The following is a 57671-nucleotide window of genomic DNA, read 5'->3' on the forward strand; positions in this document are numbered from 1 at the left end:
GATCTCCGCTCCACCGGGGGCGACGCCCTCGGCCGTTGCAGAGTTGGTGATCGGGTCACCCGTGAGGTCCGCCTGCACGACGGTGTACTCCGCCTCGCAGATCACCACGTCGCCGGGAGCCAGAAGCGCAGCGGCTTCGGGGCAGACGACCTCACCGAGCGTTCCCGCACCGGAGAACTCGCCCTCCGCGATCGAGACGCCCGACACCGGCACATTGCCCGTGTTCGTCACTTCGAACGTGTAGACGATGACCTGACCGGCTTCAGCTGCCAGCTCCGTCTCGGAGGACTTGACGAGGCTCAGCTCCGGCGCCGGAAGCAGCGTCGGAACCGACTCCTCGGACGGGTCGCTCACGATCTCCGCTCCACCGGGGGCGACGCCCTCGGCCGTTGCAGAGTTGGTGATCGGGTCACCCGTGAGGTCCGCCTGCACGACGGTGTACTCCGCCTCACAGACCACGACCGCCTCAGGCGCCAGCTCCGCCGCACCCTCCGCACAGACGACCTCGCCGAGCGTTCCTGCACCCGAGAAGTCGCCCTCAGTGATCGTGATGTCGGACACCGGCACGTTGCCCGTGTTCGTCACCTCGAAGGAGTACGTGATCACCTGACCCGCTTCAGAGGCCAGTTCCGTGTCCGCCGACTTCACGAGCGTCAGCTCCGGCGCCGGAAGCAGCGTCGGAACGGATTCCTCGGACGGGTCGCTCACGATCTCCGCTCCACCGGGCGCGAGACCCTCGGCGGTTGCGGCGTTCTCGATCGGATCACCCGTCAGATCGGCCTGCACGACGGTGTACTCCGCCTCGCAGACCACGACCGCACCGGGCGCGAGCTCGGCCGCGCCCTCCGGGCAGACGACCTCGCCGAGCGTTCCCGCTCCGGAGAAGTCGCCCTCAGTGATCGTGATGTCGGACACCGGCACGTTGCCCGTGTTCGTCACCTCGAACGAGTACGTGATCACCTGACCGGCCTCGGAGGCCAGCTCGGTATCGGCCGACTTCACCAAGCTCAGTGCCGGCTCGGAGAGAGCCGTCGGAACGGTCTCCTCGGACGTCGCGCTCACGACCTCCGCTCCACCGGGGGCGAGGCCCTCGGCCGTTGCAGAGTTCTCGATCGGGTCACCGGTCAGATCGGCCTGCACGACGGTGTACTCCGCCTCGCAGACCACGACCGCCTCGGGGGCCAGCTCCGCCGCACCCGCAGGGCAGACGACCTCACCCAACGTTCCCGCTCCGGAGAAGTCGCCCTCAGTGATCGTGATGTCGGACACCGGCACGTTGCCCGTGTTCGTCACCTCGAAGGAGTACGTGATCACCTGACCCGCCTCCGTCGCCAGCTCCGTGTCCGCCGACTTCACCAGGCTCAGCGCCGGCGCCGGAAGCAGCGTCGGAACCGACTCGGCGGAAGGCTCACTCACGACGGCGGCACCACCGGGGGCTACGCCTTCCGCAGTCGCGGAGTTCTCGATCGGGTCACCCGTCAGATCGGCCTGGACGACGGTGTACTCCGCCTCGCAGACCACGACCGCCGCAGGCGCCAGCTCGGCCGCACCCGCAGGGCAGACGACCTCACCAAGGGTTCCCGCACCCGAGAACTCACCCTCAGCGATCGAGATGTCGGAGACCGGGACATTGCCCGTGTTCGTCACCTCGAAGGAATACGTGATCACCTGACCCGCCTCAGAGGCCAGCTCGGTGTCCGCCGACTTCACGAGCGTCAACTCGGGCGCCGGCGCTGCGGGCGTGAAGGTGGCGGTGTTGTTCGTCTCGTCCGGGTCCTCTTCGTTGCCGATGACCGAGGCACTGTTGGTGAGCGACGCAGACGTGGCGTTTGCGGCGGCGACGCCGGTGACGGTGATCACCGTGCTCGCTCCAACCTCGAGCGGGCCCACGGAACAGGTGAGGACGCCTGCGGCGATCTCGCATCCGTCCGTGCTGCTCGCGGGGCTCTGAAGTCCTGCAGGAAGGTCATCGGTCACGACCGATCCGGAGGAGTCGCCTGCGCCGTCGTTCGTGACGGTGATGGTGTAGGTGTACTCCTCGCCGGGGACGAAGCTCTCATCTCCGGTCTTCTCGAGCACCAGATCGGCCGGCGCACCCGGCACCGATGCGGCGTCGTTGTTCGTGGTCGGGATGCCGGTGTTCGTCGAGACGACGCTGAACACCGGGGATGCGGTGTCCGCACCCTCCACGGCCAGCTGGTAGACCGTCCCGTTGCCGTTGCCCGTCAGACCGAAGTTGCCGTTGCCGTACAACCACTGCCCACCGTAGGGCTGAGTGTTGAGGGCGAGCGAGGAGAGATCGAACCTGCTCACCGCCCCGTTCGAGGGGTCGATCCGGTACATGAAACGCGTCGCGAGCGACCGCCCGTCGTAGCCCCAGATGTAGCCGTCGCGGTAGACGATGTCCGACACGTTCTCGACCGGTGACTGGAGAGTGATCTCCGTCGCGCTCAGGCCGTCGACGTCGATGGCCCAGAGCGACGTGGACGCGCTCACTCGGAGGAAGTAGGTTCCCTCATCGTCGCCGAGCCCGAAGGTTCCCTGGTTGTACGGCTGCGCCGTATCGAGGCCGGCGATCGCCGGGAGCTCATCCACCCCGCCGACACTGTCGATCCGGAGCATCTGGAACTCGTTGACGTCCCAGGCGTAGAGGTAGTTGTCGGCCGTGTTGAAGCCGAGCGCGTTGAACGTGTAAGTGTCGGCGGCACGCAAGGTCGCGAGGTCGTATCCACCGGAGCTGATGTCGGCCGTGGCGAGGGTCGTCGGCGTGTTGTACCCCACGAAGACCGTCGGCTGGGCGGGGTTGAAGGGCACGACGGCGGCGGCGGATGCCGGGACGGCCGCGACGAAGGTGCTGGCGACGACGGCAAGGGCGCCCGCGACCGCGAGCCCGAATCTGGTTCGGTGGCGTCTCGGTGAACTCGGGTGCGAACGGGTGCTCAAGGTAGCCTCCTGGGATCGGCTTCAGGCCTGCCCTCCGCAGACCCGTTCGGCGGTCGCCCGCCATGCGCTCTCCCCAGAAGAGCTTCGTCAGCGGATCGATACCTCGACGCCCCCACCCGTCACCACCGAGACGGCGCCAGCCTAGTTACCGGAGAGGATGCCGTTGTCGACTCCCCTGGAATTGACCTCCTTTCGGAGGTCAAGAATCACGATCTCCCCCAGGGACGTACCCGTAGCATGCTCATATGACCGCTTCCTCGCCGATCGACGACGTGCCCATCGGCGGCGAGAGCATCCGCCTCGGCCAGTTCCTGAAGTTCGCCGGGCTGCTGGACTCGGGCGGTGACGCGAAAGAGGTCATCATCGACGGCTACGTCAGCGTCAACGGAGAGGTCGATCGCCGCAGAGGCCGTCAGTTGCGCGCGGGCGACGTCGTCACGTTCGAGGGACGGTCCGCGAGAGTGGCCGACTGACCGTCAACGACCGGGAGGGCCGTCCAGCACCGTCGGCACGTACTCAAGCAGCTGGATGCCGCCATCGAATGTGCGCGCGTCGACGAGATCGAGTCGGACATCGGGATAGTCGTCGAAGATCCGATCCGTGCCCGTCTTCCCCGTGATCACAGGGAAGATGACGACGCGGTAGCGGTCGACAACCCCGCCCTCGAGCAGCGACCGGCACAGCGCGATGCTGCCGATCGTGGAGAGCGGGCGGTCGGACTCCTCCTTGAGCCGGCGGACGTGCTCGATGGCGTCCCCGCGCACCAGCGTGGAGTTCTCCCACGCCAGCGGCTCGCCGAGCGAGCGGGAGAACACGTGCTTGTGCATGTCGTTCAGCACGTCGGTTCCGGGTTCACCGCTGTGCGCCAGCTCCGACATCACTCGATAGGTCGTCGCCCCCATGAGCAGCACGGCTTCCGGCTGCTCCTCGAGCCAGGCCAGATATCCGGGGCTCTCCATCCCCCACCAGCCGGGCCACCCTTCGGCGGCGCCGTAGCCGTCGAGGGAGCAGATGAAGTCGATCGTCAGAGTCTGCATCGCGCGCTCCTTCCGCCCCGGGGTCTTCCGAGGATCGTCGAACGGATGCTTTCGCGCAGGAGTCTAGGTCGAAGGCCGCCAGACGGTAACCCCCTTCCGTGCGATGGGAGGATGGGCGGATGAGCAGCATCCGCCACACCGTCACCTTCCGCCTGATTCATGAGTCCGGATCGCCGCAGGAACAGCGCTTTCTCGACGACGCCCGTGGCATCCTCACCGCCATCCCCGGCGTCACGGACTTCCGGATCAGCGCACAGGTGAGCCCGAAGAGCGATCTCACGTTCCAGTTCGCGATGGACTTCGCCGACCAGGCCGCGTACGACGCCTACGACGCGCACCCCTCGCACGTGGCTTTCGTCGCGGAGCGCTGGCAGAGCGAGGTCGCCGCCTTCCAGGAGTACGACTACATCCAGCTCTGACCCGAGCGCTCCACCTGCCGCGCGCTCCCCGACTCTCTTATCATGAGGTGCACAACGGATACGGGGGTCAGGAGGCAGGCATGGAGGATCCTCGGAGCGACATAGCTCTGCTCCGAGATCTGCGCGACGGCGACCGCGATGCCTATGTCACCCTGTGGGAGCGTCACATCGGCGCCGCTCTTCGATACGCCCACCGCGCGTTCCCCTCGCGCGCGGAGGACCTCGCCTCAGAGGCCTTCCTCGCGATCTATCAGCAGATCACGACCTCCGGCAAAGGGCCCGACTTCGCGTTCCGCGCCTACCTCCATGCCGTCATCCGGAACACGGCGAACCGATGGCGCAAGGAGGCGAGCAGATTCGACGAGCATGCGGACGCGGATGCCGTCGACTTCCGCGATGCGCTCAGCCTGGTCGAACGGGAATCCAGCGCCAACGACCTGCTCAGTGCGTTCCAGGAACTCCCGGAGCGCTGGCAGAAGGTGCTCTGGTTGTCGGAAGTCGCCGACGTCGCGCGACCGGAGATCGCGAGCACGCTCGGCATCAATCCGAACGCCGTCTCCGCACTGCACCGCCGGGCGCGATCCGGACTGAAGCTGCAGTGGTTGACGAAGCAGGTTCCCGTCCTGTTGCGCGATGACGAGACGCATGTCGCACGGCTCCTGCCCCGCTACCTCTCCGAGCCCGAGAGCGCGACCCTCACGCTCGAGATCACCACCCACCTGGAGACGTGTGCCATGTGCACCGATCTCTTGGCGGCGCTGCGCAGCGACGCCAGGCGCCTGCAGGGCGTCACCCTCTCCGCGGCGGGCTTCGGCGCGCTCGGCGTAGCGCTGCCCGCCACGAGCGCCCTCGCCCCAGGCACGGCGGTCGCCGCCGGTGTCGTCCTCGCGGGCGCCGGAGCCGGTATCGCGAGCCTGCTCGCGGGCGGCATCGGCGCGCTCACGCTCGGCGGCATCGTCCTCGGCTCCTTCTTCGTGCCCCCGGGCGATGTCGACCCCCCACCGCTCGCCGAGACTGTCGTCGAGGTACCGGTCGCGCCCGAGACGCCAGACGCACCGTCACCCGGAGGAACCGGCATCCCGCCCACCCTGCTGCCGTCACCCGCCCCGACGGCCGGGCCCGAGCCTTGGCAGCTCGGCCGCTGGAACTCGGATCCGACGGTACCCGTCATCGATTTCGATGCCGAGCCGGGATCGCAGTACATCCCACCCGCGCCGGAGCCTGCCGGCCCAGAGGTTCCAGGGCCGGGCACGGACCCTGAACCGGGCACCGACCCTGGAACCGACCCCGGCGGCACACCCGTCATGACTCCCGGCGTCACCTCCCCCGTCAATGACACGGTGTACATCGCCCCGATGATCACGGGCCAGACAGCGCCGGGGAACTCCGTCGCGATCGACTTCGCCGCGCAGCGGTACACGGTCGACGTCGCAGAGGACGGATCGTGGAGCTTCGATACGCGCCCGCTGGCCTTCGACGCGGCATCCTACGACTACGCCGTGTGGGCATACTCCGACACCGAGCAGTCGCTCGCCACCACGGGCACGATCGTCGTGCAGGCACCGATCGTGCACGGCTTCGAAGATATCGTCGGGCCGATCCCCCTGGACGAGGCGAGCACCACTGGGGTCGTCGTCTCGATCATCGGCCCGCCGAACGGAACGATCTGGGTCTCGACGGCCATGACCGACGCGTCCGTCACTCTGGATGCGAGCGGCCACGCCGTGCGTCGGATCAGGATGCTGGCCGACGGCTGGTACCCGTTGTCGTACGCCGCCGTCGACGCCGACTGGTACTCCGGGCCTGGCACCCTCACACCGGTCGATGTCCTCGACCCGACCCGGGATCCTGAGTGGCCTCGCGGGCGCGGCGGAGTGTTCGAGATCGACGAACTCTGAGTGATGCCACGGCCTGCGACGGGTGGGCGGCAGGACGCCGCTATCGCCGGGCGAGCCGCCGCGCCGTCTTCTCGGCCTTCGCGAGCGACCGCGCCTCTGCCGCGGTGAGCCCCAGAGACGGCGTCGCGCGCATCCAGGCGTAGGTCGCGGCCTCAGATCCGTGGTCCCCGAGAGCCGCGAAGCTGCCGGCGAGATCGAAGGCCGACGCCTTCACGCGCTGAAGGAGTTCACCGTCGGCGGATGCGCCGAGGAGATCGAGCACCCGGCGATGCGCGCCGGCGACCTCCGCCGTGCGCCCGAGCTGTGCGAGCACCAGTGCCAGATTGCGCAGCGCCTTGGCGCAGCGCAGGCGCCCGGTGGCCGAGTCCCTGGTCGCGGCGTGCACGGCGACGACGTGCTCGTAGGCGTCGATCGTGGCTGCGGCATCCCCGAGATCATCCAGCATGATGGCTCGGTTGTAGACGCCCTGCTGTCGGGCGAGCACGACGTCGCCGTCCGTCGAATCCGCGGCCAGGGCGTCGAGCGCCTCGTACGCCGCGACCGCTCCGCGGAGATCCCCTCGCTTGCCGAGCGCGGTGCCGAGCCTCGCATATGCGCGAGCCTGCACTCTGAGCGCACGGAGGTCGGATCCGACCCGGACGAGCGTGGCCTGGCGCGCCAGCATCTCCAGCTGCTCCCAGTACGCGGCGGCCTCCATCCGACCCGCCCAGACGTCGAGCGCGGCGAGACGCAGCATCGCGAGATCGACGTCCGACGTGCCGGCGGTCACCTCGACGATCGTCTTCCATTCGGATTCCGCCTCGGCGAGACGCCCCTGCTCGACGAGGCCGTCCGCCGCGTAGAGCCGGTCGCGCAGCTCGCGGTATCGACCGGTAGCCGCATCGTCCGAGGACGGGGCAGCGTCGTGCGACACCCGGAGGATCCGGGCGTTCTGCTGCGCCAGGCGGACCGTGTCCTGGATGTCGGCGTCGTCGCTGTCGTCGAAGCGCGCTTCGAGGTCCTCGAACGCGGCGATGGCGGCCGCGCTGTCTCCCGTCTCGTGCAGGTCCGTGGCCTCGGCGAGCAGGCGCGTGGCATCGAGGCGTCGGACCCGGACGTCCGGATCGTCCGAGAAGTGTTCGGCGAACAGCCGTCGGAACGCGCGGACATCGTCGGGCGCCGCGCCCTCGGCCCGCCACGCCGACCAGAGGGCGTTCGCCGCCCAGATCCGTACATCGGCCGAAGCATCCGCGGCGAACTCGCGCACGGCATCCCGCACCGTCTGAGCCGACGCGTCGGCGTGCCCTGCCTCTCGCAGGAACCTGCCGAGCCAATACGCCGCCTGCGCCCGCTCGACCCCGGCGGATGCCGATCCGTCGGATCGCAGCGTTGCCGTCAACGTGGTCAGTGCCTCGATCGCCTCCTGCCGCCTGCCGATGTCGCTCAGCCGCAGCGCTCGGTCGAGCACGAGGGCGGCCATCGAAGAGACTCCCTCGTCCCGGCCCCAGAGCTTCGCGAACCGTCTCTCGACATCGAGCGAGACGCGCACGGACTCCTGTGGATCGCGACGGGGCAGGTACGCGGCGCGCTCGGCCTGGTCGCCGTCCGGATGCCCGAGGATGCTCGCGATGCGCGCGGCGACGGCGAACCGTACGAGCGCAGTCGACGGCTCGTCGTCGGTGCGGAACTGGGCATCCGCCTGGCGGAGCAGGTCGAGACCGGTAACGTTCGCCTGCGCTGCGGGTCCCACCCAGCGCAGCAGCCCCTCGAGGAGGGCGGCCCGGGAACCAGGATCGGCATCCGCCGCGGTGCGGTCGATGAGCCTCAGCCACTCCTCGCGTTCGACGACGGCGCTGTCGGCGGGTTCCAGGCGCTCGAGGATGCCGGACAGGTGGCGGATCGAGTGACGTACACCCGCGGCGTAACCCTGCGGCGACAGGGAGAGGAGCGCACGGGCGGGTGCGAGGGCGTCGCCGGGGGCGATCCCGTCGCCGATGTCGAGGTCTGCGCGGAGGAGGGCGGCGTCCATCGCGAAGCCGCCGGCGCCCGGGAGCTCCTGCGCCTCCTGCATGACGAGGGCGAGCACCTCGCGGACGGCGTCGAGATCGGATCCACCCTCGATGCGGATCCTGGATGCGGTGAACATCGCGTCCAGGCGGATCCGCCGCATGCGGGAATCCTGCTCGTCCGAGAGGCGGACGGCGAGGGTGTCGAGCGCGAGCGCGATCGAGGCGGGGTCCTGGGCGAGCCAGCGCCGGATCATCTGCGCTGTGAGCGCAGCTTCGGCCGCGGCGCGACGCACGCCGACATGCGGCGAGTCTCGCCACCGCTCGTCCAGCGCGAGGGCGCGCTGAAGCACCTCGACGTGCAGAACGGGGTCGAGCTCATCGAGACCGTGGACGAACTCGATGCGTCGGAGCTCGGCGGCGGCGAGCGCCTCAGCGACGGACGGGTCGTCCGCGTATGCGCCGGTGAGCTCGCGCATGCGGTCCAGGTGCGCGTCGATCACCGACGCGGGTTCCAGGGAGATGTCGAGCTCGAGGAGGAGGGCGGTCGCCTCTGCGACGGCGATCGCTTCGCCGGGTGACTCGATCGGGGCAGAGGCCTCGAGGGCTCCAAGGAGCAAGGCCCTCGCCTGGCCCTGCTCTCCACTCACTACGAGATCGCGCGCCTCGACGACTCGACCGACCATCTCCATCCGGATGCCCTCCGCACTGCCGACACACTCGTCTTCAGTCTTCCATGCGGGAGCTCGGGCTCACGTCGCGGCGTCGCAGCGCCATGAAGGGGGCCCGCCGCACATGTTCAATGGTCGGCGCCCCCGATCAATCGCTCCGGTTGGGGCGAATGCCTTCAGTCGACGACGGTCGCGAACAGCAGCTCGCCCGTCGAGGCGAGCACTGCACGGTCGTCTCGTACGTCGACGAGCCCGAACCCCGCCGCGCCACGGATCGGTGCGACCTCGGCCATGGCGCCGTCGTCGAGCATGAGCATCCGCTGCCTGCCCTTCCAGGCGCCGCTGGAGAAGACCGGCGTCAGGATCGCGGATGCCCCGTCGGACGTGAACCGCGTCCGGATGCCGTGCTTGCCCGGTTGCTTCAGCCAGCCGCTCTCCTCGTACAGCCGGCGGGCGACCCGGGCGTCGCGGTCCAGCGCCGCGAGGGTGAAGAAGTCCGAGCCGTACTTGTTGAGGCTCATGGTGTCGCTGCCCTGCACACCCACGAAGCGGATGCCGTCGACCTCGGTCACGTCGCCGACGATCGGAGCCTTCACGCCGCCAGGAGCGGTGCTGGTGCGCAGCCCCGCCATCGGGAAGTCAGCGCCGTTGAGCAGCTCGACGCTCACCCAGGTGGCCGTGTCTTCGTCGATGCGGAGCCGGCCGATGGTGCGGGCGTTCTGGAACGCGACGGGATCCGTCAGGACGACGAGCCATTCGCCGTCGGCCGTAACCCGCGCGATCCCTCCTGCGGTGAGCCGGTCGCCGTGGTCCGCGACGCCCGCCTCGTCGGCGATCGTCACGACACGAGGCGTGTCGAGGCCTGCGCCGAGGAAGACGGCGATCCGGTCATCGATGAGGACGACGACGCCGTCCTCTCCGCGGTCGATGAGAACCGGCTGAGCGCCGAACCGGCTCTCGGGCAGCAGCATCCCCGCGCGCTCGCCCTCGTCGGTCACGAGCACGATGTGCGTTCCCCAGCCGTCTTCGCTGTACCGCGCCACCACGGCGAGCGCGGAGCCGTCGCGCCGTAGACACACCGTAGGAGGATGCGGGAACGCGAGCGCGCGATCGCCGAGATCGATACGAGAACCGGGGACGAGTTTCACGTCGCGAGCCTATCCACACGGGGCGGACCGCTGCGCGCGTGTCGCCCGAGACCCGCCACCTCGCCTACGCGAAGTCCCCGCCACCCCCGCCGAAGTCGCCCGGAGCCATGTCGGCGAAGCGCGAGTAGTGGCCCTGGAACGCGACGTTGATCGTCGCGGTCGGACCGTTGCGGTGCTTGGCGACGATGAGGTCTGCCTCGCCGGGGCGGACATCCTTGTCGTAGACGGAGTCGCGGTGCAGCAGGATCACCATGTCGGCATCCTGCTCGATCGAGCCGGACTCGCGGAGGTCGCTGATGGCGGGCTTCTTGTCCTGGCGCTGCTCGGGGCCACGGTTCAGCTGGCTGAGCGCGATCACGGGCACCTGCAGCTCCTTGGCGATGAGCTTGAGGCTTCGGGAGAACTCCGAGACCTCCTGCTGGCGCGACTCGACGCGCTTGCCGCTGGTCATCAGCTGCAGATAGTCGATGATGACCATCTTCAGCCCCGCGCGCTGCTTGAGCCGACGGCACTTGGCCCGGATCTCGACGAGCGTCATGTTCGGGCTGTCGTCGATGTACAGCGGAGCGTCGTTGATGCGACCGCGGGTCGCGGCGACCGTCGTCCAGTCACGCGGGTCGAGCGTTCCCTTGCGCATGCTCTGCAGCGGGATGGCACCCTCGGCGCTGAGCAGACGCATCGCGATCTCGCTCTTGCCCATCTCGAGCGAGAAGAAGATCGAGGGGTAGTTGTGCCCGATCGACGCAGCGCGGGCGAAGTCGAGCGCGAGCGTCGACTTTCCCATCGCAGGCCTGGCCGCCACGACGATCATCTGGCCGCCGTGCAGGCCGTTGGTCAGCTCGTCGAGCTCCTTGAACCCGGTCGGGATGCCCGTCATCGAGCCGTCGCGGCCGTTCGCGGCCTCGATCTCCTCGACGGCGGCATCCACCGCGACCGTCAGCGGGACGTAGTCCTCGGCGGTCTCGGAACCGGTCACCGAGTAGATCTCCGCCTGCGCGTTGTTGACGATGTCCGTCGCATCGCCCTGACCGTCGTAGCCGAGCTGCACGATGCGCGTGCCCGCATCGACGAGCCGGCGCAGGATCGCCCGCTCGGAGACGATGCCGGCGTAGTACCCGGCGTTCGCCGCGGTCGGGACGATCGAGGTGAGCGTGTGCAGATAGTCCGCTCCACCGGCCCTGCTCAGCTCGCCCGTCTTGATCAGCTCATCCGTGACGGCGACGACGTCGGTCGGCTCGCCGTGCGAGTACAGCGACAGGATCGCCTCGTAGATCAGCTCGTGCTTGGGCACGTAGAAATCGGCGCCCTTGAGCGTCTCGATGACGTCGGCGACGGCATCCTTCGACAGCAGCATCCCGCCGAGCGCGCTCTGCTCGGCGAGGAGGTCGTGCGGGGGCGTCCGCTCCGGCGGGCGCTGTCCGCCGAGGCGCTCCTCCGAGATGTCTGCGATCGACACAGGGCTCCCTCCGGGCGGTTGACGATGTCGAGGCTGCTCGCCCCGGCTGCGACGCGGTCGCGGCTGCGAACAAGCACAGCACCGGCCTCTGACATCGGGTCGCTCGACCACGCTAGAAGCGCCCCATCCACAGCGCAACATCGCCTGTGGATAACTCTGTGGACGGATTGCGGAGAACCTCGGAGTGTCTGTGCAGAACAGGTGTGGATAAGCCTGTGGGTGCATCGATTCAGAGACTTCTTTATTGCAGCTGACCTGCCTTTTAACGATTCCCCACCCTGTGGATGGAATTCTCCTTCAAGAGCTGATTGAAGGTTTCCCTCTCACTCGGCACATGTGCACAACCTGGGGAAAGTCAAGCCGCTCTGCACCCGGGCGCGTCATGCCGGGACATCGGCGGAAATCCGCTTCAGGATCTCTAGACAACCCCTCCCCAGCGCGATAGCCTCGGGCAGGTCGGCGCATCGCGCGTCGGCATCGGTTCCCTTGGGGAGGGGGGTGAACGTGAGCGCCACGGCGTCCAGGCACCGCATCAGCGCGGGAGTCCTCTGGGGCGCCTTCGGAGTGCTCGCGTGGGCCGCCCTCACGATCCTCACCGGAACCGGAACGGCACAGGCCGCCGAGGACGACCCGCCGGCGAAGAATCCGCTCGGCTCGCTGGTCAGCGCGGTCGCATCGACCGCCTCCGAGGTCGTTCGGCCCGTCACCGAGGCCATCGCGCCGGTCACGCAGCCTGTCGCGGATCTCGTCTCCCCGGTCGTCACGCAGGTCGTGAAGCCCGTCGTCACCCAGGTCGTGAAGCCCGTCGTGACCGAGGTCGTCGACCCCGTGGTCACCGAGGTCGTCGAGCCGGTCGTCACCGAGGTCGTCGCCCCCGTCGTCGCGGCCGTTCCCGCCACCGTGGGCACGGTGGGCGGCGCGGTCGCGGAGATCCCCGTCGCAGGGGATCTCACCACCCCGATCCTTGACGCCGTCTCCGGCACGGTCTCCGCCGTCGTCACGCCCGTCTCCGGCATCCTCCAGGGCTCGCCGGTCGGAAGCCTCACGGACCCCGTCATCGATCTCGTCACCGGCCTTCCCGTGGTCGGCGGCATCCTCGCCGACAGCGGCGTCACCGGCGTCGTGGACGAGGTCGTCGACATCGTCGACGGCACGGTCGGCATCATCGACGAGAGCGTGGTCGGCACGATCCCCGGGATCGTCGACGCCGTCACCCCAGGAACCGGCACCCCCGCGACTCCTTCGGAGCCGGGGACGGATGCCGGTTCGCCGGCGGAGCCCGCTCCCGCCCCTGCTCTCCCCGCCGCTCCGGTGGCCGATCCATCCGAGCCGAGCCTCGCTGCCCCTCCAGGCATCACCACCGGCTCGACTGAAGCCCACGTGAACGACACGGCGAGCGGTTCACCGGCATCCGCCGCCCCCGTCACCGCGCAGGCCACCAGCGCCCCCGCGGACGACACGGCGCCCGCGACTCCCCCCGCTCTCGGCTCCTCCGCCCCCTCCTCCTCCGCCGGTTCCGCCGGCGGCTCCTTCGGCGACGGCGCCCGCCTCGGCGACGCCTCCACCGACCCCCTGCGCCTTGCGCAGCGGAACTCCGGCGCATCGGACGACGCCCTGCCCTCGTCCCCCGTCGCCGACACCGACGTCGCTCCTGACTGAGCGCTGATGTCGCCGTCCTCCGTGGACGGCCCCTGATGCTGCGCGCACGCCTCTGATCGCGCGCCATCCGACATCGCCTTCCGTCAGGAGCATTCGCATGCCTTCATGCCTTCGCATCGCGCCGTACCGGTGCACCGCGCACGTCGGCCCCGCGCCGTCGCGCGACCTCGATCTTTCCTGCCCCGACCCCGCCGCATCGTCGGCCAGGGTCGGTCCGCTGCGCCTCCCCAGGGCGTAGCCCCCGGAGCGGCCGACGCCCTCGGGGGAGGAGACGTCGGCCCGTTCCGGTGCATCGGTGCCCATACCGCCCTGCAGTGTCCCCTTCTTCCTGCACGAGCGGCGCCGCAGCCGATGCGCCCCGGATGTCCCGATCCCCCTTTCGGGACATCCGGGGCACCTCCTGCGCAAGGGGTTTGACGTCGGGACGGCGACGAGGATGTGATCGTCACGACAGGAGGTTCCGTGGCACGCATCCACCGCATCGATCCGACGAGTGTCCCCGGCATCCACCGGCGCCGCGCACGCGGGCGGTTCCGCTACCTGAGCGCAGCCGGATACCCGGTCGACGAGGCGACGCGCCGACGCATCGCCTCCCTCGCCATCCCGCCCGCCTGGACGCACGTGTGGATCAGCCCTGAGCCCGACAGTCACCTGCAGGCGGTCGGCACGGATGCCGCAGGCCGGCGCCAGTACCTCTACCACCCCGCCTGGCGCAGGAGACGAGACGGCGCGAAGTTCGACAGGGCGCTGCAGCTCGCCGCCGCCCTTCCGTCCGCCAGGACGACGGTGACGCGCGACCTGCGCGGCGACGACGATCGACGACGCACGCTCGCCGCGGCGTTCCGGATGCTCGATCGCGGCGCGATCCGCATCGGGTCCCCCGGGTACCTCCGCCGGTACGGCAGCCGGGGGCTGCTGACGCTGCGCTGGGCGGAGCTGAACCTTCGCGGAAGCACCGTGACGCTGACGTTCACCGGCAAGCTCGGTCAGCGCCAGTCGGTGTCGTTCGACGACGACGACCTGCGGGAGTGGATCAGGGCATTGCCTGCGCGACCACTGCGCGCCGAGGTGCTGCGATACCGCGCAGGACGGCGGATGCGTGCCGTGACGCCCGCCGCTCTGAACGCCTACATCGCGATGGTCACCGGCGGACCTTTCACCGCCAAGGACCTCCGTACGCTCCGCGGCACGATCTCCGCCGCCCTCGATCTCGCCCAGAGCGCGCGCAGCGGGCTCGACGCCGACGAACGGGAGCGGCATGCGATCGACGCGGTCGCGGCAGCCCTCGGCAACACGAGAGCGGTCGCGAGAGCGAGCTATGTCGACCCGCGCGTCCTGCGCGCCGCACGCCGAGGGCGCGTCATCGATCGTCGCGTCTCCCCCGAGACCGGCCTGCTGCGACTTCTCGGAGGCTGAGACCGGGGCAAAGCAGAACGCCGCCCTCCCGGAGGAGGACGGCGTTCTGACGGTATCGCGCCTTACTTGGCGGCGACGACCTGAAGGGTGATGACGGCGGTCACGTCGTCGTGCAGACGGACGGTCGCCTCGTGCTCACCGGTCGCCTTGATGGCGGAGGTGATGTGCACCTTGCGCTTGTCGATGCTGCCGAGACCGGCCGCCTCGACGGCATCCGCGATGTGCTCGGTCTTGACCGAGCCGAACAGGCGACCCTGCTGGCCGGCCTTGACGGCCAGGCGCACCTTGGTGCCCTCGATCGCGTTCTTCAGCGCAACGGCCTCGTCGCGGTCGTGGATCGCACGCGCCTTGCGGGCGGCCTGGATCTGCTCGACCTGCTTTTCGCCACCACGGGTCCACGCCGTAGCGAAGCCCTGGGGGATGAGGTAATTACGGGCGTACCCGTTCTTGACCTCGACCACGTCGCCGGCGCTTCCGAGCCCGGCGACCTCGTTCGTGAGAATCAGCTTTGCCATGTCGGTACCCCTCAGCGGCCAGCGCCGGCGTAGGGCAGGAGAGCCATCTCGCGAGCGTTCTTGATCGCCTTGGCGATCAGACGCTGCTCCTGCACGGAGACACCGGTGATACGACGGGCACGGATCTTGCCGCGCTCCGAGATGAACTTGCGAAGGGTGGCGACGTCCTTGTAGTCAATGACGCCGACCCGGATCGACTTCGCGGGAGCGGTGGGCTTGCCACCCTTCCGCGGCTTGCGGCGGTCGCCGCTCGACTTTCCAGCCATGAGTTTTCCTTTGATGAAGCGGATGCCGGCCCTTTGTGCTTCGACAAGCTCAGCGGGCTCAGGACCGGATCCAGAAGTGAGATTAGAAAGGCGTGTCGTCGCCGAAGCTGCCCGGAGTGCTCCAGGCATCCGCGCTGGTCGACGAGCCGGGCGTGGACCACGGCTCCTCCGACACCTGCTGCTGCGGACGGGACTGACCGCCACCGGCTCCGCCGGACGCCGCACGCGTGACCTGAGCCGTCGCGTACCGCAGCGACGGACCGATCTCGTCGACCTCGAGCTCGATGGCCGTGCGGTTGTTGCCCTCACGGTCCTGGTAGGAGCGCTGACGGAGGCGACCCTGCGCGATGACGCGCATGCCCTTCGTCAGCGAACCCGCCACGTGCTCTGCGAACTCGCGCCACACCGAGGCGCGGAGGAACAGCGCTTCGCCGTCCTTCCACTCGTTCGCTGCACGGTCGAAGTTGCGCGGGGTCGATGCGATGGTGAAGTTCGCCACCGGCAGCCCGTTCTGCGTGTACCGCAGCTCGGGGTCGGCCGTGAGGTTTCCCACCACGGTGATGACGGTTTCGCCGGCCATGAGCCTTAGGCCTTCGCAGCCTTGGGCTTGCGGGCGGCCTTCTCCTCGGCACGCTTGGCCTCGGCGGCGACCATGGCCTGAGCCTCTTCGGCCCGCAGCACCTTGGTGCGCATGATCTGCTCGTTGAGGCCGAGCTGACGGTCGAGCTCCTGAGTGGCCTCGCTGGTCGCGGTGAAGTTCACGACGGCGTAGATGCCCTCGCTCTTCTTCTGGATCTCGTAGGCCAGACGGCGCTTGCCCCAGATGTCGACCTTGTCCACAGTGCCACCATCGTTGGTGATGACCTTGAGGAACTTGTCCAGCGTCGGGGCGACCTGGCGCTCGTCGATCTCGGGGGTCAGAATGACCATGAGTTCGTACTGGTGCGTCACTTACCCACCTCCTTCGGACTAGAACGGCTTCCGGGACTTTCCCGGGAGCAGGAGGGTGTGTAGCACGTGTCCGCCGAAGCATCCGATGGACGCCGGAAGGCAGACAACCTGGTTAGTCTACGCCAGATCCGGGCGTGTCGCGAACGCGATCATTCCAGATCGAAGGAGAGCAGCCCCTGGCGCTCGGCGACGTGGGCGTGCAGCGAAGCCGCGAACTGGCTGTATTCCGGACGGATGGCGACCCTGGCGGACTCCAGCAGATGGATGCTGCGCCCCGACGGCGACTCCAGCGTGATCCGCTTGGTGGCGTAGGCGGGCGGGGTGAGCCAGATGCGCGTGAGCTGCGCGTAGGGGTGGTCGACCTCGCCGATGCGCAGGCCGAGCGAGCCGACCACGATCCTCGTCGTCGACCTCCGTGCAAGGCGCAGGCGCTGGAACCCGCCGATGCCGAACCCGACGGCGACGATCGCAGCCAGCGGCGACAGCATCACCAGCGGGGCGGTCTCGCCCGTCGGGAAGTCCGGGGCGAACAGCGGGAGGATAGCGACGACGGCCACGACGAGCGCGATCACGGCCACGACGAGGAATCGGTTGCCTGCACGGCGCTCGCCCGCGGCATCCACCTCGAACGTCGTGGGCAGGCCGGCGCGCACGCGCGCGGCCTCGACGGGATCGACCGCGGTGGGCGGTGTGAGGGGGTTCAGGGTCGCGGCGAGCTCGTTGAACACCGACCTCGTGAAGCCGGGGAGGGCGATCGTCCGCTCCCCGTGCGCCGTGCGGACGATCAGCGACCTCGTCGTCCCGCTGCGCACGCCGTTCGTGCGGTGCTCGGTGATGTGGGTGCGGAACGCGGTGGTCGCCCGTGGGAAGCTCTCCCACTTGCCCGCTCGGCCGACCGTCACGCTCTCGTGGCTCACCCGCACCTGGACGTTGCGGAGCCACAGCATGACGACGAGAACGACGACGGTGATCACGGCCATCGCTCCGAAGACGATGATGCGCCGCCCCGAGGTGTAGATCGTGTCCGGCAGCACCTGCGGGATGATGAGCAGCGCCAGAGCGTCGAGGACGACGGCGATGACGACGGCGCTCAGCAGCGCTCGGAGCGGATGCTGGCGGAACACCCGCTCCACGGGCATGACCTGCTGGCTCACGTGATCTCCTCCCACGACGACGACGCGCTGTCTCGGAGCATAGGGGATCGGCGAGAGCGCATCTGAACCGGTTCAGAATTCGCTTGGCGGATTGTGAAATTGTGTGTATCGTTCTGCTGAACCGTTTCAATGAGGAGGCTGTCGATGTCCCTGTCACCCCGAAGGATCGCCCTCGCCGCCGGCGCGAGCGTCCTGATCGCATCCCTGGCCGCATGCACCGCGTCCACCCCCGCAGATCCTGACCAGCCGATCGAGCTGTCCCTGCTCGTGCCCGCCACGACCGACGTCGACTTCGCGGAGGCTCTCGCCGATGCGTTCGAGGCCGAGCACGAGAACATCACCATCGCCATCGAGAACCGACCGACCGGGGCCGAAGGCGAGAACGTCGTCAAGACACGCCTGGCCACCGGCGAGATGACGGACATGTTCGTGTTCAACAGCGGCGCGCTGCTCACCACGATCAGTCCCGACCAGTCACTCGTCGATCTGTCAGAGGAGGACTGGGCGGGTGCTATCTCGGAGGACTTCACCTCCGTCGTCTCCGGCGAGGAGGGCATGTACGGCGTGCCGTGGGGCACGACCCGCGCCGGCGGCATCATGTACAACAAGGCTGTGTACGCCGACCTCGGGCTCGAGGTGCCGCAGACCTGGGAGCAGTTCGAGCAGAACAACGCCGCCATCGCGGAAGCAGGGCTCACCCCCGTCGTGCAGACCTACGGCGATGCCTTCACCTCGCAGCTGATCGTCCTCGGCGACTTCGCGAACGTGCTCGACGCCGATCCGGACTGGGCAGAGGAGTACACGGCCAACAACCGGAAGTTCTCCGATGAGCCGGCACTCGCCTCGTTCCAGAAGCTCGCCGACCTCGCCGATGCGAAGGTCTTCAACGAGGACTTCGCGAGCGCGAAGTACGACGAGGGCATCCGACGCGTCGCGCAGGGAGAGGCCGCACACTTCCCGATGCTCACGAACTACGTGGCCACCAATGTCACGGCCAACTATCCGGACACGGCGGATGACATCGGCTTCTTCGCCGTGCCGACATCGACCTCCGACGCGGCGAAGCTGACGATGTGGATGCCGCTGGGAGCGTTCATCGCCAAGAGCATCGCCCCCGAGAAACTCGACGCCGCCAAGGAGTTCCTGGCGTTCATCGCGAGCCCCGAAGGCTGCGCCGTGCATGCAGAAGTGGCATCGCCCGCTGGCCCCTACCTGATCGAGGGCTGCGAGGTCCCTGACACGGCCATGCCTATCGTGACGGACGTCGACGCGTACTTCAGCGCCGGACAGTCGGCGCCAGCACTGGAGTTCCTGTCGCCGGTGAAGGGCTCCAGCCTTCCGCAGTTCGCGGTCGAGGTCGGATCCGGCATGCGCAGCGCAGCCGACGCCGCGGCGCTCTACGACAACGACGTCCTCAAGCAGGCGCAGCAGCTGGGGCTGCCGGGCTGGTGATCGTCACGGGGAGGCCCGCCCGCCGGGCCTCCCCGTCCGCTCGCCCCGATCGACCGACGAAGGAGTCCCGATGCCCACCGCAACAGCCCCACCCAAGACCCCGACCACCACCGCGTCCACCGTGTCCACGCGCACCCGCCGCCGAGCCGGCTCGCCGTACCCCGGCTGGTTCTACGTCCCCTCTGGGGTCGTCTACGGGCTGTTCTTCATCCTGCCGACGATCGCCGCCTTCTACTTCAGCCTCACCCGATGGTCGCTCTTCGACATCGAGTTCATCGGGCTGGACAACTTCGTGACCTTCTTCCGCGAGCCGATGCTGCTGCAGAGCTTCGCGAACACTTTCGTGTACGCGGTCATCACGAGCGGGCTGAAGGTCGTCCTCGGCCTCGTGCTCGCCGTGTTCCTCACCTCGCAGATCATCGCGCGCGGATTCCTGCGATCGGTCATCTTCTTCCCGGTACTGGTGTCGACGATCGGAGTCGGAGTCACCTTCGAGGTGCTGCTGGATCCGTTCAACGGACTCGTGAACACAGCGCTCGCCTCCGTCGGCATCGACGGACCTGGCTGGCTCACCGACCCCTCGCTCGCGCTCGTCTCCGTCGCGCTCGTCGACGTCTGGAAGGGCGTGGGTCTGGCCACCCTCATCTACATCGCCGGGATCGTCGCCATCCCTGCCGAGTACATCGAGGCGGCCCGCGTCGATGGCGCAGGCGCCCTGCGCATCTTCTGGAACATCACGCTCCCGCTGGCCCGCCCGGCGACGGCGAGCGTCATAACCCTCTCGCTCATCGGAGGGCTGCGCTCCTTCGACCTCATCTGGGCGATGACAGGAGGCGGTCCCGGCTTCGCCAGCGAGGTCGTCGCCTCGGCGATCTTCAAGCAGTACCAGTCCGGGTTCTTCGGGCTCTCCACCGCAGGCAACGTCGTTCTCTTCCTCGTCGTCGCCGTCATCGTCTTCCCGCTCTATCGCTGGCTCAACCGCAAGGAGGTGCAGCAGTGAACGCCGCACGCATCCGCCAGGTCTCCCTCGGCATCCTGGCGATCGCCGTCGCCGTCATCGTGTTCGTCATCCCCTTCGTCTTCATCGTGCTCACCGCGTCGAAGACGCAGCAGGAGGCCTCGCTCCTGGAGTTCACGCTCCCCACGCAGTGGGTCTTCTGGGACAACCTCGTCGAGGTCCTGCAGACCAGGGACCACATGCTCCCCCGCGCGCTGTGGAACAGCACGATCCTCACGGTCTTCAGCGTCACCGCGATCGTCGTCCTCGCCGCCATGGTCGGCTACGTGCTGCAGAGACGCCCCACCCGCTGGTCAGGTCTGGTGAACGCCCTCGTCCTGTCCGGTCTCATCATCCCGCCCGCCGTCGTCCCGACGATCTGGGTGCTCCAGATGCTGGGGCTGTTCAAGACCATGCCTGGCATGGTCTTCATGGAGATCTCGTTCAACCTGTCCTTCAGCATCATCCTGTTCCGCGCGTTCATCTCGACGATCCCGCGCGAGCTGGACGAAGCGGCGCTCATCGACGGGGCGGGGCCCCTGCGGATCTTCTTCCGCGTGATCCTTCCGCTGCTCAAGCCCGTGGTCGTCACCGTCATCGTGATCCAGGTCGTGCACGTCTTCAACGACTTCACCGGTCCGCTGTACTTCCTGCCAGGAGACGACAACGTGACGGCGCAGCTCACCCTGTTCAACTTCCAGAGCGAAGAGCTGAACAGCTTCAACCTCCTCTTCATGACCGTGTTGATCATCACTGTCATCCCGCTCGTGCTGTACCTGTTCTTCAACCGCCAGATCGTCGCCGGCATGACCTCCGGCGCAGTCAAGGGATGACCATGACGATGCCAGACACCGCTCTCACCGAACTCAGCGCCGGCTTCGCCTCGCCTCCGGACGACGCCAGGCCGATGATGCGCTGGTGGTGGTTCGGACCGCGTGTGGAGCGTGCGGACCTGCTCGCGGACCTCGACGCCATGCGCGCCGCAGGGATCGGCGGAGTCGAGCTCTCCGTCGTCTATCCGCTCTCCGACGACTCCGACCGCTACCTCTCCACGTCGTTCCTGGCGGATGCGCGCTTCGCCGCGGAGGCGGCAGCCGAGCGCGGGATGCGCTTCGATCTCACCCTCGGCAGCGGCTGGTCGTTCGGAGGCCACCACATCACCGACGAGACCGCGGCGCGCAAACTCTCCTGGGACCGAAGGGACATCGGCATCGCAGCCGCCGATATCCCCGTGGTGACGGCCTGGCCGGGCGACAGGTTCGTGGCCGCCTACGTCGGCGACGGCTCGATACAGGAGCCGCCGGAGGAGTACACCTTCGTCCCGGTCGTGAACGACATCCTGCGCATCCCCGAGGGCAAGGGCCCTCGCCTGCTCCTGCTGTGCACCGCGCGGCTCACCGGTCAGCAGGTCAAGCGCGCCGCGGTCGGCGCGGAGGGCCCGGTGCTCGACCACTTCAACAAGGCTGCCGCCGAGGCCCACATCGCCGCCGTCTGCGATCCCCTCCTCGACGCCGTCCCCGCCGAGCTGCTCGGCTCGGTCTTCTGCGACAGCCTCGAGGCCTATGCCGCCGACTGGACGCCGGAGGTGCTCGAGGCGTTCCTGGCGAAGCACGGCTACGACCCGCTCCCCGAACTTCATCACCTGCACACCGGGTCCTCCTCTGGCGGCGGCCTCCGCGCCGACTACTACGCGGTGCTCACCGAGCTGTACGAGCAGAACTTCGTCGTGCCGCTGCGCACCTGGGCGGCGAAGCGCGGCGTCGCCTTCCGCATCCAGGGCTACGGCGAGCCGCCCGCAGGGATCAGCAGCTACCGGTTCGCGGATGCCTTCGAGGGCGAGGGCTGGGGATGGCGCGAGCTCACCCAGACTCGATGGGCCACCTCCGCCGCCCATCTCTACGACCGCGACGTGGTCTCCTCGGAGACCTGGACGTGGATCCACTCGCCGTCGTTCCGCGCCAGCCCGATGGACCTGCGCGGCGAGGCGCACGAGCACATCCTCGCGGGGATCAACCAGTTCATCGGTCACGGCTGGCCGCATTCGCCGTCCTCGGCGCCCGGCAAGGGCTGGATGCTCTACGCGGCAGGAGCATTCGACACCCGAAACCCCTGGTCGCCGGCGCTCCCCGGCCTCATGGCGTACCTGCACCGCCTGTCGTGGCTGATGCGGCAGGGCCGTCACATCGCCGACGTGGGCGTGTACACGAGTCCCCGAGCCGTGGGGGCGATGCTGCGCTCGGGCGAGCCGAGCGAGCTGAACCTCTGGCGATCCACGAAGGACTTCGTCGGCGACGCGCTGACCGGAGCCCTCCGCGAGGGCGGCTTCGACTACGACGCCTGGGACGACGATGCGGTCCTCCCCGCACTCGACCGGTACCGGGCGCTGGTGCTCCCCCGTGGATCGATCGTGCCGGATCAGGTCGCCGCGCGTCTGTCGGCGCGCATCGCCAAAGGCGGGATCGTGCTCGCGATAGGCGCTGCTCCCGCGAACGTTCCCCGTGCGACCGTCGTCGAGGACGAGACGGCGCTCACGGGGCGCCTCATCGAACTCCTCGGCGGTGCAGACGCCGCGACGGATGCGGAGGACGTCGGCATCGTGCACCGTTCGATCGACGACGTCGAGGTGTACTTCGTCGCCAACACCGGAGCCGAAGAGGTCCTGACCCGACTTCGCACGCGCACGCCCTTCGGCGACGCCCACCGATGGGATGCCGCCACGGGCACGACACGAGCGATCGCGGCCGATGACTCCGGCATCCCTCTGCATCTCGAACCCTATGCAGCGACGGTGATCGTCACGACACCCGTGGCCGTGACAGAGAGCGCGGCAGAGGTGTCGCCGACGGGGTCGAATGCCGTGCGGATCGAGCTGCCGGCGTGGTCGGTGCGATTCCTGGGCGACGACGATGCCGTCCCCGTCGAGCTGCCGCACGTGTGGGAGCTCGACGGGAGAGCGGACTACTCCGGAAGCGCCGAATACGCCACGGTGATCGCGTTCGATGAGCAGCCGCCCGCCGACCTGGTCCTCGACCTCGGGCACTGCATCCCGCACGCCGCAGGCGACCACGACGAGATCGGCATCCGCGGACGCTCGTTCCGCGTCGCGATCGCCCCTCCGATCGGCGAGATCGCCGAGGTGTTCGTGAACGGTCGGCTCGCAGGCGTCGTCTGGGGCACGCCGTACCGACTCGCCGTCGGCGCATTGCTGCACGTCGGCGAGAACACCATCGTGCTGAGGGTGTCCAATACGGGCGGCAATGCCGTCGCCGCGGACCCGCACGTGGTCGCGGATGCCGAGGCGACCACGGCGACGTTCGGGCGCCGATTCCGGATGCAGGACTTCGACCTCGCCGCCGATCGGGTGCGCTCGGGCTTGGCATCCGTGCCGGTGCTGCGCACCGGCATCCGAGCGTGAGCATCGTCACCTCGGCGCTGCCGGAGCTGCGAGCCGCGCTCGGCGATCGCATCGACACCGGCATCCGTCGACGAGCCGAGTACTCCAGCGACGCCTCCAACTATCGAGTCGTACCGGAGGCTGTCGTCTTCCCTCAGGATGCGGACGATGTCGTCGCGGCGGTACGCGTGGCCAGAGAGCATCGCTTGCCCGTCACCGCCAGGGGCGCAGGCACGTCGATCGCGGGCAATGCCATCGGCGCAGGACTCGTGCTCGACCTCAGCGGACTCGACCGCGTCATCGAGATCGACCCGGAGGCGCGGACTGCCCGGGTGCAGGCCGGTGTCGTGCTCGCCGATCTGCAACACGCCGCCGCTGCACACGGGCTCAGATTCGGCCCGGACCCCTCGTCGCAGTCCCGGTGCACGATCGGCGGGATGATCGGCAACAACGCGTGCGGCCCGAGGGCGATGCGCTGGGGCCGCACATCCGACAACGTCATCGCCTTGCGGATCGTCGACGGGACGGGACGCATCCGCGAGCTCGGCCCCACCGGCGCCATCCCGGAGCTGGACGGGGTGACCGACGCGCATCTCGCCACCATCCGCACCGAGTTCGGCCGCTACGCCAGACAAGGGTCCGGGTTCGGTCTCGAGCATCTGCTGCCGGAGAACGGCAGGGATGCGGCGAAGGCGTTCGTCGGCACAGAAGGAGCCTGCGGCGTCGTCCTCGAGGCGACGCTCCGGCTCGTACCGGTGCCGACCGCCACCGCGCTGACAGTGCTCGGCTACGGCGACATCGCCAGCGCGGCCGACGACGTGCCCGCCCTCCTGCCTCTCGCGCCGATCGCCATCGAGAGCCTCGACGCCCAGCTCGTCGAGGTGGTGCGGCGAGCCGGTGGCGCCATCCCTCCCCTGCCGGAAGGCAGGGCGTGGCTGTTCGTCGAGACCGCCGGCGAAGACCAGGCGGAGGCCGTGGCTGCGGCGAGCCGGATCGCCGAGGCGGCATCCACCGCCGACACGGCCGTGCTCCCCGCCGGTGCCGCCGCGACACGGCTGTGGGGCATCAGGGCGGACGGCGTCGGTCTCGCCGGTCGCACCGCCGAAGGAGCACCGGCGTGGGCCGGGTGGGAGGACGCATCCGTGCCGCCGGAGCACCTCGGCGACTATCTTCGAGCCTTCGACGCGCTGAAGGCCGCGCACGGCGTCAGCGGCCTCAGCTACGGCCACTTCGGCGACGGCTGCGTGCATACCCGTATCGACTACCCGATCGCCGACGATCCCGAGGGTTTCGCCCGGTTCATCTCCGCCGCGGCGGAGCTCGTGCTGGAACGCGGTGGCTCGCCGTCCGGAGAGCACGGCGACGGCAGGGCCAGGGGCGAGCTGCTGCAGCAGATGTACTCTGCGGACGCGTTGCGCGCCTTCGCCGCCTTCCGTGCCGTCTTCGATCCCGACGGCATCCTCAATCCCGGCATCGTCGTCGACCCCGCCCCCATCGCAGCCGACCTGCGACTGCCCGGCGCACGTCCACTGCCCGCCATCGGGTTCGCATTCGCGCATGACGGCGGTGATCTGGGAGCAGCCGCACATCGTTGCACCGGCGTCGGCAAGTGCCGGACGAGTCAGGCGAACGCCGCGGGCTTCATGTGCCCGTCGTTCCGCGCCACCGGAGAGGAACGCAACACCACGAGGGCCCGCGCACGGGTGCTGCAGGAGGCCGTCAACGGCACGCTGGTCGACGGCATCCGTTCGCCCGCACTCGCCGACTCGCTCGATCTCTGTCTCTCGTGCAAGGCATGCTCATCGGACTGTCCGGCCGAGGTCGACATCGCCACCGTGAAGTCGGAGGTGCTGCACCAGAAGTATCACGGAAGGATCAGGCCGCTGAGTCACTACACGTTCGGACGCCTGCCGCAGTGGCTGCGCATCGCGGGCATCGCCCCGTGGGCGCTCGACGCTGTTCAGCGCATCCCCGGCATCCGCGCGCTGTTGATGAGCCTCATCGGGGCGGACCCTCGCCGCTCGCTGCCACGGCTCCCGTCTCGCTCACTCCAGCGCCGATGGCGGGCCAGGACCGCCCCGGAGCGCCCCGACGTGCTGATCTGGGCCGACAGCTTCACCGACCGCATCTCCCCCGAGGTCGGTGAGGCGGCCATCGCCGTGCTCGAGGATGCCGGCTATCGCGTGGGACTCGTCCCTCCCGGTGTGTGCTGCGGTCTCACCTGGATCACCACGGGACAGCTCGACGGGGCACGTCGTCGTCTGAGAGCCGGCCTCGACGTGCTCGAACCGACGCTGGCCGACGGCATCCCGATCATAGGTCTGGAACCCTCGTGCACGGCGGTGCTGCGCAAGGACGTCGTCGAGCTGCTGCCCGACGACCCTCGGGCCAGGCAAGCGGCCGCGGCCGTCCGGACGCTGGCGGAGTTCCTGACCGATCCGTCCGCGCCGCACGCGACGAGCTGGCAGCCGCCCGATCTCAGCGGGACGCGCGTCATCGCCCAGCCGCACTGCCACCAGCACGCGGTGATGGGTTTCGCCGCCGACGCCGAGCTGTTGCGTCGCAGCGGCGCGGAGGTCGACACGCTGAGCGGATGCTGCGGGATGGCAGGCAACTTCGGCATGGAGGCCGGTCACTACGAGCTCTCCGCCTCGGTCGCGGAACTCGCGCTCGCACCCCGCGTGCGGGCCGACCCGGGGGCCGTGGTGCTCGCAGACGGGCTCTCGTGCCGCACACAGGCCGTGGATCTGCTGGCGCATGACTCGGTGCATCTGGCTGAGCTGATCCGTCCGCCGCGCGGGGTAGCGTAGCGGGGTGGACACGCCTCGACGCGAGAGAGTCGGCGTCCGGGAGGTCGCCGTCGCTGCCGGCGTTTCCCTGGGGACCGTCTCGCACTACCTGAACACTCCTGACCGGGTGTCGGAGGAGAAGCGCGCCCGCATCCAGGCCGCCATCGATGAGCTGGGCTTCGTGCGCAACAGCGCCGCCGGGCAGCTGCGCAACGGCCGCAACGCCCTGGTCGGTTATCTTGCGCCCGAGATCTCGACGCCATACTTCGGCGCGGTCTCCGAGGGCGTCGAGCGCCGCGCCTCGGAGATCGGCTACTCCGTTCTGATCGCGAGCTCGCACGGAGCGGAGGACCGGGAGATCTCCTACCTCGACATGTTCGAGCAGCAACGCGTGCAGGGCATCCTCGTCGCAGCGCGCCATGACATCGAGGACAAACTCGCAGAGATCCGTCGCCGAGGAATCCCCTCGGTGCTCGTGAGCCGCCAGGCGCGCGGTGCGGATCAGCCCTCCGTCACGGTGGACGATGTGCGGGGCGGCGAGCTGGTCGGAGAACACTTGCTCGACACCGGCCGTCGCCGCATCGCCTTCATCGGCGGGCCATTCGCCATCCGCCAGGTCGCCGACCGATTCGCAGGCCTTCAGGAGGCCATGCGCCCGGCCCTGACGAGCACCGTCGAGGTCATCGATACGCCGAACCGGTCGCTCGAGGACGGTGTGCGCATTGGACGGATGCTCGCCGCACGCCCCGCCTCCGAGCGACCGGATGCCGTCTTCGCCGTGAACGACCTCCTCGCCATGGGCGTCATGCAGGCGCTCGTGGCCGAGGGCTCTGTTCGCGTGCCCGAAGACGTCGCGGTGGTGGGCTACGACGACGTGCCCTTCGCCGCCGCATCCGTGATCCCGCTCTCCTCGGTGCGCGCGACGCGCGCGGGGTACGGCGAAGCCGCCTTCGACCTGCTCCTCGCGCAGATGCAGTCCGGCCGCCGCACGGGTGAACCGGCCTCGCACCTGGTGTTCCAGCCCGAGCTCTTCGTGCGCTCATCCAGCGCGACCACCATCTGACACGGCCCGAGCGACCTGGTCGCGGGCCCGCGGCATCCCCGCACCGCATCCCTGCCCTGCCCCCCCGCACCGGAGGAGATCGCTCGCATGGGAGGAGCCGACTCCACCGAAGCCTCCTCCGTAGCGGACGATCTCCTCCGAACGGGTTGCGGACGGACTTCTCGGACGCGGCCTCAGCGGCGGATCGAGTCGCGCAGCGGCGTCGGCTCCAGCGTGAAGTCCGTCGTGGGGTCGGCCCAGGTGTCCTCGCCCGCGCGCCCGCTCGAACGACGCACCGCGAGCATCGCGTTCACGAGCGGTGCACCGATGCCGAGAGCGACCGCACCGGAGAGAGTGCGGTCCTCCGATCCGAGCACGCTCTTGCGGTGCCACGCAGCGCGCAGCGCTCCCCCGCGGCCGGACGGCACGACACGCGGGCTGAGCAGCCCGGCGCGGCGGGCGGCGATGAGCTCGCGCGCCCGCTCCCACCAGTCGGTCTCGGCGGCGGGATGGAAGTAGTTGTCGCGCAGCCAGTCGGGATGCGGATGCCGGAACCGTCGACCGACGACCTCCTCGGCGCCGCCGAGCAGCCCGCTGCCGACGAAGACCGTGTTGAGCAGCTCCTTGTGCACGCCGAAGGTGTCGAGCGCGATCACCGGGATGCCGCGCGCCACCGCCTCGACGGCGGCCGTCGAGCTGACGGTGACGAGACCCTGGGCACGTTCGAGCGCGACCGCCATCGGCGCGTGCGAGAACACCAGGTTGCCAGGGCGGGTCGGGAGGAGATCGGCGTAGGCGTCCCGCTCGAGGTGCGTCTCGTGCTCACCCGGGCGCGAGCGCAGCTTGATCACCACGCGGCGGCTCGGATCGGCCTCTGCCGCGCTGAGCAGGATGCCGGCGAGGGCCGCCCTGTCGGCGCGGCTCCCAGGGACGAGCGCCTGGGAGGCGAACACGATGTCCGTCGCGCAGGGGCGCAGGAGATCCTCCGACTCGGGGCGCTCGGCGAGTGCGACGGCGGCGGGATGCTCGGCACGCACCGCACGCTTCGACAGGCTCAGCGAGCTCGTACGATCCGTTCCCTGAGCCCCAGCCGTTCCCTGAGCCCCAGCCGTTCCCTGAGCTTGTCGAAGGGAACCCGCCGCACGCTTCGACAGGCTCAGCGCGCGGGGAGACGAGCTCAGCGCGCGGGGAGACGAGCTCAGCGAACGGGCCGCCAGCCGCTCCCCGGCCTCCGCGAAGGGCAGCGTCGCCAGGGCGATCGGCACGTCGACGCCGGTCCTGCGGCCCAGCTCGGCGAAGGCGCGCTGCTCCCTGCGGGAGTGCACGACGAGCAGATCCGACTCCCGGCGGTACTCCAAGGCACCACGCTGCGCGGGGATCGCCATGCCGGGCAGACCGCTGATCACCACCGGCCGCTGCGCGAGCCGGTCGATGACCCGGGCGACGAGGCGCACGAACGGTCCTCGTCCGGCCAGCACCACGGCATCCGGCTGGTGTCCACCCAGCCAGCCAGCCAGCTCATCGGCGCCGAGCCGCGTGACGGCATCCTCCCCGAACCTGGTACCGGCGAGCGCGGCGACCTCCTGCCCTGCGCTCACGGTCAGCGGCGTCCGCACGATGAGCATGTGCGCCCTGATGTCGGGCACGGCGTCGAGCAGGTTCGCCGACCACTTCACGAAGGAGTCCGCGTCGGCGATGGCGACGACCCGCAGCGCTGCGCTCATGCCGGGACGCGACGCAGCTTCGCCATCGGCGCGAGCTCCCCGGGGAACACGCGCTTGATGCCGTCGCCCAGCGCCGTCTCGATGACGCGGATGTCGCGCACGAGGTGGTCGAGCCCGCCGGGCTCGAGCGAGGCGGCATGGTCCGACCCCCACATGGTGCGATCGAGCGTGATGTGGCGCTCGATCGCGACCGCGCCGAGGGCGACGGCGGCGAGCGAGATCTGCAGGCCTCGCTCGTGGCCCGAGTATCCGACCGGCACACCGGGGTAGCGGTCGCGCAGCGAGGCGATGACCCGGAGGTTCGCCTCCTCCGGTTCCATCGGGTAGGTCGAGGTGGCGTGCATGAGCACAACGCGGTCGGTGCCGAGGGTGTCCAGCGCCCTGTCGATCTGCTCGAGCGTGGACATACCCGTGGAGAGGATCACCGGTTTCCCGGTCTCACGCAGGGCGAGCAGCAGCTCGGTGTCGGTCAGGCTCGCGGAGGCGACCTTGTGCGCGACGACGTTCAGGTCCTCGAGGAGCTCCACGCTCGGGACGTCCCAGGGCGAGGCGAACCAGTCCAGACCCCGCATGGTCGCGTAGTCGCCGATCTCGATGTACTCATCCCGTCCGAACTCCACGCGGCGACGGTAGTCGAGGTAGCTCATCGTTCCCCACGGCGTCTCGCGCGGGATGTCGCGCATGTGCTCCGGCGTGGCGATCTCCGGCGTGCGCTTCTGGAACTTCACGGCGTCGGCGCCGCTGTGCGCCGCGACGTCGATGAGGCGCTTGGCCAGCTCGACGTCGCCGTTGTGGTTCAGGCCGATCTCCGCGATCACGTAGACGGGCCTGCCGCCTCCGATGACGCGCGATCCGATGCTGACGGTCATGCTTCCTCCAGTCGTGGAACCCCCGGTCTCTCCTTGGTACGCGGCACGGGTGAACAGCGCGCGACCGCGTGGTTACCCCTGGTGGTCGGGATGCTGTCGCATCCGCCGCCTCTGGTCACAGAACCGGTGGCTCGCGCTCACGGAGGCCACCCGAATCGTGACCGGGGTCAGGCCTGCGCCAGCACGCGCTCGATGAGCTCGCGCACGGCGCCGTCACCGCCGTCGCGGGTCAGCACGATGCGTGCCTGCGCACGGACGAGCGGATGCGCGTCGGCCACCGCGACCGGCCAGCCGACCACGCTCATCGCGCCGAGGTCGTTCACGTCGTTGCCGAGGTACGCGATGTCGCCGAGCGCGATGCCTTCTTCGGCCGCCCATTCGGCGAGCGCGCGCGCCTTGTCGTCGATCCCCTGCAGCACGGGAACCCGGAGCTTGCTCCCCCGAGCGGCCACGACAGGGTTCGTCTCGGTCGACAGGATCAGCATCGGGATGCCTGCGCGACGCAGTCGCGAGACCCCCATCCCGTCCTCCCTGCTCACCCGCACGAGCTCGCGTCCTTCACTGTCGATCAGCGCGGTGTCATCGGTGTGCACACCGTCGAAATCGGTGACCACCGCCCGCACCGCGATCGGCTCCGCCTCGCCGACAAGCCCGGAGAGGGCGGATGCCACATCGAGGTGCTGCGCGTCGTCGATCTCGACCGCGGTCCACTCCGGCACCTCGACGATCCCCACCCTGCCGAAGAACCGGTGCCCTGCGGCGCGAAAGCCGGATGCCGGGAACGCGTAGAACGCGCCCGTCTCGAGGTAGTGCGGCTCACGGTCCTGCCGTCGCGGACGGCGGGTCGCGTCGTGGTTGATGGCCTCGGCCGCGCCGTCGGCGTCGCGTCGCCAGAGGAAGCCGTAGGTCTCGTGCGCGGAGAACACGCTGTCGTGGTCTCCGCTGCGCAGCATCCGCACCGCCTCGTCGATGCCGGCAGCGGGGACGAACGGGCTGGTGGCCTGGACGAAGACGACGATCCCGGGAGGCAGGCCGTCGCGCTCCAACTCGTCCAGGGCGTGCAGCACGGCACTCTCGGAGGAGGCCGTGTCGCCGGAGAGCTCGGCCGGACGCCGGATGACCCTCGCGCCCGCTGCCGAAGCCACCCCGGCGATCTCGTCGTCGTCGGTGGAGACCACGACGAGGTCCACCGCCGTCGCCGCCGCGGCCGAGCGAACGGCGCGCTCGACGAGGGGGACGCCCCCGACCCGGCGGACGTTCTTGCGGGGCACGCCCTTCGACCCGCCCCGCGCCGGAATGATCGCGACCGTACGGAGGGCATCGCTCGCGGCGTTCCCCCCAGAGCTCGCTGAGCCCGTCGAAGCGCGCGGAACGTTCCTCCCAAAGCTCGCTGAGCCTGTCGAAGCGTGCGAACCGCTCCCTTCGACAAGCTCAGGGAACTCCCCACCCCCAGGAGACTCCTCGGGCTCGGGGGACTCCTCACGCCCGGGGAACTCCTCACGCTCGCTCATCGCCCACGCACCGCCTTCCATGCTCGTGCCGCGCGCCGACGCGCGCCGGCGGCGGTGAGTCGCAGCTCCTCGATGCGTCCGACACCGCCGCTCGATCGCAGCATCCGCCGCACCGCTCCTTCCGCCGGAGCCCCTGGCAGCCTGAGCTCCGCGAGACGACGCGCGCCGACATAGCGCTCGCGCTCACCGGCATCCGCCTCGGTGAGAAAGCGCTCCGCCCTCGGCCGCAGGTGCGCGGCGATCTCCGGCTGCATGGCGTAGCCGACGGCATCCACGAGCAGCTGGAGCCGGGCCGGATCGGTGTACGGCGAGTCCTCACGCGTGATCGCATCCACGATCGCGGCGGGGATGCGATTGCTGTTCTCGAACGGTGCCAGCCGCGCGAGAACGGTCGCCAGCCCGGCTGAGCCGATCGGGCGACCAGACAGGGTGCGGATGGTCGGGAGGGCCGTGGAGAAGCCGGCGACGACGCCGACGGCATCCAGACGGTCGGCGACGAGCTCCGCGGGGAGAACGCCCGCGTACTGCGCGAAGGAGACACGGTTCCTTCGCGCGCGTTCGCGCACGGCATCCGCCATGGCAGGAGGAGCGGCCGGATGCGGCTTGAAGACGATCCGACCCGGATTCCACCTCAGCGCCCTGTCGACCATCTCGGCCTGCATCGAGAGCTCCTCCGCCGGCGAGACCAGGCCGAGGGCCGAGAGGTACTGTCCGAGCACCAGCGCGGTCGGCGTCCCATCAGTCAGCTCCTCGAGCGCGGCGTCCTGGGTGTCGGTCTCCGCGAGCGCTGCGCGGAAGGCCGCCGGCGGGACGGGCACCCGCTCTGCTCCCGACTCGCCGAACAGCACCGGTTCCACACCCGGGACGACGTCGGCGTAGACGACGCGCCCGACCCGCTCGACCACCGATCGCGGGAGCGCCACCCTGATCGGCGAGTACGTCATCAGGCCGTCGCCGATGACGGTGATCCTCGCGTCCGGGAACAGCGACATCAGGGTCTTCGCCGGTGCGACCTGCGGGCTCTGCACGTAGAGCTCGATGTCGTCGTCGAGATTCCAGGCGCGAGCGAGAAGGCGGCGCAGCACGGGCAGCTCGGCGTCGTCCGGCGCCCAGGAGCTCGGATGCCGCGGGGTCAGCAGCGCGTCGAGCGATTCGACCCGGTCGAACCGTGCGCGCAGCGTCGCGAGGTTGGCCTGCACGTCGATCCCGATGGCCGTCTCGGGCACCCTCGCCGAGTTCACCGGCACGAGCACCCGCTCCCCGCCCTCGCCGAGCATCCGCGCGTCGATCGCTGCGGCAGCCGTCACCAGGCCGTAGGCGCTGTGCAGCACGAACAGGCCGGTCATGCCGTCCTCCCCGCCCTGCGCAGGTTTCGCGCCAGCACCCTGCGCCTCGGGCCGTCGAAGCGCTCCAGGGCCGAGGCCGTGGCCTGTTCGGGAAGACGTGCGAGCAGGCGCTGGATGCTCTCGCGCATCTCCCGCCGGAGCGCGGGCGCCATCCGCCGCGAGCGGACCATGTGGTGCGCGCTGAGCGCGAGCACGGTCCATACGGCCTTGGGCAGGAAGCACTCGGTCTCGGCATCCTGCTCGACGATGTCGATCACGCGCCCCAGCGCGCGTGCGAAGTCGAGCTGGCGACGGTCTCGGATCTGCGTCAGCGAGGTCGCCACTCCCCTGCGGTACAGCAGAGCCGGGGCATCGACGACGGCGAATGAGGATGCTCCGAGATGCAGCCGCCAGATCCACGGCCGGTCCTCCGCCGTGAAGAGGCCGTCGTCGAAGGCGGCCAGCCCCGACTCGATGAGGCGGCTGTGGAAGAGGCCCGCCCAGGCGTAGGGGTAGTCGACCATCGTCGTGTCGTCCGCGGGGAGGATCGCGGTGCGGGGCGATGCCGCGATACCGCGCCAGGTGTGCGGGGCGCGTACGAGGACACGATCGGTGCCCGTGACCCTGACGTGGTCGGTGCGGAGGAAGTCGACGTCCAGCTCGCGCAGGCGTTGGTGCAGCACCTCGAGCCGGTGCGGCTGCATCCAGTCGTCACCGTCGATGAAGCAGAACGTCTCGGTGTCCACGTGCGCGAGTCCCGCGTTGCGGGCGCTGGCGAGGCCCAGCGGTCGCCGGTGAGTGATCACCTCCGCATGCGGGAAGCGGTCGGCGTAGCGGCGCATGATGGCGCCGGTGCCGTCGCTCGATCCGTCGTCGATCGCGACGAGCTTCACGGCGGACGCATCCTCGAACTGCCGGAGGAGGGTCTCCAACGTCGTTCCGATGTACGGCGCGGCATCCTTGGCGGGGAGGATGACGGTGACGAGGGGACGCACGCACCGGATGGTCGCATCCGCGGGTGGACGGCCGGCGACGCGGCGGTGAACGCAGGGTGGCGTCGGCCCCGGATCTCGCACGGGCGCACCCGGTACCGTGAGGGCATGGAGTGGATCAGCGACCCGAACACCTCCGGCGCCTGGCTGAGGGAGCGACTGGACGACGACCCCGGCGTCGTCCCGCACGGCTACGAGGCGTACGCGCGGGTGCTGCATCCGGCATCCGTGCAGTGGATCCCCGGCGGCGTGATGCCCGCCCCGCAGGTGCTCTGGGACATGCCGGCCGCCGAGGCCGCCGGGCTGACCGAGCGGATGCGGGAGGCTCCGGCCACCTGGGCCGATGCCGCCGCCGCGTTCGGTACGACGCTGCATCCGCTGGCGCAGTGGCAGCATCTCGTCCGCACCCCGCCGGAGGAGGACTGGAACATGCGGGTCGCGCCGGACGGGCGCGCCTTCCACGCGCCGGCCGATGCCAGCATGGCTCCAGAGCTGCTCGCCGTGGTCGCCGCGCACCTCCTCGCGCACACGACGACGCCGGATGCCGGCTGTGCGGCGCTCTTCGAGGGGATCGGCGGGCTGGTCGGATACTTCGGAGCCAACCCCGCACGCGGTATTTTCGTGCACAGCGAGGATCCGAACCATCAGCGCCTGCTCGACCGCAGCGCCCACGACGTCTTCAACAACATGTTCCGCAAGCCGGTCTGGCAGGAGGGCATCCTCTCGCGGGAGATCTCCGAGGGTCCGCGCCTAGAGCTCCCGGATCGGGCCCACGTGCTGTTCTCGGCCGCGCCGCGCACCTTCGCCGACCCCGCGTGGATCCTCGATGCGCCTTGGCGCGACCGGGAGGCCGAGCTCCGCGGCTTCCCGCCGTCCGCGGAGCATCCCAGCATCATCTGGCCGGAGGACCGCGCCTGGGTGATGGTGAGCGAGATCGACTTCGACTCAACGGTCATCGCAGGCTCCGCCGCGCTCGTGGCTGAGATCTGCGCGGATGAACGGCTCGAGGTGTTCGTGATCCCGGAGGACGCCGACCTGAGCTGGGACGGCGACACGATCAACCGCTGACGCGCGCGTCGTTCCCTGAGCGCGCGTCCGTTCCCTGAGCCTGTCGAAGGGAACCCACCCGCACGCTTCGATAGGTTCAGCGAGCAATCGCTTCGACAGGCTCAGCGAGCAAACGCTTCGACAGGCTCAGCGAGCAATCGCTTCGATACGCTCACCCCGGAACACCTGCTTGTAGCGTGGTCGGGTGAGTCAGCCAGCCGCCGCCCGTGACCTCGACACCCGCGCGCTCACCGATCCCGTGTCTCCCGCAGCGCTGCGCGCGTTCGCTGCGCAGTCGTCGCGGCCCCTCCCCTGGGTGCGCATCCTGGTGGTGGTGGTCGTCGTGATCGGCGGCATCGCGGCCCTCGTCCCGATCATCGGGATCTTCGTCTCCGCCACGCAGACCTCGGGGGCGACGCTCGCCGCTCTCCTTCCCGGCGTCCTCATCGTCGGCGCGGCCATCGCCCTGGTCACGACCGGCGTGCTCGCCTGGCGCCGCGGCAGGATCAGGCGCTTCCGGCTGGCGCGCTTCGCGATCGCCAACGGCATGGAGTACCAGGCGCGGATGGACGACCCGGTCTTTCCCGGCATGATCTTCGGGCGAGGATCGTCCCGGATCTCCGAGGACCTCGTGCGCGCACGCTCTCCGCGCTTCGTCGAGTTCGGCAACTACCAGTACACGGTGAAATCGGGGAAGAACTCCACCACCCATCGCTGGGGGTACGTCGCGATCCGGCTCGATGTGCCGCTGCCGAACATCGTTCTCGACGCGACGGGCAACAACTCGCTCTTCGGATCGAACCTCCCCGCATCGTTCCGCGACGACCAGCGACTGTCGCTGGAGGGCGACTTCGACCGCTACTTCCGGCTCTACTGCCCTGAGGGCTACGCGCGCGATGCCCTCTACCTGTTCACGCCGGACGTCATGGCCCGGTTCATCGACAACGCCGCGGAACTCGACGTCGAGATCGTCGACGACTGGCTCTTCCTCTACACGAGGCGCAGCGCATCCACGGTGGACCCTGCGACCTGGGAGTGGATGCTCGGGGTCGTCGATGCGCTCACCGTCAAGCTCGACCAGTGGGCCCGCTGGCGCGATGAGCGGCTGCCGGAGCAGGCAGTCGCAGGTCGGGCGTCAGGCGCCGCATCGCCGTTCGCCGCACCGCCCGGCATCGTCACACCCCCCGGGGTGGCCAGAGAGGGGCGCCGCCTCCGGCAGTCCGTGAATTGGGTGCCGATCGCCGTGATCGCGGCGGCCGCGGTGCTGTGGTTCGGGTTCCGCTGGTTCTGACGGACGTGCACGCCATGGGGGTGGTCGCTGCAGCTGGGGACTCAGCTCCCACCCCATCCCCCCTCGGGAAGACACCGGAGCCGACTGGGGATCGGCATTCCGTGGCGTCGTGGGAACGCTACCGCGCCGGACGTTGCGCAGAGTTGCAGGATGCCGGGCTCAGACCGCCTCTCCGGCCGCCCAACGAGCGCGGCGCTCCGCCTGCTCGGCGGGGTCGGGCACGGGCAGCGAAGCGAGCAGGCGGCGGGTGTAGTCGTCCGCAGGGTCGCCCAGCACACGCGCCGAAGGACCTGCCTCGGCGATCTCGCCCTGGTGCAGCACGACGACCGTGTGCGCCAGCATGTCGACCACGGCGAGATCGTGCGTGATGAAGAGGGTCGCGAAGCCGAACCTCTCCTGCACCTCGCCGAACAGCTCGAGCACCTTCGCCTGCACCGACACGTCCAGCGCGCTGGTCGGCTCATCCGCGATGAGCAGCTTGGGCTCGAGCGCCAACGCCCGCGCGAGCGAGGCGCGCTGACGCTGTCCACCGGACAGCTCGTGCGGGTAGCGATCGCCGAAGGCGGCCGGCAGCTGCACGGCCTCCAGCAGCTCATCGACCTTCGGCCTGGCATCCGAGGCGTCCTTCGCGACGCGATGGACGATCAGCGGTTCGGCGACGTTCTGCGCGATCGTCAGCAGCGGGTTGAAGCTGGTACCCGGATCCTGGAACACGAAGCCGATGTCTCGGCGCAGCGGCCGGAACCGCCGTTCCCTGACACCGAGCATCTGCATGCCGAGCACCTCCAGCGATCCACCGGAGATCGGCGCGAGACCGGCGATGGCTCGGCCGATCGTCGTCTTCCCGGATCCGCTCTCGCCCACCAGGCCCACGACCTCGCCGGGCGACAGGGTGAAGCTGACTCCCTTGACCGCCTGGAACGCGGGGCGTCCGAGCCGGCCGGGGTACTCGATGACGAGATCCTCGGCGATGACGAGCGGCGCGGCATCGGATGCCGGGAGCACCCGATCCGCGATCTGCAACCGCGGCACCGCCGCCAGCAGGCGCTGGGTGTACTCGTGCTGCGGTGCGGAGAAGAGTTCCGCGACGGGCGCCGTCTCGACGAGCTCGCCGTTCAGCATCACCGCGACGCGATCGGCGAGATCGGCCACCACGCCCATGTTGTGCGTGATGAGCACGATCGCGGTGCCCTCCTCGTCGCGCAGCGTCCTGAGCAGGTCGAGGATCTCGGCCTGCACCGTGACGTCCAGCGCGGTGGTCGGCTCGTCGGCGATGATCACCGCCGGCTTCAGTGCGAGCGCCATCGCGATGACGATGCGCTGCTTCTGCCCACCGGAGAACTGATGCGGGTAGTCGTTCACCCGCCGCTCCGGCTCGGGGATGCCGACGCGGCGCAGCATGTCGATCGCAACGGCCTTGGCCTCGGCGCGGCTGACGCCGCCGTGAGCGCGCAGCCCCTCGGCGAGCTGCCACCCGACCGAGAACACGGGGTTCAGCGCACTGGAGGGCTCTTGGAAGACCATGGCCGCCTTGGTGCCGCGCACCGCGCGGAGGCCGGCGGCGTCCAGGCGGGTCACGTCAGCGCCGTCCAGGATCACCGCCCCCGACGTCTGCGCCGTCTCGGGGAGCAGCCCCAGGATCGAGCGCGCCGTCACCGTCTTGCCGCTGCCGGACTCGCCCACGATCGCGAGCACCTCGCCGGCTCGGACATCGAGGCTCACGCCGCGCACGGCGTGCACGTCGCCGCCGTCGGTGGCGAAGGTGACGTCGAGATCGCGGATCTGAACGGCGGATGCCATCACTGCACCTCTCCCATGTCTTCACGCGCCGCCGGCTGCGTGGCGGCGACGGCGTCCGCGGGCGTCTTACCCGCTCGGCGCCGTGCGCGCAGGCGCGGATCGGCGAGATCGTTCAGGCTCTCGCCGATGAGCGTGATGCCCAGCACGACGACGACGATCGCGAGCCCTGGCGGGATGGACGTCCACCAGATGCCCGCAGCGACGTCGCTGATCGACTTGTTGAGATCGAAACCCCATTCAGCGGCGGCGGTCGGCTCGATGCCGAAGCCGAGGAAGCCGAGTGCCGCGAGCGTCGAGATGGCCTCCGCTGCGTTCAGCGTCACGATCAGCGGCAGCGTGCGCGTAGAGTTGCGCAGCACGTGGCGGAACATGATGCGGGTCGTCGGTGCGCCGATCACCCGAGCCGACTCGACGAAGGCCTCCGCCTTGACCCGGAGGACCTCGGAGCGCACGACCCGGAAGTACTGCGGCACGAAGACGACCGAGATCGAGATGGCGGCTGCGAGAACGCCGGGCCAGAGGCCGGACTGGCCGCCGCTGATCGCGATGGCAGCGACGATGGCGAGCAGGAGCGTCGGGAAGGCGTAGATCGCATCGGCGACGACGACGAGGATGCGGTCGACCCAGCCTCCGAGGTAGCCGGAGACGAGGCCGAGCAGCACGCCGATGATCACCGAAAGCGTCACGGCGACGATGATCACCAGCAACGCGGTGCGCGACCCCCAGATGACGCGGGAGAGCACGTCGTAGCCGCCGACCGTGGTGCCGAGAAGGTGCGCCGCGCTCGGCGGCTGCTGAGCACCGAAGTTGCCGTCATCGCCACCGAGCTGGTCGTAGCCGTACGGCGCGATCAGCGGAGCGAAGAGCGCCACGACGAGGAACAGCCCGGTCATCACGAGGCCGGCGACGAGCATCCCGCGCTGCAGCCCCACGCTCTGACGGAGCTGGTGCACGACGGGAAGGCGCGAGAGGAGGGAGGTCTTCGCCATGATCAGTACCTCACCCTCGGGTCGACGAAGGCGGCGATGATGTCCACCAGGAAGTTCGTCACTGCGACGATCACGGCGATCATCGCGACGATGCCCTGCACGGCGACGAAGTCGCGCGCGCCGAGGTAGGCGGCCAGCTGGAAGCCGAGCCCCTTCCATTCGAACGTCGTCTCCGTCAGCACGGCCCCGCCGAGCATGAGCGCGATCTGCAGGCCGATGACGGTGATGATCGGGATGAGCGCGGGCCGGTAGGCGTGCGTGCGCACCAGGCGGCCCTCGCCGACGCCGCGCGAGCGGGCCGCGTCGATGTACGGCATGTTGTAGGTGCCGATGACGTTCGTGCGCACCAGGCGCAGGAAGATCCCGGCGGTGAGCAGACCCAGCGTCGCTGCGGGGAGGACGGCATGCAACAGGACGTCCTGCACGTAGGCGGGGTTGCCGGAGGCGATGGCGTCGATGAGGTAGATCCCCGTTCCGCCCTCGCGGCTGAGCGCGATCTCCGTGCGGACGTTCGCCCTGCCGGAGACCGGAAGCCACCCGAGCCAGACGGAGAAGATCAGCTTCGCGACGAGTCCGGAGAAGAAGACCGGCGTCGCGTAGAAGAGGATCGCGGAGACGCGCAGCGTCGCGTCCGGCCAGCGGTCACGCTTGGCCGCGGCGACCATGCCGAGCGGGATGCCGACGATGAAGGCCACGATCAGCGCGTATAGCACGAGCTCGAGCGTCGCGCTGCCGTAGGTGAGCAGCACCTCGACGACCGGACGGTTGTCGGTGATGGTGTTGCCGAAGTCGAAGGTGAAGATCTGGCCGAGGTACTCGAAGTACTGCACGAGGATCGGCCGGTCGTAGCCGGCGGCGTGGATGCGCTCGGCGAGCTGGTCAGGGGTGAGCTGCCCGCCGAGGGCTGCGGTGATCGGGTCGCCGGTGAGCCGGATCAGGAAGAAGACGACCGTGACCAGGATCAGCACGGTGGGGATCATCAGGAGGAATCGGATGAGGATGTATCGGCCCAGCGAACCGCCGCCGGAGCGGCGGGTGCTGCGGGGCGGAGGCGCGGCGGGCTGCGTGCCCGCCGCCGTGGCGACGTCGCTCGTCATGGGTGGATCCTTCGCGCGGTACGCCGGATCCGCCCCGCTTCCGACCACGGCTCGATGAGCCTGTCGAAGCGGGACGGATCCGGCGTTTGTCGCTGTTAGTTGGTGATCGGGGCGAAGCGGAGCTTGAACGATGCGTCGAGGATGACGCCGTCCACGCCCGTGCCCGCCACCGCGACCTGTGCGCCCTGCAGGAGCGGGAGCGTCGAAAGGTCCTGAGCGACGAGCTCCTGGATCTGCTCGATGTCCGCCGTGCGGGTCGCCGGGTCGGTCTCGACCGCCTGCTGGAGGATCAGCTCGTTGACCTCGGGGTTGTCGTAGTGGTTGCCGAGGAAGTTCTCCTTGAGGAAGAACGGCGTGAGGTAGTTGTCCGCGTCGGAATAGTCCGGGAACCAGCCGAGCTGGTAGGCGGGGTACACGTCGGCGGTGCGGTCCTCGGAGTACTGCACCCACTCGGTCGACTTCAGGTCGACGGTGAACAGGCCGGTCTCCTCGAGCTGCGACTTCACCAGGGCGTACTCGTCACCGGACGAGGGGCCGTAGTGGTCGGGGCTGTACTGCAGGCTGAGCGAGACCGGGGTCTCGACGCCGGCGGCCTCGAGGGTGGCAGCGGCCTTGTCGGCATCCGGACCGCCCTCGCCGTCGCCGTAGAGGCCCTTGAGCGCCTCGGTCGCGCCGGCGAAGCCCTCGGGGACGTAGGAGTACAGCGGGGTGTAGGTGCCCTTGTAGACCTGCTCCGAGATGGCGTCGCGGTCGACGATGTCGGCGACGGCCTGACGGACGGCGAGAGCCTTGGCGGCATCCGCTTCGGGGGTGCTGGCGCCGTAGGGCTGCGTGTTGAAGTTGAAGACGATGTAGCGGATCTCGCCGCCGGGGCCGTCGATGACCTGCACGTTGTCGTTGCCGGAGAGGTCGTCGACATCCGTGGCCGAGAGGCTGCGGTACGCCACGTCGACGTCGCCCTCCTGGACGGCGAGCTTCAGGTTCGAGGACTCCGCGAAGTACTGCAGCACGACGCTGTCGTTGACGGGGGCGTCGAGCAGACCCTGGTAGTTCTCGTTCGGGATGAACTCGACGGCCTTGTTGAAGTCCCACGAGCCGATCGCGTAGGGGCCGCCGAACGCGTTCGCGTCGACGATGTCCTGGTCGGGGGTGAGCTCCGTGGCCGAGAAGGTCTCCTCGTCGACGATGGCGCCGGGGAAGCTGGTCAGGATGAAGGGGAAGACCTGGTCGTTCTCTGTCTTCAGGTGGAAGACGACGGTGGTCTCGTCCGGCGTCTCGACGCTGTCGAGGTTGTAGAGCAGGCTGGACGCGCCGTTCGGGTCGGCGATGGCGAGGTTGCGCTCGAAGGAGAACTTGACGTCCGAGGAGGTCAAGTCGTTGCCATTGGCCCACTTGAGACCGGCTGGCAGGGTGACCGTGTACTCGGTGGGCGCGGTGAACTCGGCAGACTCGGCGAGGTCGGGGACGACCTCGGTGCTGTTGTAGTCCGTGTTGACCAGGTACGGGAACACCTGCGTCTGCACGGCGAGGGAGCCGTTGTCGTAGGAGCCGGCCGGGTCGAGGGTGGTGACCTTGTCAGTGGTGCCGACGATGACGTCGCCGCCCCCGGTGCTTCCCTCATCGCCGTTGTCGCCGCCGGCTGCGCAACCGGCGAGGACCAGGGATGTGACGCCGATGGCGCCGATGGCGAGGCCGAGGCGGCCGCGCATGGTGTACTGCAGAGACATGAATCTCCCTCATCTGTGAAGGTACTGCTGCGGCCGGATCGGGTGGATCGGCCCAAGGCACCATCATGCACACGCATGGGAGCGGATGCCGAGAGGCGGACGGAATTCGTAACGAGACCGAAACCCGTGCCGAGCGGAACCGGGGCTCAATCGTCGGCGCTGCGCCGTCGGTCATGGCACGGTCGCGCTGATACTCACCTCGCCGAGGGCGGGAGCGTAGATCCTCGTATCGTTCGCGAGAGTGAACCGCACCCACTGGGTGCCTGCGGGGAACACGCCGGACGTCGTCGGATTCGTCCGCCGCCAGATCCCACCCGTCGCCGTCCCCGGCGGGATCACCACCGACGCGGGCTGCCACGTCGTCCCATCCACCGACGTCGCCACCTGGAACTGCGACGCCGAAAGCGCCCCCGCCGAGAACACCACCGCCTCCGCAGAAACCGCCCCGTCGAACTCGTACACGATCGACTGCGCCGTATTAGACCCGCTCCGGATCGCCCGAGACGCATCCCCCTCGAAATACAGATCCGCGTTCAACACCCCGAACGTCATGCCCGCCGAATGGCTCGCACTCAACGACCAGTCATCCAACGGATCGCGCAATTCCGCGGTGGCGGCGGTCCCGTCCTCCAACCTGAAGTGGAAGGAGGCGCCCCGGGCGCCGGCGACGTCGATCTGGACGGCTGATCCTCCGACGGCGGTGACCGCAGCATCCTCGCTCACGAGCGTCCACGGCTCGCCGGCGAGCTCGATGCGAACGCTCGTCTGGTCGAAGGACGGCGAAGACACGGCGACGTCCCATCCCGTGCCGTCCCGCTTCAGCATCACCGATCCCGGGGTCGTGCTCGTGAGAACCGTCGTCGCATCGACAGAGACGCTGCCACCGGTCGCAGCGAAGAAGTTGGCGGCGACCGTGCCGTCGTCATGCGCGGCGGCGTGCACAGTCGGCGTGTTCGCCAGGATCGTCACCGGGTTGTCCGCCGCGTAGGCGGATGTCTCCGCCGGCGATGACGCGGGAAGCAGGATGTACTCGTAGGACGCATCGGACGGGTTGGCTCCGTGTCCAAGCCAGAACGTGTTGAAGGTGTTCGATCGCGGGGTCGTGTCGTTGTACGGCGAGAGTGAGTTCAACGTCGCCCACGTCCCTGAGCGCGTATCGCGCTCGCCTGCGACGGATGCGGATCCGGGGAAGACGTACCCGACCCCGGAACCCGGGGTGCTGCCCGCGAGGTTCATCCACTCCACATCCGAGAAGGTGCTGGCCCAGTCCGCACCATTGGGCACCGCGACCCCGTCGACGACGAGCGCGTTGCCGGCCGCGCCCGAGAGCCGGCGGTTGTCGACGATCGTCTCGACCTGCTTGCCGGAGGAGTCGTCGATGTTCGATCCGAGCGCCACGATCTCCTCGTCGAAGAGGAACCAGGACTTGTTGGCGTGCAGCGTGTTTCCCGGAGGAGCGAGCATCATCGTCGCCGATCCCGAGAGGCCATCGAGATCGACGCCCCCGACGAAGCTCGACGTGCTCAGCCCTGATGCCACGTTCGTGTTGGCCTGCACCGTCGTGCCGGGCAGCCGATAGGGGTCCACGGTGGGCCAATAGTGGTTCGAGAACTGGTCGAGGTCATCCCCGCTGTACAGGTAGTACATACCGTCGGCGGTGTGCCAGGCGCGACGGTTCTCGCCGTTGATCATCTCGTAGTTCTTGACCCGGTTCGAGTGCATCGCCAGCGTGAACTGGAAGTCGGGACGCGCCATTGCCACCCTGTCCATGACCGGGTAGACCGCCACCGACGACGACGACGGCCATGCGGTGATCGCGGGATCATCGATGAACGTCAATGCCTCGGCGATCGCGAAGACGGATGCGCGTTCGTAGAAGTCGCTCTGCGGCACGGCGCTGAGGATCCACCCCTTCAGATGGCGTCGCAGACTCAGCTGTTCGACCGCGCCGAGCGTGCTGCTCAACTGGATCAGGGCCTCCATCGCGGCGACGCCGGTGACGTGATCGAGATCCTGGCCTCGCGCGATGTTGCGTCCTGCCAACGACGGGTTGATGACGCCACGGTGGATGACGGGGACGTACGACTCGAACGCCCATGTCGCGACATTGGCGACGCGCGGATCAGTGATCGTCCAGGGCGTGCCCTGGAGCCACTGGAGCATCCGCACGACGCCGCTGAACCACGAGAGCCCGTAGCCGGTGGTGTACGGGAAGTAGTTGTGGTCGATGAACGAGCCGTCGGCGAAGTAGCCGTTCTGGCCGAGGGTGGCCTGGGTGTTGAGCATCGCGAGGACGGCGTTCGATCCCGTCGTCAGCACGCCCTCATCACCTGTCAGCGCTCCGCGGGCGATGAAGATGCGGGCGTCCCAGGCGCGGTTGGTGCTCGCTCCGTGGCTGATCGTCGGATTGAAATGCGCCACGGCGGCCATCCATGCGCTCACGTCGCTGCTGGCGAGATGGTCACGCAGCATGATGACGGAGTTGATGAGGGGCAGCGGGCCGCCCAGCTCCCAGGGGAACCAGTTGTCGGATGCCGTGATGCCCGGGTTGTACCAGGTGTCATACATCCACTGGAGCGCCTCTACGGCATCCGAGCGGAGGGAGGCGTTCTGGAAGTACAGCGAACCGGGCGTCGAGACGGCCCGCGCAAGGGTCTCGATGCGCAGGTAGTTCGTCGCGATGTACTCGCTCCCCGCACCAGAGGACGTTGGAGTGATATCTGACCACAGGTAGGTCCGATCGACATCCGTGTCCAGCGCGCTCCAGGCGTCCTCCGCGGCCGTGTCGATCCGGGCGAGTGCGGCGTCGAAGCGCGGGTCCAGCGGGTCGAAGTCGCCTCCTGTGAGCTCCGCCTCCATCGCAGCGAGAACGGTGTCGAAGTCGCCTGGATCAGCTGCAGCCGCCGGCGGGGCCCCCGGAATCAGGAAGGCGGCGCCCAGCACCGCAGCGAGCGCGGCAGCGGCGCCAGAGATACGTCTCATGAACCGACTCCTTCGTGAGGTTCCTACGCGGTCCTGGTTCGGGCGACGGCATCCAGGATGAGGCCGATCATGGCATGCGGCGCAGCACCGAGGTAGCGCGACCTCACCTCATTGCGGCAATGCTGAATGGGAAAGTCGGCGGCATCGGAAGTTCCGAGAATCCGACAATGTCGGATGACTTGTTGTGATGCGGGATAGCTCCTCGTACCGTCATGGGCATGACAGGCACAACGAATGTGCACGGGGACACCACCGAACCCCGCGGCGGAGTCCAGGCGGTCCACCGGGCCCTCGACATCCTCGAGATCGTCGCCCGGACCGACGTTGTCGGCGTGACCTCCGCTGCCGAACAGCTCGGTCTGTCCGTCTCGACAGTCCACGGCCTCATGCGCACACTGGCCACGCGCCACTACCTGCTGCGCGTACCCGGCGGCTACCGGATGGGACCCGCGTCCGCCGTGCTGGGGTCGCAATGGCGGGCCTCACGCGTGCTGACTCCGGTGATCGAACCCGTCCTCGAGCGGCTGAGCGCTGCAACAGGCCTTGCAACGACCGCCACCGTTCTCGAGGGCAGGGAGGCGCATCTGATCGCCGCGACGGAGGGCGCCGGTCCGGTCAGCGTGCGGATCAACCGCGAGGACTGGCGCGACCCGCTGACACTGGCAACGGGCAGACTGCTCGTGTCATACACCTCGAAGCACTCTTGGCGCAGTTTCCTCGAATCCGCCACGCCGGACAGTGTGCAGCGCTGGGAGCAGGAGCTGTCCCGCATGCGTTCGCGCTCCGTCGCCGTGAAGCTGACGGCCGACCCCCGCGAAGCGGTGAGCATGGCCGTGCCCGTGCTCGGCGCAGGCGACGTCGTCAGCTGCGCGATCGGCTGCTTCTGTCCTGCGTTCCTGGCCGGCGATCTCTTCAACGACGACGTCCTCGAGCACCTCTGGCTCGCTGCCTCCGACGCTTCGAAAGCCCTCGGCGGCAACGCGCCCCGCCGACCGACGCTCGACTTCACCTCACTCACAAGCGCACTCCCGAAAGCGATGGTCACAGCACGATGAGTTCCGAACTTCGTCTCGTGGTAGACACCGACGTGCACAACGAGCTTCCCGATCTCGCCAGCTACCTTCCCAAGGCCTGGCGCGAGGAGTGGGGCTACTCGGGGCTTCCCGCGGGCAAGTACGGCAACCCTCGTGGCGGCGTCGCACGTCATGACGTCACCCCGCCCAACGGCGGCCCGCCTGCCAGCGATCCTTACTTCCTGATCAGCGACCACCTGGATCGCTACGACATCGACTACGCGATCCTGACCGGCCCCCATCAGCTCGCGCTCGGCACCGATGCGGACTACATGAACGCGATCGCGACCGCGCACAACGACTGCACGCGCGAGGTCTGGCTTCCGGTCTCGAACCGGTTCCGCGGGTCGATCCTCATCAACGGCGACGATCCGATCGCCGCAGCCGAGGAGATCCGCCGGTGTGCCCGCGACGACCGTTTCGTCCAGATCATCGCGTCAGCGGCCACCCGCAAGCCTCTCGGTCAGCGCGACTACCACCCGATCTTCGAGGCAGCGGTGGAGGTGGGCCTTCCCCTCGCCGTCCACCCGGGAACCGAGGGCGCCGGAACTGCGTGGCCGCCCACATCCGTCGGCTGGCCCAGCCGGTACATGGAGTGGCACAACATCCTGCCGATCACCTACATGGCGCAGATCAACAGCCTGGTCACCGAAGGTGTCTTCGAGAAGTTCCCCTCTCTGAGATTCATCGCCATCGAGGGCGGAACGGCGTGGCTGCCGCATCTGATGTGGCGGATGGACAAGAACTTCAAAGCGCTTCGCGACACGACCCCGTGGCTGAAGCGACTGCCGTCCGAGTACATCCTCGATCACGTCCTCCTCACGACCCAGCCGCTCGAGGAGCCTTTGCGCAACGGCGAGCTCGAGCAGATTCTCGACATGATCGACGCCGGACGAACGCTGATGTTCTCCTCCGACTACCCGCACTGGGACTTCGACAACCGTGACCTGATCCTCACGTCGCTGAACCCCGCGATGCGGGACCGCATCATGGGGCAGACGGCGATGGAGGTCTATGGCCTCCGCTCGCGCCCCGAGCGCGAAGATCTCCCACCTCACTTGGACTCGCCCTGGGCCGGACGCGCCGAACGGCCAGCCCTGGAGGCCGTCGAATGAGCCGTCAGCCGCTGGCCGAGGTGGCCGACGTCCCCCTGCAAGGCGACGGAGCGCTGCTGCGCGACGTCGACGGCGTCGAGGTCGGCCTGTACCGAGTCGGCGAGGAGATCGTCGCCTGGCGCAACATCTGCCCGCACGAGGCGGCCCCGGTGTGCAGAGGACGCGTCGCCGGTACCCGCCTGGAGTCGCTGGTCTACGAGTACCGTTACGGCCGCCACCAGGAGATCCTCCGATGCCCATGGCACGGATGGGAATTCGACCTCTCGACCGGCGAGCATCTCTCCCCCGGATCGTCCGCTCGGCTGCGCAAGCATCCTGTCGACGTCATCGACGACGAGATCTACGCCCGTAACGCGACTGCGCAGGGCTCGGCGATCGAGCTGACGGTCTCCGGGCGAAGGCAGGTCGCCCGCGATGTGATCGAGCTCACGCTGGCGCCCGTCGATCCGCGCGAGCTCCCCGCATGGGCGCCCGGTTCACACGCAGAGCTCCGCCTGCCGTCGGGGCTCGTCCGTCACTACTCGCTGTGCGGATCGCCCAGCGAGCGGGGTGCGTACACGATCGCCGTCCAGCACGAGCGGGACGGCCGGGGCGGCTCCGCCGAGATCCACGACGCGGTCGGTGTCGGAACAGGCGTCGAGCTCTTGGCCGTTCGCAATCGCTTCCCCCTCGTCTACGCTCCGTCCTATCGGCTCATCGCGGGTGGGATCGGCATCACCCCGCTGCTGCCGATCGCCAGACTGCTCGCCCGCCGCGGTACCCCGTTCACCCTTCTGCACCTCGTGCGGGATCGAGCGACTCAGGGATATCACGACGAGGTCGAGCGGCTCGGCGGAGTGGTGATGGAGACGAGCACTCAGGGCCGACCGGACCTGGAGGCCTTCCTCTACTCGGCCGCTCCAGGCACGGCGGTCTACTGCTGCGGGCCCACCGGGCTTGTCGAACGCGTATCCGCAGCCGCCGACGCCGCCGGGCTGGCGTTTCACAGCGAAGTGTTCACTCCTCCTCAGGCGCGCGCGGATCACTTCGCCGATCCGGAGGCGTTCGATCTCGTCCTCGGCCGATCCGGAGAGCGGATCCATGTCCCTGCAGAGAGCTCCGCACTCGACGCTCTGCGCGACGCGGGCCATCCAGCCGCATCGTCATGCGAGGAGGGGTGGTGCGGATCCTGCGAGGTCGGAGTCCGAGAAGGATCCGTCCTCCATCGTGACCGCGTGCTCACGGACGCCGAACGTGACGCGGGGACGAGCATGATGCTCTGCGTCAGCCGAGCCGAGACGGAGGTCGTGATCGATCTCTGAACCACACTGCCCCCCATAAGACCCTGCCCATCTACACCCTGCCCATCGTCCGGGGCACGCACCACACCCGCACGGACACCGAGAACGCATCACCCGAGAACAGCAAACCCAGATCTCAAGGAGGAGAAATGACGAAGGCCTTTCGCCGGCCCCTGGTCGTGACGGCAGCCGCCGCACTACTCGCAGCCGGACTCACGAGCTGCACGTCAGCACCACAGGAGGCACCCGCCGCGGAATGCACTCCGTCGGATGGGCCGGTCACGTTGACGTACTGGAGCTGGTCGTCGCAGGCTCAGAACTTCGTCGACACGTTCAACGCCTCGCATCCGGATATCCAGGTCGACCTCAAGGTCGTGTCAGGCGACACCGCGTACCAGAACCTCTTCAACGCGCTCAAGGCCGGCACCGCCCCGGACCTCGCGATGGTCGAGTACCAGGCGCTGCCCAACGTTCGGCTGCAGGACGGGCTGGAGGACGTCTCCGCCTGCGACCCGGTCAGCGATCTCAGCGATCGCATCTACCCCTGGACGTACGAGCAGGTCAGCCTCGGCACGGATGCCCTGTACGCAGCTCCCGTCGATACCGCACCACTCGCCCTCTTCTACCGCACAGACGTCTTCGAGGCCGCCGGTCTCGACGCACCGACGACCTGGGAAGAGTACCGTGAGGTCGCCCAGCAGCTGGACACCAGCGGCGTTCCCGTGGCGAGCTTCGCCCCTGGCGACATGAACCTCCTGCTGAGCCTCATGTGGCAGGCGGGCGCGGCGCCGTTCCAGTACGAGGGCGACACGTTCACGTTCGATATGACGGACGAAGCCGCCGTCACCGTCGCCGATTACTGGCAGGGGCTCATCGACGACGGACTCGTCAACACGTCACTGGAGCCGTTCAGCCCTGACCAGTTCAAGGCATGGAACGACGGCGCGATAGCCACCATCGTCGGACCCGTGTGGATGTCTCGGGTGCTCGCGACCAACGCCCCGGACTCCGCCGGGAAATGGGCGGTGGCCCCCCTCCCGCAGTGGGATGCCGGCGCCCCCGCATCCGCGAACATGGGCGGCTCATCCGCTGCGGTCATCGCAGGGACCGAGCACCCGTACGAGGCCGCTGTGTTCCTGGACTGGATCTCGTCGTCGGCCGAGGCCGCCCCGATCGTGTACCAGGCTGGCGGTCTGCCCGCCAGCGACCTCGATGGCGATGACGAGCAGCTCAGTGCGCCGAACCCCTTCTACGCCGAGCAGCCGATCCTCGAGGTGTTCACAGAATCGTCCGCGATCGTGGGAACGAACTGGAACTGGGCGCCGAACATCACCAACGTCACGCAGTACATGAAAGACGCCCTCGCCGAGGCGATGGGTGGAGGCGGAACGCTCACAGACGCCCTCGCCGCCACCCAGGAGCGGGCAGCGGACGATCTGCGCGATCAGGGTGTGGACGTGGCAGTGGTCGGCGGATGAGCACGACCATGACCGAGGGCTCCCGTCCCCAGACGGACGGGGGCCCTCAGCCCATCGAAGACTCGGCGCGCACGCGGGTGCGCATCCGGAGACGGACGCTGCTCGTGCGTCTGGGATTCCTCGGACCGTTCTTCACGCTCTTCGCGCTGTTCTTCGTCGTCCCGATCATCAGCGCGCTCTACCAGAGCATGTTCCGCATCGTCCGCGAGGACGGGATCTTCGGCGAGATCGGCACCCGGTTCGTCGGCCTGGAGCAGTATGCGAAGGTACTGACGGACCCGGAATTCCTGTCCGGCGCCGGACGTGTCGTCCTTTTCACGCTCATCCAGACTCCGCTCATGGTGGGCGGCGCCGTTGTGCTCGCGCTGCTGCTGGATGCCGCGAGCCCGAAGGTGGCGGCCGTCTTCCGCAGCATGTACTTCCTCCCCTACGCCGTGCCGGGAGTCATCGCGGCGCTGATGTGGGGTTTCCTGTACCTGCCGGCCTTCTCGCCGCTGGGCAACCTGGGCATCGAGATCGACATCCTCGGAACCGAGCTGGTCCTGCCCGCGATGGCCAACATCGGGCTGTGGACGTACGCCGGCTACAACGTGATCCTCGTCGTCTCGGCGCTGTCGGCCATACCGGAGGACCTCTTCGAAGCAGCACGCATCGATGGGGCGTCGAGCTTCCGGATCGCGGTGTCGATCAAGGTTCCGTTCATCATGCCCACGGTGTATCTCGCATCGGTCTTCACGGTGATCGGTGCGCTGCAGTGGTTCACCGAGCCTCAGGTCCTCCAGCGGCTGTCGAGCGTCATCACCTCCGGGTACACCCCGAACATGCTCGCCTACAGCCAGGCCGCGAGCAACAACTACAACTACGCCGCCGCGGTATCCGTCACGCTGGCCGCCATCACCTTCGTGATGTCGATCGGATTCATGCGGCTCATGCAGAGGAAAGCCTTCTGATGTCGACTGCAACCCGCACGATCGTGACCGGAGAGCGGACTCCGCGCAGAACCGCACGAGAAGCCCCCGGTGGGTGGGGACTCGTGCGCACCGCCCTGCTCGCGCTCTTCGCCGTGTACTTCCTCCTGCCGGTGGTCTGGCTCTTCATCGCCTCGTCGAAGTCGGGCGGTGAGCTCTACTCGACGCCTGCCCTCGCCTTCGGGAGCTTCCGACTGCTGGAGAACCTGCAGGCTCTGCTCGCCTACGACGATGGGATCTTCCTTCGCTGGGCAGCCAACAGCCTGCTCTACGCGGGCGGCGGGGCCCTCGGAGGCACCATCATCGCGGGCATGGCCGGTTACTACATCTCGAAGTACCGCTTCCGCGGCAACGGAGCCCTGTTCATGATGGTGCTCGGTGGTGTGATGGTCCCCACGACTGCGCTCTCGCTGCCCCTTTTCCTGATGTTCGCTCAGGCGGGAATGACGAACACCGCATGGTCGGTGCTTCTGCCTTCGCTGGTCACGCCGTTCGCTTTCTACCTGAGCAAGATCGCCGCGGACGCCACCGTTCCGGACGAGCTCATCGAAGCGGCCCGGCTCGACGGCGCCGGCGACTTCCGGATCTTCTTCACACTCGCGTCCCGGCTGATGCTGCCGTCGTTCGTCGCGGTCTTCCTCGTCAAGTTCGTCGGCATCTGGAACAACTTCCTCCTGCCGGTGCTCATGCTCCAGGATCAGGACCTCTACCCGCTCACGCTGGGCCTGTATGTCTGGAACGGTCAGATCCCGCAGACGCCCGAGCTGCAGACGCTGGTCCTGGTGGGGTCGCTCATGTCGATCGCGCCGCTCATCGTCTGCTTCCTGTGCCTGCAGCGGTTCTGGCAGCGCGGAATCGGCGCCGGCGCCGTGAAGGGATGAGGACGGTTCCGGATGCGCTGGTACCGGTCACCCGTCAGCTCCAGTGCGAAGGCTGCCGCGGAGCCGCGGCGGTAGTCCGCGGATGCGACCCGCGCTGCGCGACCGGGCGACGGTCAGCGGTCCGAGGACGAACAGGCCCGAAATCGCGATGAAGACGCCCGTTCCCACGAACGCGCCGGGGTCGCGGTCGGCGGTGTGCCAGCCGGTCCAGAAGTAGCCGCTCTGAATCGCCGGCGAAGACACCAGCACCAGGGCCACCGGCGCCCAACGGCTCCAGCCGCTCGGCTGCATCAGCGCCGCGACGATCGTGAGGGCCAGCGCGACCGGCCAGACCGCCGTGGCGAGGCTGCTGATCGCGTTGTCCTGAACGCGCTCCACGCACGCCGGGTCCCAGATGAGGTAGCCGTCCGGGATGCATGGCGCCCAGTACTGGATGTAGAAGGCGGCGGTTGCCGCGCCACCGATGAGCAGCAGAATTCCGATGGCTGCAAGCCAGAACGATCGCATATCGTCTCCCCAGAACGATGGATGTGCCCGTGACGCTACGCCGCGCCCCTTTCCGCGTCAAGGTTCGGCGACGCTCACGCCAGTCCGAAGTATGTCAGTTCCGCGTCGTTGAGCATCCGAGAGCGGATGAGGAAGCGCATCCCCGTCGGCCCCTCGACGCTGAAGCCCGCCCCGCGCCCCGGAACGACGTCGATCGTGAGGTGCGTGTGCTTCCAGTACTCGAACTGCGACTCGGACATGTACACCTCGATCGGCGCGTCGAGTCCGGCATCCAGGGTGCCGAGGAGCACGTCGCTCGGGCCGATGAGGAACATGCCGACGGGGTAGCACATGGGCGATGAGCCGTCGCAGCATCCGCCCGACTGGTGGAACATCAGCGGCCCGTGCTGCGCGGTCAGCTCGCGCAGGAGCGACGCCGCGGCATCCGTGACGTCGACCCGGTGATAGGTGCCGATGCGGACCATGATGTCTCCTCTCCGTGTGGTGTCGGATGCTTCGACAAGCTCAGCAACCTGCTTCGCCCCCCGCTCGCTGAGCCCGTCGAAGCGATCGCTCGCTGAGCCTGTCGAAGCGCGCCCGATCAGAAGAAGCCCATCGGCCCCTCGGCGTACGAGACGAGGAGGTTCTTCGTCTGCTGGTAGTGGTCGAGCATCTTGAGGTGGTTCTCGCGTCCGATGCCCGACTGCTTGTACCCGCCGAACGCGGCGTGGGCGGGGTACTGGTGGTAGGTGTTCGTCCACACCCGGCCGGCCTCGATCGCCCGGCCTGCCTTGTAGGCGATGTCACCGCTGCGACTCCACACGCCGGCGCCGAGGCCGTACAGGGTGTCGTTGGCGATCGAGATCGCGTCGTCGAAGCCGTCGAAGCTCGTCACCGAGAGCACCGGGCCGAAGATCTCCTCCTGGAAGATCCGCATGTCGTTCGTGCCCTCGAACACCGTCGGCGCCACGTAGTACCCCTCACTGAGGTCTCCGCCGAGATCCACCCGCTCCCCGCCGGTGAGCAGCCGCGCGCCACCCTGCGTGCCGATGTCGATGTAGCTGAGGATCTTCTCCAGCTGGTCGTTGGATGCCTGAGCGCCGATCATCGTGTTCCTGTCGAGCGGGTTGCCCTGGATGATCTTGCCGACCCGGTCGAGCCCGTCGGCGAGGAACGTGTCGTAGATCGAGCGCTGGATGAGGGCCCGGGAGGGGCAGGTGCAGACCTCGCCCTGGTTGAGGGCGAAGAGCGTGAAGCCCTCCAGCGCCTTGTCGTAGTAGGGATCGCTCGTGCTGCGCGCGACGTCCTCGAAGAAGACGTTGGGCGACTTTCCGCCGAGCTCGAGGGTGACCGGGATGAGGTTCTGCGAGGCGTACTGCATGATGAGCCGACCGGTCGTGGTCTCGCCGGTGAAGGCGACCTTGCGGATGCGCTTGTGCTGCGCGAGCGGCGCCCCCGCCTCGATGCCGAAGCCGTTGACGATGTTCACGACGCCCGCGGGCAGCAGATCGCCGATTATCTCGAAGAGGAACAGGAGGGATGCCGGGGTCTGCTCGGCTGGCTTGAGCACCACGCAGTTGCCTGCGGCGAGCGCCGGCGCGAGCTTCCATGTCGCCATGAGGATCGGGAAGTTCCAGGGGATGATCTGTCCGACCACGCCCAGCGGCTCATGGAAGTGATAGGCGACGGTGTTCTCGTCGAGCTGGCTGATGCCGCCCTCCTGCGCACGCAGCACGCCGGCGAAGTAGCGGAAGTGGTCGACGGCGAGCGGGATGTCGGCGGCGAGCGTCTCGCGCACCGGCTTGCCGTTCTCCCAGGTCTCGGCGACGGCTATCGCCTCGAGATTCTGCTCGATGCGATCGGCGATCTTGTTGAGGATGATGCTGCGTTCGGCGGGGGTCGTCTTCTTCCACGATTCGAACGCCTGCCATGCGACGTCTACGGCACGGTCGATGTCCTCCGCCGTCCCCCGGCCGACCTCCGTGAACGGCTTGCCGTTGACGGGGCTGAGGTTCTCGAAGTACTGCCCCTTGACGGGTTCGACGAACTCTCCGCCGATGTAGTGCCCGTAGCGCGGGCGATAGTTCGCGATGGCACCCGGCTGCCCCGGGGACGCGTACGCGGTGGACACGCTCTCTTCGACGATGGTCATCATGTCTCCTTCGACGGGGATCGCAGCGGCGGTGCTGCGTCGTTTTCGTCGACGGTAGGCCGCGCGGGGTTGCGCACGGATGCGCAACGTTGCAGTCCGTTGCGGATGCGGCGCCCTCACGCATCCCCGCGCGAGATCGAAAACCCCCCGGACGATCCCCACGCGAGATCGAAAACGCCCTGGAGGACGCCCTTTCCGGGGCCTTTTCGATCCCGACAGCAGCAGGCGGGTGCTTTTTCGAGCCCGCACCTCACGCGGGGGCCGGTGCGGGGTTCCGCGGCCCGAGGCAGATGCTCAGCCCTGGGCGAGCTTCTCGATGCGGCTGACGATCCCTGCCCTGCGCGGCGAGCGCGCGGGGAGCATCTCGAGGCACAGCCGGAGGATCTCCTCATCCTCCGCGCCCTCGGGGATCTCGGCGTAGGCCAGCAGCACGTCCACACTCGCCTCGGTGAGCATCGCCTCGCGCAGCGCCGCCCGCACGCTGTCGCGGAACTCCTCGACGCCCGGCGCCGTGGACTCCGGGAGCACAGGGCCGCGGTACGCCGTCAGCGCGACCCGGTGGGCACCGCGGTCGAGCAGCATGAGCACATCCTGAGCATCCGTCTCCAGCGGAATCGTCAAGCGGTAGGGGCGCGACTCGGGGGCGAGCTCCGGGGAGACCTTCTCGAGCACCTTGCGCAGCCGGACGATCTCGGGGCGAAGCGTGTCCGGCGAGGCCGCCTCCCCGTAGACGAGCTCGCCCAGGCGGTCGGCGGAGAGACCCTGTCGGTGCACCGCGAGCATGAGGAGGATCTCGGCGTGCCTGGCGCTGAGCTCGACGACGGTCTCCGCCTCCGGCCCTGTCACCTCGAGCCGCGCGCGGTCGCGTCCGAGCACGCGGAGCGAGGCGCGCGTGGCGACGGGCTTGCGGCGCGGTGCACGTGCGGGATGCTGGGCGGCCCTGGCCTTCAGCCGTGCGACCATCAGCTCGGATTCCACCGCCCGCACCGTGGCGTCGATGAGAAGGCGTGCCTGCGGAGTGGCCACCTCCGGCCCGCCCGTGACGTCGATGACGCCGAGCACCCGGCGGGTCTCCGGATCGAAGACGGGAGCGGCAGAGCACGACCACGGCTGCACGAGCCGGTTGTAGTGCTCGGCTTGATGGATCTGCACGGGTTCGCCGAGCACCAGGGCCGTGCCGGGGGCGGTCGTGCCGATGGCCTCCTCCGACCAGTTCGCGCCGGCGACGAAGCCCATCTCGCCCGTCATCACCCGCGTCCGCAGATCCCCCTCGACCCAGAGCAGCCGCCCCGCGTGATCGCCCACGGCGACGAGGACGCCGGAGTCCTCGGGGTCGCCAGGCAGCAGCAGGGCGCGGATGGTCTCCATCGCGGATGCCAGCGGATGCTCGCGCCGGTACTCCTCGAGCTCCTCCGTCGAGAACGCGACAGGCGGGATGCCCTCGGCGCCGACGCGGAGCTTCCACGCGCGCTCCCAGGAATCCCTGACCACGGGCCTGATCTGCTGCAGCCGATGATCGTCGAAGTTCCCCGCCACGAGCTCCTCATGCGCACGCTCGATGAGCAGACGCGACGCCTGCGGTGAGATGTCGCGCGACGATGACCACGGCGATGACACGAGGGGTGTCTCCGATCGACGGTGACGAAGCTAAGCCCCAGTGTAGAACTCGCGCAACCGCGCGCAACCTTTTCTTTCCGGCGGACTCCCTGCCGCATCCGAGGGCGTCCGGACCGCGACCCCGGGGCGCGCCGGCACCCGGGGTCGCCCTGGATCAGTCGAGGATCGCGACCAGTCGGCCGTTGACCTCGCCTCGCTCCAGACGACCGAGACCGTCGGGGATCTCGTCGAAACCGATCGCCTCGGCCTTGACGCTGAGCTGCCCTGCGGCGATGAGGTCGATCACCGCCTGCAGGTGGGCCGGGTCGCCGATCGGTGTCGAGCCCTGCAGGTCCACGGCCTTGCCCACGAGGTCGATCGCGTCGAAGGTGACCTGCGCCTTGCCGAGGCCGACCAGCACGACGCGTCCGCGCGGCTTGACGGCCTTGATCGCACCGGCCGTGGTGGTGCTGAATCCGGCGAAGTCGACGATGACGTCCAGGTCGAGACCCTCGAGCTCGGAGACGTCGGCGAAGACATCGGCGAGGCCGTTCGCCCTGGCGGTCTCCCAGAGGGCTTCACGGGGCTCGACGCCGTAGACCGTTGCGCCGGTCACGACGGCGATGCGTGCACCGGTCATGCCCAGGCCACCGAGACCGACGATGCCGACCCGGTCGCCGGCCTTGATCTGCCCGGAGACGATGGTGCCGGTGTACGAGGTCACCCCCGCGTCGGTCGCCGCAGCGGCCTGCGCCCAGTCCATGCCCTCGGGGAGGCGGACGAGCTTGGATGCCGTGCCGATGATGTACTCGGCGTAGGCGCCGTCACGAGTGACTCCGGGCGCGTCGTCTCCGGAGACCGCGCCGGCGACATGGTCGCCGACAGCCCACCCTTCGACATCGGGGCCGATCGCCTCGATGACACCGGACGCCTCGTGCCCGAGGATCACCGGGAGCGGGACGGTGAAAGGGATCACGCCTTCGATGTAGCCGACGTCGCTGTGGCAGAGCCCTGACGCCTTCACTTTCACGAGCACCTGGCCAGGGCCGGGCGTCGGCGTCGGAACATCCGCCTGACGGAGCGAACCGTGGACCTCGTCGAGGACCCATGCCTTCATTGCTGTTGCCTTTCATCCGTTCTTCATTGGACGGCAGCCACTGCGGCTGGCGTGGCAGCTGGTGGGAGCAGAGGGATACTGTTCCTCTGGCCGCAGCGTGGGGCTGCCAGGGTCAACGATACGCCTCGAATAGACAGTGTCCATTCGAGAGGGAGCAGGATCATGAGTGCAGCACAGGCGAGCACGCGCAGCGAGCGCGGGGCCGCGGACGACCCTCAGGTCCACGAGACCAGGCGTCGTCTGGTGCAGGCACTCCGGGAGGCCGCGGAGGAGGACCGCGCCTCGGTCAGCGTCACGTGGCTGTGCACCCGAGCCGGAGTCGCGAGGAGCACCTTCTACACGCACTTCGCGACGGTGGACGATCTGGCGGTGTTCACCATCGTGCAGGCGTTCGCCGCCGCGGCGGATGCCGACGTCGCTCGCCGCAGCGCGCACGACGGGCAACGCACGGCGATCACGCGAGCCGGCCTCGAGCGGGTCGTGGACGCCTTCGAGTCGACGCGCGACGACATCCTCTACGCCGTGCGACTCGGATCCCGCCCTGCCGTGATCGAGCGACTCATCGCGGACTTCGCTCGGTTGACGCGTCCCACGATCCGCACGGAGCTGGCCTCCCACGGTGAGGCCGCCCAGAACCTGATGGCCGAGTTCGTCGGGGCCGGCACCGTGCACGCCGTGCTGCGCTGGATGGAGCACGGCGGGATGACCAGGAGCGCGCTCATCGATCAGCTCGTCGAGATGCTGCCCGCCGCCCTCACGCGCGACTGAACAACCGGCCCCCACGGTCCGGATTCACGCGCCTCGGATCAGCCCTGCACGACGTCAGGACGGGCGCGACACGCGGCACACAATGGCGCGTCGCGCACTACTGTGCAGTGCGTGGTAGTGTGCATCGCGACAGAGGAGTTCCATGGACACCACGCAATTGCTCAAAGGCGTACTCGACGTCGCCGTTCTCGCCGTGCTCCGCCAGGAAGAC

The 57671-nt window shown here is 68.7% G+C and carries 46 protein-coding genes (1 of these 46 cut by a window edge); 21 read left to right on the plus strand and 25 right to left on the minus strand.

Annotated features, from left to right (window positions below):
• Positions 1-2943, minus strand: a 2943-nt coding sequence (locus ACWGJP_RS05630) for a DUF7507 domain-containing protein (protein WP_452328773.1), incomplete at its 3' end; no start/stop codon positions are given.
• 245 nt (positions 2944-3188) lie between these two features.
• On the opposite strand from ACWGJP_RS05630, the gene ACWGJP_RS05635 reads away from it, so the two are divergent.
• Positions 3189-3416, plus strand: a complete 228-nt coding sequence (locus ACWGJP_RS05635) for an RNA-binding S4 domain-containing protein (protein ID WP_452328774.1) — start codon at positions 3189-3191, stop codon at positions 3414-3416.
• A gap of 3 nt (positions 3417-3419) precedes the next feature.
• On the opposite strand, the gene ACWGJP_RS05640 is transcribed toward ACWGJP_RS05635, so the two are convergent.
• Positions 3420-3980, minus strand: coding sequence for a dihydrofolate reductase family protein (locus ACWGJP_RS05640; RefSeq protein ID WP_452328775.1), 561 nt, complete (start codon positions 3978-3980; stop codon positions 3420-3422).
• 119 nt (positions 3981-4099) lie between these two features.
• On the opposite strand from ACWGJP_RS05640, the gene ACWGJP_RS05645 reads away from it, so the two are divergent.
• Together ACWGJP_RS05645 and ACWGJP_RS05650 are read left to right on the plus strand one after the other, a co-directional pair.
• Positions 4100-4399 (plus strand): Dabb family protein, encoded by a 300-nt coding sequence (locus tag ACWGJP_RS05645; protein WP_452328776.1) that lies wholly within the window; start codon positions 4100-4102, stop codon positions 4397-4399.
• A gap of 80 nt (positions 4400-4479) precedes the next feature.
• The gene (locus ACWGJP_RS05650; protein ID WP_452328777.1) at positions 4480-6297 is read left to right on the plus strand and encodes an RNA polymerase sigma factor; all 1818 of its coding nucleotides are present in this window, start codon (positions 4480-4482) and stop codon (positions 6295-6297) included.
• Between the two features lie 40 nt (positions 6298-6337).
• Here ACWGJP_RS05650 and ACWGJP_RS05655 read toward each other — a convergent pair whose 3' ends face one another.
• The 3 genes from ACWGJP_RS05655 to dnaB form a co-directional block, all read right to left on the minus strand.
• Entirely contained in the window at positions 6338-8974 is a 2637-nt protein-coding gene (locus ACWGJP_RS05655) for a hypothetical protein (protein WP_452328778.1), read from the minus strand.
• 155 nt (positions 8975-9129) lie between these two features.
• Complete coding sequence (locus ACWGJP_RS05660; RefSeq protein ID WP_452328779.1) at positions 9130-10101, minus strand: hypothetical protein; 972 nt, start codon at positions 10099-10101, stop codon at positions 9130-9132.
• 64 nt (positions 10102-10165) lie between these two features.
• Positions 10166-11557 carry a replicative DNA helicase gene (gene dnaB, locus ACWGJP_RS05665; RefSeq protein ID WP_452328780.1) on the minus strand — a complete coding sequence of 464 codons (1392 nt, stop codon included), beginning with the start codon at positions 11555-11557 and terminating at the stop codon, positions 10166-10168.
• A gap of 504 nt (positions 11558-12061) precedes the next feature.
• On the opposite strand from dnaB, the gene ACWGJP_RS05670 reads away from it, so the two are divergent.
• Complete coding sequence (locus ACWGJP_RS05670) at positions 12062-13216, plus strand: hypothetical protein (protein ID WP_452328781.1); 1155 nt, start codon at positions 12062-12064, stop codon at positions 13214-13216.
• A gap of 462 nt (positions 13217-13678) precedes the next feature.
• Positions 13679-14632, plus strand: coding sequence for a DNA topoisomerase IB (locus ACWGJP_RS05675; protein ID WP_452328782.1), 954 nt, complete (start codon positions 13679-13681; stop codon positions 14630-14632).
• 62 nt (positions 14633-14694) lie between these two features.
• Here the strand turns inward: ACWGJP_RS05675 and rplI are convergent, their stop codons facing one another.
• The 5 genes from rplI to ACWGJP_RS05700 form a co-directional block, all read right to left on the minus strand.
• On the minus strand, positions 14695-15147 hold the full coding sequence (rplI, locus tag ACWGJP_RS05680) for a 50S ribosomal protein L9 (RefSeq protein ID WP_452328783.1): 453 nt from the start codon (positions 15145-15147) through the stop codon (positions 14695-14697).
• Between the two features lie 11 nt (positions 15148-15158).
• A complete protein-coding gene (rpsR, locus tag ACWGJP_RS05685) occupies positions 15159-15413 on the minus strand; it encodes a 30S ribosomal protein S18 (RefSeq protein WP_071641238.1) in 255 nt (84 codons plus the stop codon).
• Between the two features lie 82 nt (positions 15414-15495).
• On the minus strand, positions 15496-15993 hold the full coding sequence (locus ACWGJP_RS05690) for a single-stranded DNA-binding protein (protein WP_120227098.1): 498 nt from the start codon (positions 15991-15993) through the stop codon (positions 15496-15498).
• 5 nt (positions 15994-15998) lie between these two features.
• Positions 15999-16364, minus strand: coding sequence for a 30S ribosomal protein S6 (rpsF, locus tag ACWGJP_RS05695; protein ID WP_120227097.1), 366 nt, complete (start codon positions 16362-16364; stop codon positions 15999-16001).
• Between the two features lie 149 nt (positions 16365-16513).
• The gene (locus ACWGJP_RS05700; protein WP_452328784.1) at positions 16514-17518 is read right to left on the minus strand and encodes a hypothetical protein; all 1005 of its coding nucleotides are present in this window, start codon (positions 17516-17518) and stop codon (positions 16514-16516) included.
• A 144-nt stretch (positions 17519-17662) separates the two neighbouring features.
• Here ACWGJP_RS05700 and ACWGJP_RS05705 point away from each other — a divergent pair, with 144 nt between their 5' ends.
• From ACWGJP_RS05705 to ACWGJP_RS05730, 6 genes are all read left to right on the plus strand, one after another.
• Positions 17663-18970, plus strand: coding sequence for an ABC transporter substrate-binding protein (locus tag ACWGJP_RS05705; protein WP_452328785.1), 1308 nt, complete (start codon positions 17663-17665; stop codon positions 18968-18970).
• A gap of 70 nt (positions 18971-19040) precedes the next feature.
• On the plus strand, positions 19041-19970 hold the full coding sequence (locus ACWGJP_RS05710) for a carbohydrate ABC transporter permease (protein WP_452328786.1): 930 nt from the start codon (positions 19041-19043) through the stop codon (positions 19968-19970).
• Positions 19967-20800, plus strand: a complete 834-nt coding sequence (locus ACWGJP_RS05715; protein WP_452328787.1) for a carbohydrate ABC transporter permease — start codon at positions 19967-19969, stop codon at positions 20798-20800. Before ACWGJP_RS05710 ends, ACWGJP_RS05715 begins: the two co-directional genes overlap by 4 nt.
• Before the next feature lie 2 nt (positions 20801-20802).
• Entirely contained in the window at positions 20803-23382 is a 2580-nt protein-coding gene (locus tag ACWGJP_RS05720) for a glycosyl hydrolase (protein ID WP_452328788.1), read from the plus strand.
• The gene (locus ACWGJP_RS05725) at positions 23379-26171 is read left to right on the plus strand and encodes an FAD-binding and (Fe-S)-binding domain-containing protein (protein WP_452328789.1); all 2793 of its coding nucleotides are present in this window, start codon (positions 23379-23381) and stop codon (positions 26169-26171) included. Before ACWGJP_RS05720 ends, ACWGJP_RS05725 begins: the two co-directional genes overlap by 4 nt.
• Positions 26172-26175: 4 nt before the next feature.
• Positions 26176-27213 (plus strand): LacI family DNA-binding transcriptional regulator, encoded by a 1038-nt coding sequence (locus ACWGJP_RS05730; protein WP_452328790.1) that lies wholly within the window; start codon positions 26176-26178, stop codon positions 27211-27213.
• Between the two features lie 173 nt (positions 27214-27386).
• Here ACWGJP_RS05730 and ACWGJP_RS05735 read toward each other — a convergent pair whose 3' ends face one another.
• From ACWGJP_RS05735 to ACWGJP_RS05755, 5 genes are all read right to left on the minus strand, one after another.
• Positions 27387-28916: a DUF6716 putative glycosyltransferase gene (locus ACWGJP_RS05735; protein WP_452328791.1), complete on the minus strand. Its 1530-nt coding sequence runs from the start codon at positions 28914-28916 to the stop codon at positions 27387-27389.
• On the minus strand, positions 28913-29785 hold the full coding sequence (locus ACWGJP_RS05740) for an N-acetylneuraminate synthase family protein (protein WP_452328792.1): 873 nt from the start codon (positions 29783-29785) through the stop codon (positions 28913-28915). The genes ACWGJP_RS05735 and ACWGJP_RS05740 overlap by 4 nt, the downstream gene beginning before the upstream one ends.
• A gap of 167 nt (positions 29786-29952) precedes the next feature.
• Positions 29953-31086, minus strand: coding sequence for a cytidylyltransferase domain-containing protein (locus ACWGJP_RS05745; RefSeq protein ID WP_452329499.1), 1134 nt, complete (start codon positions 31084-31086; stop codon positions 29953-29955).
• A 206-nt stretch (positions 31087-31292) separates the two neighbouring features.
• Positions 31293-32642 (minus strand): polysialyltransferase family glycosyltransferase, encoded by a 1350-nt coding sequence (locus tag ACWGJP_RS05750; protein ID WP_452328793.1) that lies wholly within the window; start codon positions 32640-32642, stop codon positions 31293-31295.
• Positions 32639-33616 (minus strand): glycosyltransferase family 2 protein, encoded by a 978-nt coding sequence (locus tag ACWGJP_RS05755; protein WP_452328794.1) that lies wholly within the window; start codon positions 33614-33616, stop codon positions 32639-32641. Before ACWGJP_RS05755 ends, ACWGJP_RS05750 begins: the two co-directional genes overlap by 4 nt.
• Before the next feature lie 105 nt (positions 33617-33721).
• Between ACWGJP_RS05755 and ACWGJP_RS05760 the strand changes: the two genes are divergently transcribed.
• Both ACWGJP_RS05760 and ACWGJP_RS05765 read left to right on the plus strand, forming a co-directional pair.
• Positions 33722-34681 carry a hypothetical protein gene (locus tag ACWGJP_RS05760; protein ID WP_452328795.1) on the plus strand — a complete coding sequence of 320 codons (960 nt, stop codon included), beginning with the start codon at positions 33722-33724 and terminating at the stop codon, positions 34679-34681.
• A gap of 184 nt (positions 34682-34865) precedes the next feature.
• On the plus strand, positions 34866-35951 hold the full coding sequence (locus ACWGJP_RS05765) for a hypothetical protein (RefSeq protein ID WP_452328796.1): 1086 nt from the start codon (positions 34866-34868) through the stop codon (positions 35949-35951).
• Between the two features lie 159 nt (positions 35952-36110).
• Here the strand turns inward: ACWGJP_RS05765 and ACWGJP_RS05770 are convergent, their stop codons facing one another.
• From ACWGJP_RS05770 to ACWGJP_RS05790, 5 genes are all read right to left on the minus strand, one after another.
• A complete protein-coding gene (locus ACWGJP_RS05770) occupies positions 36111-37751 on the minus strand; it encodes a dipeptide ABC transporter ATP-binding protein (RefSeq protein WP_452328797.1) in 1641 nt (546 codons plus the stop codon).
• Positions 37751-38740: an ABC transporter permease gene (locus ACWGJP_RS05775; protein ID WP_452328798.1), complete on the minus strand. Its 990-nt coding sequence runs from the start codon at positions 38738-38740 to the stop codon at positions 37751-37753. The genes ACWGJP_RS05770 and ACWGJP_RS05775 overlap by 1 nt, the downstream gene beginning before the upstream one ends.
• Positions 38741-38742: 2 nt before the next feature.
• Entirely contained in the window at positions 38743-39837 is a 1095-nt protein-coding gene (locus tag ACWGJP_RS05780; protein ID WP_452328799.1) for an ABC transporter permease, read from the minus strand.
• Between the two features lie 95 nt (positions 39838-39932).
• Entirely contained in the window at positions 39933-41564 is a 1632-nt protein-coding gene (locus ACWGJP_RS05785; RefSeq protein WP_452328800.1) for an ABC transporter substrate-binding protein, read from the minus strand.
• Positions 41565-41735: 171 nt separating this feature from the next.
• A complete protein-coding gene (locus tag ACWGJP_RS05790; RefSeq protein WP_452328801.1) occupies positions 41736-44546 on the minus strand; it encodes a polysaccharide lyase 8 family protein in 2811 nt (936 codons plus the stop codon).
• Between the two features lie 218 nt (positions 44547-44764).
• Between ACWGJP_RS05790 and ACWGJP_RS05795 the strand changes: the two genes are divergently transcribed.
• The 6 genes from ACWGJP_RS05795 (at position 44765) to ACWGJP_RS05820 (ending at position 51341) form a co-directional block, all read left to right on the plus strand.
• On the plus strand, positions 44765-45601 hold the full coding sequence (locus ACWGJP_RS05795; RefSeq protein WP_452328802.1) for an IclR family transcriptional regulator: 837 nt from the start codon (positions 44765-44767) through the stop codon (positions 45599-45601).
• Complete coding sequence (locus ACWGJP_RS05800; protein WP_452328803.1) at positions 45598-46734, plus strand: amidohydrolase family protein; 1137 nt, start codon at positions 45598-45600, stop codon at positions 46732-46734. The genes ACWGJP_RS05795 and ACWGJP_RS05800 overlap by 4 nt, the downstream gene beginning before the upstream one ends.
• Positions 46731-48035, plus strand: coding sequence for a 2Fe-2S iron-sulfur cluster-binding protein (locus tag ACWGJP_RS05805; RefSeq protein ID WP_452328804.1), 1305 nt, complete (start codon positions 46731-46733; stop codon positions 48033-48035). Before ACWGJP_RS05800 ends, ACWGJP_RS05805 begins: the two co-directional genes overlap by 4 nt.
• A gap of 128 nt (positions 48036-48163) precedes the next feature.
• Positions 48164-49492, plus strand: a complete 1329-nt coding sequence (locus ACWGJP_RS05810) for an ABC transporter substrate-binding protein (RefSeq protein ID WP_452328805.1) — start codon at positions 48164-48166, stop codon at positions 49490-49492.
• Positions 49493-49500: 8 nt separating this feature from the next.
• Positions 49501-50442, plus strand: a complete 942-nt coding sequence (locus ACWGJP_RS05815; protein WP_452328806.1) for a carbohydrate ABC transporter permease — start codon at positions 49501-49503, stop codon at positions 50440-50442.
• A complete protein-coding gene (locus ACWGJP_RS05820) occupies positions 50442-51341 on the plus strand; it encodes a carbohydrate ABC transporter permease (RefSeq protein ID WP_452328807.1) in 900 nt (299 codons plus the stop codon). Before ACWGJP_RS05815 ends, ACWGJP_RS05820 begins: the two co-directional genes overlap by 1 nt.
• Positions 51342-51368: 27 nt before the next feature.
• Here ACWGJP_RS05820 and ACWGJP_RS05825 read toward each other — a convergent pair whose 3' ends face one another.
• From ACWGJP_RS05825 to ACWGJP_RS05845, 5 genes are all read right to left on the minus strand, one after another.
• Positions 51369-51848: a hypothetical protein gene (locus tag ACWGJP_RS05825; RefSeq protein ID WP_452328808.1), complete on the minus strand. Its 480-nt coding sequence runs from the start codon at positions 51846-51848 to the stop codon at positions 51369-51371.
• A 74-nt stretch (positions 51849-51922) separates the two neighbouring features.
• On the minus strand, positions 51923-52312 hold the full coding sequence (locus tag ACWGJP_RS05830) for a DUF779 domain-containing protein (RefSeq protein WP_452328809.1): 390 nt from the start codon (positions 52310-52312) through the stop codon (positions 51923-51925).
• Between the two features lie 116 nt (positions 52313-52428).
• A complete protein-coding gene (gene exaC, locus ACWGJP_RS05835; protein WP_452328810.1) occupies positions 52429-53979 on the minus strand; it encodes an acetaldehyde dehydrogenase ExaC in 1551 nt (516 codons plus the stop codon).
• A 294-nt stretch (positions 53980-54273) separates the two neighbouring features.
• The gene (locus ACWGJP_RS05840; RefSeq protein ID WP_452328811.1) at positions 54274-55596 is read right to left on the minus strand and encodes a GAF domain-containing protein; all 1323 of its coding nucleotides are present in this window, start codon (positions 55594-55596) and stop codon (positions 54274-54276) included.
• A gap of 154 nt (positions 55597-55750) precedes the next feature.
• Entirely contained in the window at positions 55751-56692 is a 942-nt protein-coding gene (locus ACWGJP_RS05845) for an alcohol dehydrogenase catalytic domain-containing protein (RefSeq protein ID WP_452328812.1), read from the minus strand.
• A gap of 162 nt (positions 56693-56854) precedes the next feature.
• Here ACWGJP_RS05845 and ACWGJP_RS05850 point away from each other — a divergent pair, with 162 nt between their 5' ends.
• Both ACWGJP_RS05850 and ACWGJP_RS05855 read left to right on the plus strand, forming a co-directional pair.
• Positions 56855-57460, plus strand: a complete 606-nt coding sequence (locus ACWGJP_RS05850) for a hypothetical protein (protein WP_452328813.1) — start codon at positions 56855-56857, stop codon at positions 57458-57460.
• 142 nt (positions 57461-57602) lie between these two features.
• Positions 57603-57671: the 5' portion of a PadR family transcriptional regulator gene (locus ACWGJP_RS05855; protein ID WP_452328814.1), read on the plus strand. The gene runs 273 nt beyond the window's last position; 69 of the gene's 342 nt are visible here — the first part of the coding sequence; the start codon lies at positions 57603-57605; the stop codon falls past the right edge of the window.

The sequence above is a fragment of the Microbacterium sp. NPDC055903 genome (genome assembly GCF_053615555.1).

Bases quoted from the DNA above. Each gene is read 5' to 3' on its own strand.
- ACWGJP_RS05775 (WP_452328798.1), bottom strand. From the start codon at position 38,740: ATGGCGAAGACCTCCCTCCTCTCGCGCCTTCCCGTCGTGCACCAGCTC.
- ACWGJP_RS05720 (WP_452328788.1), top strand. From the start codon at position 20,803: ATGACGATGCCAGACACCGCTCTCACCGAACTCAGCGCCGGCTTCGCC.
- ACWGJP_RS05850 (WP_452328813.1), top strand. From the start codon at position 56,855: ATGAGTGCAGCACAGGCGAGCACGCGCAGCGAGCGCGGGGCCGCGGAC.
- ACWGJP_RS05645 (WP_452328776.1), top strand. From the start codon at position 4,100: ATGAGCAGCATCCGCCACACCGTCACCTTCCGCCTGATTCATGAGTCC.
- ACWGJP_RS05805 (WP_452328804.1), top strand. From the start codon at position 46,731: ATGAGCCGTCAGCCGCTGGCCGAGGTGGCCGACGTCCCCCTGCAAGGC.
- ACWGJP_RS05650 (WP_452328777.1), top strand. From the start codon at position 4,480: ATGGAGGATCCTCGGAGCGACATAGCTCTGCTCCGAGATCTGCGCGAC.
- ACWGJP_RS05705 (WP_452328785.1), top strand. From the start codon at position 17,663: ATGTCCCTGTCACCCCGAAGGATCGCCCTCGCCGCCGGCGCGAGCGTC.
- ACWGJP_RS05635 (WP_452328774.1), top strand. From the start codon at position 3,189: ATGACCGCTTCCTCGCCGATCGACGACGTGCCCATCGGCGGCGAGAGC.
- ACWGJP_RS05710 (WP_452328786.1), top strand. From the start codon at position 19,041: ATGCCCACCGCAACAGCCCCACCCAAGACCCCGACCACCACCGCGTCC.
- rpsR (WP_071641238.1), bottom strand. From the start codon at position 15,413: ATGGCTGGAAAGTCGAGCGGCGACCGCCGCAAGCCGCGGAAGGGTGGC.
- rplI (WP_452328783.1), bottom strand. From the start codon at position 15,147: ATGGCAAAGCTGATTCTCACGAACGAGGTCGCCGGGCTCGGAAGCGCC.
- ACWGJP_RS05760 (WP_452328795.1), top strand. From the start codon at position 33,722: ATGGAGTGGATCAGCGACCCGAACACCTCCGGCGCCTGGCTGAGGGAG.
- ACWGJP_RS05655 (WP_452328778.1), bottom strand. From the start codon at position 8,974: ATGGAGATGGTCGGTCGAGTCGTCGAGGCGCGCGATCTCGTAGTGAGT.
- ACWGJP_RS05825 (WP_452328808.1), bottom strand. From the start codon at position 51,848: ATGCGATCGTTCTGGCTTGCAGCCATCGGAATTCTGCTGCTCATCGGT.
- ACWGJP_RS05810 (WP_452328805.1), top strand. From the start codon at position 48,164: ATGACGAAGGCCTTTCGCCGGCCCCTGGTCGTGACGGCAGCCGCCGCA.
- ACWGJP_RS05750 (WP_452328793.1), bottom strand. From the start codon at position 32,642: ATGACCGGCCTGTTCGTGCTGCACAGCGCCTACGGCCTGGTGACGGCT.
- ACWGJP_RS05820 (WP_452328807.1), top strand. From the start codon at position 50,442: ATGTCGACTGCAACCCGCACGATCGTGACCGGAGAGCGGACTCCGCGC.
- ACWGJP_RS05740 (WP_452328792.1), bottom strand. From the start codon at position 29,785: ATGACCGTCAGCATCGGATCGCGCGTCATCGGAGGCGGCAGGCCCGTC.
- ACWGJP_RS05690 (WP_120227098.1), bottom strand. From the start codon at position 15,993: ATGGCCGGCGAAACCGTCATCACCGTGGTGGGAAACCTCACGGCCGAC.
- exaC (WP_452328810.1), bottom strand. From the start codon at position 53,979: ATGACCATCGTCGAAGAGAGCGTGTCCACCGCGTACGCGTCCCCGGGG.
- ACWGJP_RS05785 (WP_452328800.1), bottom strand. From the start codon at position 41,564: ATGTCTCTGCAGTACACCATGCGCGGCCGCCTCGGCCTCGCCATCGGC.
- ACWGJP_RS05790 (WP_452328801.1), bottom strand. From the start codon at position 44,546: ATGAGACGTATCTCTGGCGCCGCTGCCGCGCTCGCTGCGGTGCTGGGC.
- ACWGJP_RS05780 (WP_452328799.1), bottom strand. From the start codon at position 39,837: ATGACGAGCGACGTCGCCACGGCGGCGGGCACGCAGCCCGCCGCGCCT.
- ACWGJP_RS05640 (WP_452328775.1), bottom strand. From the start codon at position 3,980: ATGCAGACTCTGACGATCGACTTCATCTGCTCCCTCGACGGCTACGGC.
- ACWGJP_RS05795 (WP_452328802.1), top strand. From the start codon at position 44,765: ATGACAGGCACAACGAATGTGCACGGGGACACCACCGAACCCCGCGGC.
- ACWGJP_RS05815 (WP_452328806.1), top strand. From the start codon at position 49,501: ATGACCGAGGGCTCCCGTCCCCAGACGGACGGGGGCCCTCAGCCCATC.
- ACWGJP_RS05800 (WP_452328803.1), top strand. From the start codon at position 45,598: ATGAGTTCCGAACTTCGTCTCGTGGTAGACACCGACGTGCACAACGAG.
- ACWGJP_RS05735 (WP_452328791.1), bottom strand. From the start codon at position 28,916: ATGAGCGCAGCGCTGCGGGTCGTCGCCATCGCCGACGCGGACTCCTTC.
- ACWGJP_RS05830 (WP_452328809.1), bottom strand. From the start codon at position 52,312: ATGGTCCGCATCGGCACCTATCACCGGGTCGACGTCACGGATGCCGCG.
- ACWGJP_RS05845 (WP_452328812.1), bottom strand. From the start codon at position 56,692: ATGAAGGCATGGGTCCTCGACGAGGTCCACGGTTCGCTCCGTCAGGCG.
- ACWGJP_RS05770 (WP_452328797.1), bottom strand. From the start codon at position 37,751: ATGGCATCCGCCGTTCAGATCCGCGATCTCGACGTCACCTTCGCCACC.